Consider the following 57,671-nt stretch of genomic DNA (forward strand, 5'->3'; position numbering starts at 1 on the left):
CGGTGTTTCCCCAACACTCTTTTTAAACTCTCTTAAAAAGTGGAACTTGCTGCAAAAAACGAGTTCGGCCAGCGCATCTACGCTAATGGTACTGCCTATATTTTCTTTGATGTATTGCTCAATCTTATCTATCTGTGACTTGCCTATTTTGACACTCTTTGCAGAGGCATCTTGAAGGTCGCGGTAATTTGAATAATTTTGGATATAATGAGCAGAAAGTGCAGACAATAAGTTACTTAAATAGGCTTTCCCATTACGACCCTTTGCTTGTGTCTCTAATAACAGAAGCTCAATTAGCCCCTTTATGGTCTCGTCTTCCACGTTGTAGTTGTTCAGAAACTGCAGCTGTTCGTGTTCTACCTTAAACGGACATGCGTCTAGAAATACACGTTCTTCAACCGCTAAAATAACAAAATAACAAGGCTCGGATATGTTGTGTGTAAACGGCGTTTTAGGTGGATTAATCCAAATGTTTCCCGGACTGGTTTTTAAAGAAACCATACTTCCATTCGCTTCTATGTTCCAATTCAGATCGCTTTCAAGGGCGAGTGCGAAATAGAAATAAGGGGTATACACATTTTGAGGGTAAAAGTGAGGCGACTTTCCTTTCTCTAAAATGATGCCTTTCCAATCGAGACCGTCGTTTGAAAACGCAATATCTAGTACGTCTTTGCACGATGAAGGTTGATGTGTCGCATGATCAAAAAAGGCTAAACGTGACTTCAAGCTTTATGTTTCCTTTAGCAATAACCTACAAATAATTAGCATTAATGTGCAATAACTAAGGCGCACTATTTCATATCCTGTGCTCATTGATTACCCACTTAAAGAGCACAGCCAAATGCTTAAAACTACCATAACAGTAATTGCACAGTCACTTTTGATATCGCCACTGGTCATATTACAACCTGGCATATCACACGCTCAGCAACCATCGCAAACAGACGCGTTAAACCAAGCCCGAGTAGGCATTGAACAACTAAGCGCTAATCACGCGCAGTTAAGCAGTGAAAACAAAAATAGTCATCGTCAATACAACCAGCAAGGATTTCAAATGGAAAATATCACGTTAAACACAGAAGTGGGCAACTTGGCTGCAAATTTATACCTGCCAAAAGGTATTACTAATCCACCAGTGGTCGTTGTTACAGGTGCATGGACATCAGTAAAAGAGCAAATGCCAGCTGTTTATGCAAAGGCACTAGCCGAGCGAGGCTACGCTGCTGTTACATTTGATTTTAGAGGTTGGGGAGCGTCAAGAGATACTGATGACAACCAAACCGCGTACCTTGAAGATCCTGTTCGTAAAACGAAAGATATACAGGCTGTTATCAAAGCGCTATCAAACGTCGCGCAGGTGGACAACAGCCGTATTGCTGGCTTGGCCATTTGTGCCTCAGCGGGCTATATGCTTGATGCTGCGGTTCAAAATACTCAATTAAGCCAAAATACACGGTTAGGCGCGGTGGCAGTAGTGGCCCCCTGGTTACATGATGAAGCAATGGCAACAGCCATTTATGGCGGTGAAGAAAATCGCAATCAATTACTTGCGTTAGCAGCGGCAGAGAAAGACAAATCCAAGCCATTAGTTATTGAAGCGGCAAGTTTAACCAATGAAAACGCCTTGATGTACAACGCACCTTACTACACTGAGCAATCACGAGGTTTGTTGCCTGCCTACGATAACAAATTCAACGTGACGTCATGGAGCGGTTGGCTTAATTACAATGCGCAGTTAAGTGCATCAAAACAGACAATACCGGTTTTAATGGTTGCATCAGAAGCGATGGCGCTGCCACAAGGTGCACATCAGTATTTGGAAAACGCGACTGATTCGGTAATTGCAATTTGGCTAGATAACATCAATCAATTTGACTTCTACGACCAACCTGAAGCCGTTGAAAAAGCCGTTAACGCCGCAGTTTCTCACTTCGACAGCGCATTGTAGGGCGAGTGTTTACCTATTAAAGGCTCAGAAATGAAATTTAAAGCCATAATTTGTGTCATGTTAGTTGGAGTTTTTACTATGGACCATGCCGCCACATCCCATTCGAGCCGGGATAAAGACATTGCAAGTATTCACAGCAACCTTAATAGCTTTTCAGCATTAGCTGACAACAATGCTTATGAATACTTAACCTTACTGTTTGCCCCACATGTAACAACAGACTACACCAGTTTGTTTGGGGGCGAAGCGGTAACCCAAAAACGTGAGGTCTTGATGCAAAACTGGGCGGCTTTCTTGCCTGGTTTTGACAAAACATTTCACAACTTGGGAAACCCAAGTATTAATCGAAAAGAAGATATAGCGTTTGCTAACGTGCCATTTACTGCCAGTCATTGGCTAGGGCATGATGGTTTTTGGCAAGTTTCGGGCATCTACCACTTCACTTTTAGAAAGATAGAAGGGCAATGGCTGATTACTTCAGTGACACTAGAAAAGAGAGAGGAGGCGGGCAGTCGCGATATTTTAGCGATTGCGCCAGAAAATGCGAAAGACCGCTTGGCGGATCTGCAGCAAGTTAAAAACGATACCCTAGCGGACTGAAAGCAAACAAGTTACTAACGCCTGTTGAGATTTGATGCACAGTAAAAACCAACAGGCGCTAGCGTAAAACTGCGTGTTTTTCTTCAAGAAAGTCGATTAAGGCCCTAATTCTTTGAGCCTTTTGACTATGTTGCTGAAAATACATAAACAGCCCTGAATAAGGAAACCAGTTCTCTTTAAGTACGGGAACAAGCTCGCCAGTTTCAAATAATTCATCCACCATAGGTTCAACAATTCTTCCTATACCTAACCCTTTTTTGGCAGCATCAATCATCAAATCTGTATCGTTGACTACCATAGCAATCGGCATTGAAACACTCACAGCTTGCTGGTTTTGCCACAGATGAAGTGGCGCAAGTTTGTTAGAGGTAATAAAACGATATTGAATGAGCTTGTGTTGCTGAAGGCTATCAATAGACGAGGGAAGGCCATACTTTTTAGCGTAGTGAGGTGAGCAGAACAAACATTCTCTAGTGGCATTAGTTAATCGCTTTGCCACCATGCCTTCTTCTATCCTATCACCAAAGCGAATACCCACATCCATCCCATCGGTAATCAAATTTACGGCTGCATCGTTTATCGATACCTCAAGCTTTAAGTCTGGATAGCGCTCGCAAAACTCTTGGTAATAAGGCGCCAAAAGCTGTTGGAAGGCGAAGCGAGGAGTGGTAATACGAACCGTGCCCCTAGGGGTATAGCTAAGGGCGTTGACCTCTTCAAATGCAATATCTAACGTGTCGATAGCATGATGAGTTTGCTGCTTAAGTAACTTTCCCGCATCGGTTAATTCAACTCTACGCGTGGTTCGATTGAACAAAGGAACGCCCACACTTGCTTCTAGAGATTTAAGCGCGTGGCTTACAGACGGCGGTGCCATTTCTAACTGGCGAGCTGCGCCACTAATACTGCCTTCATCGGCAATAGCATGAAAAACAATAAGTTGTTGAAATGTGGTGCCGTTCACTTATAGCGCCTCTTGAAAGTCTAAGTGACAAATTGGTCGAAGGGTTTCAAGCCCCAAATTATATCTAGAATTTAATTGTTAGTTTTAAACTAATAATCTTTGAGTTAATCATCATCTAAAACTAAAGGTCATTCAAGCATAAAATTCTATCTGTTCACTTTGAACCAACCATAAAATTATCACGCAAAGGTAGAAGTAATGAGTAAAGTATTAGTTATCTCCGGCCATCCTAATTTAGACCAGTCCAATGCTAATAGCGCTATTTTGCAAAGCCTGACTAAGCGCATAGACGACATTGAAGTTAGACGTTTGGACACCCTTTATTCTAACAACCCAATTGATGTAGAGGCAGAGCAAAAAGCCTTGCTTGGAGCTGAGGTAATTGTGCTGCAGTTTCCTTTCTACTGGTATTCTGTACCAGCTTTACTTAAGCGCTGGATTGACCAAGTATTTACTTATAATTTTGCGTTTGGCCCTGAAGGAGACAAGCTGGCGAATAAGCACTTTTTACTGTCCATTTCGGTAGGTGGCCCAAAAGAGTCTTATGGACCGCTAGGCTATAACCATTTCAGTGTGGAAGAGTTCTTACGCCCGCTAGAACAGCTCGCTTACCTTGCAAAAATGCAGTACCACAAGCCAATTTACAGCCATCGCATGGTGTACATTGAAGGTGTTTACAACACGCTTTCAGACGTTCAGGCCCGTGGTGATCAACATGGTAAGCGGGTAGCCGATGCTATTGATGTTTTGATGAACTCTCCAGAATTGCGTATTAAACAGTTTGTAACGACGTGGTTTGGGCAGTTCGATCAATTACCGGCGTCAAGTGAAGCGTTTCTACCGAATCTCAGCGAGGAGGTTGTCTGGCAAGCGCCAGAGGGACGATTTCAAGGCCATGCTGGATTCAACGACTGGTACGCGTGGGCACGCAAGACGTTTAAACCTAACTGTGAGCACCGTGTAGATCAAATTGATATCAAACCCGATGCTGATTCAGCGAAGCCCAATGGATTTATAATAGACCTTCGAATTAACCTTCGCGCTGACACATTTGAATCGTCTGACTTTAAAGGGGAATCGGTTGAGGTACAGGTAAAAGAGCGCTGGCATGTGCATATTGATACCGAAGGTAAAGTAACCATCGACAGTTACGTTGTTAGTCCTTTGTAGGGATTAACAACGTGCTAAAAACTCAAAACCAGAATTTAAAACCAAGGCAAAAAGCATTTAAAACGTTAGGCGAGACAATGAATAAACCTATCCCAAATACAAGAAAAGCGTATCAGTCTCTGGCGTTAATTGTGCTCTCTGGCATGGGCATTACCGCTTCGTTTAGCGAAGCCGCGGTAAACGAAGCAATCGGGGCGCTCTATTCAAGTAAGTTTGAAAGCAACATAAATCAGAACCTAACACCGCTGCACAAAGCAGTGTGGGATAACGATATACAACGTGTTAAGGCACTTATAGACAGCGGCGCAGATGTTAACGGACTCGATAGATTAATGGGAGTAGCGCCGCTTCATCTGGCTGTTCAAGGAAGAAACTTAGACCTTGTTAAACTGCTTGTGAAAGAGGGAGCATTCGTAAATTTGCAGTCAGTACGCCTGGGCGGAACGCCACTGCTATTGGCCGTGTGGCACAGAAATATTCCCGCGGTGGAATATTTATTAAGTTTGCCCGACATCGATACCACCGTTATTTCAGCGGCAGGCGCTACAGCCCTTGGGTTTAATCGAAGCGGTACAAAAGCAAACGATAAAGCGTTAAATGAAGATGTTGCCACTATTAACGCGCTATTCGCGGCTCATAAAGCAAAAACGCTGCAGCAAGCGCAAGAAAAAGCAGCCATTTATATGATCGTTGCTAACCAAGCGCTGTCTGAAGAAGAAATGGTAGCTGAAATAAAAGTGCTGCTAGAAAAAGGGTATGACGTTAATGCGGTTGCGCCCGTATTGAAACAAGGCAGTGATTTTCATAGCGCGCTGCTGCTTGCAGCGATGAAAGGCTACCTGAAAGTAGCAAAGCTGTTGCTAGATAACGGCGCAGATCAAACGCTTACCGGCGCCTACATGGCCGCAATTGCTTTACACAAAGCCGCATATTTTGGGCGTGCAGACATGCTGACGTTACTTAGTCAATATCCTGGCTTTCAGGAAGTGCTTAACGCGCAAGGTCCTAACAACGGGTATACACCGCTTCATGACGCAGTGTGGCATGGGCATTTAGAGGCAGCGAAAGTATTGGTGGAAGCAGGAGCTAGGTTAGATTTGAAAGGTTATGATGGCAATACACCAGAGCAGCTTGCAAGGCAAAACGGTTATTCTATGATTGCTGAATACCTAGAAAATACGCGAAGCAAGCGTGGAAATGCCCCGCGTAAGTGAGCTGAAAAAAGCGTACTAATCTGTAACGCTAAATTTTGACGACGTTCTTACGTATACAATGGTTTCGCTTTGGTTTGCGTTTTCAAAAGAATGGTGTGCGGCAGTTGATGATTCAATATAACTTCCTGCGTTTAATTCAATCTGTCTGGAGGCGTTGTTTTGGGTATAATTGAAACTTCCCTTGATAACCACTGCCTTAAATTCATCACCATTAGATTTTATTGAACCTTTAAATCCTTTTGGAAGCTTGACAAGGGTGCCGTATACACTACTTGTCTCGCCCCACAAATAGGCAACAGAAACACCGTCGGCCGCTATATTTACAAGGTCGCTTTTTTGCAGCCACACCATATTGTCTGCGTGAACGTTGATTGGCCTTTCACCGTTGTCAAAATGTTCTTTTGATGGCTTTACAAGGTATGGGCCTTCATCAATTTCCAGGTAAATCAGGTTGGTTTTGTCGTTTGCCGCAGTGGTGTGATTTTCACCTGCTGGCTGGGTCCAAAACGAACCTGTTGGCATCCACATCTTTGCTGCGTTTGGATCGTCATTGTGCATTTCACCTTCAATCACAATACCTCTATAGGTTATGTTGTGAATGTGCGGTGGCGATTCAAAGCCTTTGTTAAATCGCACTAACATCCCCGTTGCCGTGTCTTTTGTTCGGTCTCCCCACAAGTCTGCTGCCCCGGGGCTTTTGTCGCCACGGGCTGGGTTCAAGTAACCCCATTCTACATCCTTGGCTGCAATAACTTTGTCTTGTGCTTGTGCGCCGGGTACAAGAAGAAAACAGGTGCTCAATAATAGCGATGCTATTGTAAGTTTGTTTCGTTTCGTTGGTTTCATTCAAACCTCCTTTTTGTTGGTCGTAGGTTTTATTTAACAGGCAGGCACAGTCTATTATTTCGAATAAGTCTCATAAACGACCAAAATCAATAAAGACTTTCCTGAAAATGTGGATAATAGAGGTGATCCATTTTGCTTTGTCTTTTTCGCCTTGAAATCAAAAGAGTGAAATAAACGTTGAGGGAAGTATGAAAACCGAAGACCTGTCTGTGTTCGTAAAGGTGGCTGAAGTGGGCTCGATAACCACTGCTGCGATAAAACTTGATATTAGCTCATCTGCTGCAAGTATGGCGGTTAAACGTCTAGAAGAGCAGCTTGGCGTAGCGCTATTCGTGCGAAGTACACGCAAAATTCGATTGTCACCTGAAGGAGAGCAGTATTTGCCTATGGCAAAGCAGGCACTCGACACCTTACAGCAGGGCCTTGCATTAGTAACAGAGCAGAAGCAGAGTATTCATGGTGAGCTTCGCATGGCGATGTCTTCGGAAATGGGGCGCAACCTAATGCGTGAACTGCTAAATAAAGTGCAGCGCGCAAATCCAGAACTTTCATTGCGATTACATGTGAGCGACAGTCGGGTGGACTTCTACCGCGATGGTGTAGATGTAGCACTTAGAGCCATGACAAAAGAAGCGGTTAAAGAATCGCAGATGTATGGTTTTAAAGTGTGCAATATTCCGCATGTGATTTGCGCGTCTCCCGATTATTTAGAAAGAAACGGTGAGCCTACAACTTTGACTGATTTAGCGCAGCACAACGCACTTCTTTATAAGCTCTACGACCAAACCCACAATACGTGGGAACTTATCAACGAGGGCGAGAGAGTTAAAGTGAAAGTGAACAGTAATCGCGCTGTGAATGACGGTGATATTGTTCGGCGCTGGTGCGTAGATGGAGAGGGGATCGCTAAAAAGTCATGTATAGACGTTGCGGGGGATTTACTGAGCGGAAAGCTGCAGCGTATTTTGACTGGTTACCACGTACCGCTAACTGAAATGTGGCTCATGCTGCCTAGCCGGCATCTTATTACGCCAGCGGTAAGATTAATTAGAGATGAACTAAAACAGGTTATTGAAAGTAAGCGTCAACGTCTTATCAATACATATATTTTGACGGAGCGAGAGTGGCCTGTCTCCAATGAAATTTGAGCTCGTTTTTAGATACTCATTTGTTTCGATGCTAAGTGACTAAAAAATAAACTAAAAACAGAATCTTATAATTGAAAAAAAGACTGGAATATCCTTTAATAGTGCTCGCAAGGGATTGCGACATTTCAATAGTACACTCAACTATGCAGGACGGCATGGTGAAGTCTCGTCATGTGCAATCCTTTGTTTTCATAAAAAAAGCTTCAGTTCTAAATATTTTAGCTAAAGCGAAAAACAGAGAAAACACATGAATGCAAAACTATTAGTTCCATCTTTATTAGCAGTTTCACTTCTTACTGCGTGTGGTAGTACACCACCCTCGCCAGAAGAGCAGGCAATGGCGAACCAAATGAAGCAAGCGTTTCTTGCGAAAATTCAAGGCATGTCCTTACCTGTTGCTGCCCAACAGCAACAGCAACAGCAAGCTGCACCCCAGCCAGAAATCGTTATCAGTGCGACTGAACTTACAGCACAAAAACAGAAAATTGACGAAACCGGCGGAGCAGCGATTTTTTATCGTAAGAAAGATGGCATCATGATAGATGGGGAGATGTTTAATGACTTCGAAGGACAAGTTGCCAACTTCGGAGGTAATAGGTTTACTGGTGAGTTTACCTATGCGGTAGAAAATTTCGATGGCTCATTTACACTCAAATATCACAAAGCCAAATCAACTGAAGCACCTATAAAAATTGCAACGGTGTGGAAGCGTGGTGACCGGTATGAAGTAAAAACAGTTACCGGAAAAACTGCAACAGGTAGTAGTGTAATTCCTACTTCAGACGGTTTTATTATTGGCCGTCCGGGGTCTGCTTTTCGCTATTTTATAGACAATGATAACGTAAAAAATATTACACTTTTAGATAACTACCACATCGCTAAACATCAGAAGGGCGATGCTGCATCTACAGGTTTTATTTTGTTAGAGAAAGATCCTCGAGACAAAGGCGACAGTGTGGGCGGATTGCTAGACTCCTTTAAAGAAATAGGTAATACGTTTGGACTTAACAAGTTTGATGACTATGTTTTAGTTAGCCTAGACGGGAAGACCATCGTTCCAATGGATGTTGGATTAGGAGGTAAGGATGTTGCAGAATACTCAAACTGCGAACGTCAAAATGCTGTGATGAACAAGTGCGAAAACGTGGATTTCAAAGAGTCGCTTTACACAAAACTTGGCTTACCTAATTACAGTCACTATTTCTGGTCAATCAATTGGGTACAAACGCAGTCAGGTCCACTGGCTATATACAGAACGTCGACGAAAATTAAAATTGTCGATATCAACAATAATCAGGTTCACACTGCATTTTCGCGCACCTTAGGTGTAAACGAGTTTGATATCATTGAAAACGCTGACGGAACTACTGGTATAGAAGCAAGACTCGGATTTTCTAAAGAGAAAATTAACGATATAGAGTCATTTATCAAGAATAATACGTCTGACATCGAGCCAATCCAGACTTTACAAAACTCTTAATTTACACAAAAATTAAACATTCAAAAGTCGTAGTAAGGAAGCGGTAATAAGTCCCGCTTCCTTTTACGTTAAATTCTAGACCTTAAAAGCGATAGGCGGCGGTAAGCCTAAAGCGTTGAGGCGCGCCAGGTTCAACCCACACATCTGCGAAAGAGTTAGTATAAAACTCTTCATCAAACAGGTTATCTACTGCAACTTTAACTGACAAGTTTTCTACAGGCTCTATTTCAGCAAACGCACGAACCGTGGTGTAGCTTGGTAAGTAGAAGTCGGTAGCGGTTTGACCTAAACGCTCATCAACATACAACAGTCCTGAACCGATACGTACTGGCATATCAGCAAATGTAAGTCCCTTGCTCAACTGAATGCTCAATTGGTTTTCTGGAACGTTAATTAAAGGATCGCCAGATTCAATGGCTGCAACAAAGTTAGCATCCGCCGCATCGTTTGTACTTTCAGCATCTACGAAGGTGTACGACACCCAAAGCGAAATATCATTTTCAAATTCAGCGTTAATGTCTAACTCAACACCACGGCTACGCGCTTCGCCAGCAGGGGTTAAGAAGAAGCCGTCAGACGCCTCAGGGCTATCATCATAAACAAGGATGTTACTTTGCTCGATATTAAACACGGCGAAGGTGATATCACCCCGTATAGTATTAAACATTGATGTGAGGTCGGCTTTAACACCAATTTCCGCAGACTTCGATTCGTTAGGTTCAAACGGGTTTCCGGCGAAATCCGACCCCGTCAGCTGACGGAAACCTTCACCGTAAGTTGCGTACACACTTGTGGTGTCATCAAACAGATAAACAGCACCCACTTGTGGAGAAAAGCGTGTGTCGTCTTGTGATGTGGTACTTACAGGTGACGCCAGGCGATTATCAATTTCCTGCTCGAACTTATCGAAGCGACCACCCAGCCTAACTTGGAAATTATCAGTGATGTTGATTTGGTCTTGGAAATAGATACCCCACGCTTCCTGAACTTCAAAACGGTCCAAGTTGTCAGACAATTCCACATCTGGAAGTGGTGAGTAATCCGGATTAAAAATATCGACCACTAAGTACTGTTCTAAGTCCAAGTCGTTAATGTCAGTATCGCTTGAAAAGAATGGCGGGCGATAGCGCAGAATAATCTGGTCATTTTCAAACTTATCGTAGTCAGCACCAATAATCACGCGATGTGATAGCGACCCAGTATCGAATTGTCCCGCTATTTCGCCGCGTAAAACGAAGTAATCGGTTTGGAAATTACGGTAGCGCTTAAAACGAGACAACAAGGCTTGATTACGATCGATAAATAACGTTTGGCGACCATCAAAGTTGTTTTCTAATGCATTACCCTCGAAAGTGGTATCGCGTAAGCCAGCACCCAAAAGCAGGTTCCATTCGTCAGCAAGTTTATGAGAAATCTCAATTTGATGACCAACCACTTCCGTATCGATGGTGTCGCCATTAGGATCGCCAGTAAAGGTTTCAATTGGCTGATGGCCCAACTTACCATCGATGGCCACTACGCCACGGTCGAAAGGAATTTTTTGCTCGGTGTATTCGAGTTCGTACGTAACCGTGGTGTCTGCTGATGCTTCCCACGTAACCGATGGATAAAAGCCAAAACGCTCAGTTTCTACTGTATCGCGGAAACTTTCAGCATCTTCATAAAAGCCTACTAAGCGTACACCTACATTTTCAGTAATGCCTGCAACCGATTGTACATCAGCCTCAATGCGCTTCTGCGACCAGCTTCCGTAAGTTGCTTTAATTTCACCACCTTGACGAAACTGGGGGCGCTTTGTAACAAGGTTTACCGCTCCACCTGGTTCACCGCGACCAAACAGCGCAGCTTTAGGGCCTTTTAATACTTCAACATGATCAATGCCAGAGAGATCACGAGGTCCGCCAAATCCGCGTCCTGCGTTAAAACCGTTTACCAGAAACCCGCTAGGTAAGTTTTCGTCACCTGAAAAACCACGAATAGCAAAGCTGTTCCAAAGGCCACCAAAGTTATTTTGCCTTGCTACCGAAGCGGACAGGTCTAAAGCGTCGTTAAGGTTTATAGCGCCTGCATCATTGATGAGACCAAGGTCGATATCCTGCGCTGCTGCCGGCACTTCTTTATATTCAAATGCCCCTTGATACGCACGGTGCATACCATGCACCGTAATTTTCTCTACATCCGCTTCCGATTGAATATCAGTATTTTGCGCATTTGCAGGCGCATTCAAAAGCGTTGCGATAGAAAGGGCGAGGGTAGATTTTACCCAACTAGTCTTCATTAGTGTTTTCCTGTGTCTTTCTTATTTTTGGTGAAAATTGAGGTAGCTGTTTAAAACTGGCCGATGAAAACTCCGGGGCTTCAAACAAGTGATGATAGTAGAATTTGCGCAACGACGCATGAAACTCGCGAACATTATTTTCGTAGTTAACCATGGCTTTAACATCGGTATCAGCCGCACTCGTTAATAAGCGTTGCGTTAACAAAGACGGGGATAGCAGAGCAACATAGCTTGCAATTTTATCTTTGCGTAAGGTGGCGGCTTGATAAGCCTCTGAAAGTTCCTTTGCCGTTTGGTCGCCAACTTGTTGAAATGCGTAATACCACTTCCAATTAAATGAACTGTCTCGCTGTGGATCAAAGTCGGTTTTATCCGCCCACTGTGGGTGAGTTTCAATAAACGCTTCCCATGTTTGTTCAACAGGTTTGTCCCATGCACTGTTAACGGCTTCTCGCTGCGTGAGCACAATGTCGCCGCCCTCAGGTGTATCGACCGACGCATTAATTATGGTGTGCCCGGTAACTGGCACAATAACCGTTGTGACAAGCCATACGCCTAACATGATTGAAGCTAGGTGCGTGGCGCTGAAATTGGCAAAACGCTTAGCAGCACCTATAGCAAGCACAATAGCGCTCCAAACAATTATGCTGCCAATGACGATGGTACAAATCGTTACTGTTTGAAACACAGACGCGCCATTCACTACACTAAAGGCAATAAACGGAATAAGTGTAACTAGTGCCAAGGGCACCAGGGTTACCAATACGCGTGATGACCAAATAGCATGCGAATTGCGTGCGGTTACATTAAGTAAGTCAAAACGGCGGGCTTCGCGTTCCTTCGCTTTTAAGTCGTAAAGGAGCAAAATGATAAACAGAGGCAACAGCACACTGGTAACGAAAGCAAAGTCAAAACGCCCTAAGAAAGCAAGCTCCGGATTGTCTGTATCGCTTTCATAAATCTGACCTTCTAGCGCTAGCATTCTAATACGGTGCTTCCACGGAAACACATCGCGCTCTCCTACGGCAGCAAACGCCAACGGCGAGGGCGGGGCATAGGTCAAATGAAAGGCGTAATAGGCTACCATGCCATAATTAGATTGGTGAGTAAGGACAGCGTTGCGCTCTGTTTCATCTTTATCTAACAAGCGCTCAATAGTGGCTTGCTGTTCTTGCATTTCCGAATAGCCAGACCACAACGACACCGAGCTTAAAAGAAACACGACCAAAAGCGTTAGTTTTATCTGACGATGGCCAAATACGAAACCCGCTTCTCGTTTAATATCGCTATAACGCATCATGGATTTAATCTCCTAACTGCAGCTTGAAGAAGTAGTGCGGTAAGTCCCATCCAAAGCAACAGCTGAATAAAATAAATCAACGCGTTACTGATGCGTGTGCTTCCTGCTTCTGGTTTAAAATCAAACTCTGCTAAGATCGCCCAGTTATCTGCGCCAACCACAGCTTTGTCTGCTGCTTCTTCACTGGCGTTGCGGTTCATATCTAACTTGTAATCGAGTTTTTCAGCGTGAACCTTGTTTAAAGCCTGAACAAACTCAAGTCTCAGCGTTTCCGCTTCCCTTAAAAAGCGGTGGTGTGTCTCGAGGCTAGTTCCCGCAAGGATCGTAGAAATAGAGCGCACCGCAACCGTAGGCGAAAGCCAGCCAAACTGCCGTGCTATTTGGGCTTGTTCCAACTCTTCGGTCATGCGGGTTTCAGCAAACTCATTAAGCACTTTGGCTTGTCGACCTTCGGAGTACTGGGCAACAATGCCCCTGAAGTTAACGGGTAAGTCGTCAACTGAATCTACATTGTATTTAGCTAGTAAATCTTCTTTTAGCTTTTTGAATGCAGGATCGTTAACGTCATGACCGTCACCTAAACTTCTAAGTTTTTCTTCCACTTTGAAATCGGCTTCAAGTTTTCCCATTGAAGGGGCAATGTTTGTGGCAACGCTGCTCCCTAAACGAGGAAGCAACACACAAGCGCTCATCCAAATGACAACAAGTACGGTGAAGCTAACGCTGCTTTTCTCAAATATGGCCGAGCACGCAGTGACTACCGTGGCCCACAGTAAAAAGTAAACCACATAACTAAGGCAAAAGAGTATTACGACAAGTGCACTTTCGTTTGAAAACGCGACATAAAGACAGGCAAACAGTAGCGGGAGTAAAAATAGGCTGCTAGCGATTACGAGAGCCAGAAGCTTCCCTAAGAGCAATTGCCAACGGGTGGTGCCTTGAGAAAGCAGTAAGGTTAGCGTGCCGGCTTCGCGTTCACGTGAGACGCTGCCGTAGCCAATTAGAATAATAAATAAAGGTGCGAGAACCAAAGCTAAAAAGCTGGGTGTTAAACTACTAAAGCGTGTAAGCCCTGCGGATTGGCGCTGCTCGGCGAACATCGCACTATTTTGGCGGTGTCCTTCTAAAAATATAGCGTTCCCCGTGTAGGTATCAACACCCGGTTCAATTACGCTCAGTGGAGTGGGGGCACGAAATACATAATGACCATAATGCACCATGCGATGAGGGTGCTTGTCGGGCTGTGCCTCAAAGCGTTGTTCAGCTTCTGTTTGAAGGTGGTCTCTGGTGTGGGCAGCCTCATCGATGTGAAAGGCGTTAACTACCAGTGCAGCTATGGTAAGCATAGCGCCTAGCAATAAAACGGTCGCTGCTACTTTTGTTCGCAACCAATAGCGCCACTGTTCAGCACAAATGATTTTAGCAACATTCAGTATCATACATTACGCCCTGCAAATGCTGCGTGAACGGCTTCAGTATCTATTGGCGTATCGCCAGCGCGCTCGAAGGAACCTGTGAGTTTGCCATTACTTAAAAGCACAATTCGATGGGCAACTTGGCAGGCACCATAAACGTCGTGGGTAACCATAAAAATAGTAGCGCCACCCGCTGCCAGCTCTGACACTAGCGCATTAAATTCGTCGATGGCTGCTGGATCTAGCCCAGATGTAGGTTCGTCTAAGAACAGTACAGGCGCATTGCGCAGTAGGGCCAAGGCAATTGCGGTCTTCTGACGCATGCCTTTTGAATAATTAGATAGCGCCTTATTCCACGAATCTTCTTGAAGTGCGACCTTGCGAAGTGCGGCGAACATATCGTCGTCAGACTTATCGACTCCAGCCACTGACAAGAAATAACGAATGTTTTCTACGCCAGAAAGATGGCCATATAAGGTGACAGACTCGGGTAAGTAGGCAACAGACTTTTGAACTTGGTTTGGCTGGTTAGAGGCATTATGCCCTAATACAGTGGCGCTACCGCTACTTGCCTTCATAAGCCCTAAAAAAGTTTTAAGGGTGGTGGATTTACCTGCGCCATTTCCACCTAAAAGTGCAAATACTTCGCCTTTTCCTACATTAAAATTGAGATTGTCTAGAAGCGTGCGATCGTCAACACACACGGTAAGCGCATCCGCGCATATCACTGAATTTGTTTGCATTGTTTGGAGAAGCTATACATTAGAATCGTGCTGCAATGTTATAATATAACTATCTAGATGGGAATAGCTTTTATTTAGGTAGTGTGTGTTTTGTTTTAATTAGAAACAATTTACAAATTTCGGAAGCTGAAACGAAAAAGGCCTGCCGAGTGGCAAGCCTTTGGAATTGGTGGAGCTGGCGGGATTTGAACCCGCGTCCAGAAAATGTCTACCTTTGGTACTACATGCTTAGTTTGTCATTTATTTAACTGCTTGGAACTCCGACAAACAGGATTTCCTTGCAGCTGGCCTAATACTGTTTCGCGGTTCACCCTTAGACAAGGTTCCCTCGCTATCCTACTTGGATGACCTTCCGAATCCCCGCTAGCAGGAAAAGACTAGGGTGGAAGGGCCTATGCCGGTTATTAAGCGGCTAGTGCGTATGTTTCGTCGTTTGCGACTATTTAAATGCGGCTTTTTAAGAGGCAAACCGCTCCTCTGCATGCACCTCCGGCTTCCTAGATCCTGTCGAATCCTAATCAGCCCCGAGTGTGATTTTCAATAATAGCACAATTGTTACATGGTGAAATACATTCTTTTGAAAATTACTATAAATTTTAAGGGTTTGGCTATAAATCAATCAAAAATAACATCTAGTTTTTCAAAAGCTTACCTGTGTGGCCTTCAGTTGAAGCTTTGCTTAAACAGCAACTCACAAACATTGAGTATTATTGAACTAACATAGATATGTGGTTGCTTGAGTATAATTCAAGTGCCGAGCGCACAAGGGCTGTACAAGAAACGCAATTTATAAACTAAATTAGCGCTTTTTATTTGATTACTTTAGCGAATTTTTAAGGAAATAGTGCTGATGTAATGATGCAATTAGTAGCAAGAACCATTAAAGTACGTGAGCATAATTAAAAGGCTTGTAGTGTAAATGTCTTCAGATTCCATATTGTATTCTCCGTATACCTTGCCATGTGGCGTAACAGCGCGAAACCGTCTTGTTAAAGCTGCTATGGAAGAAAATATGTCGAGTATGGGAAATATTCCCGGAGAGTCTTTGTACTCACTCTATCGATATTGGGCCCACGGCAATTTAGGCATGGTGATCACAGGCAACGTTATGGTCGATAAAGGCGCCATGACAGGGCCAGGTGGCGTTGCACTAGAAAAAGATACCGACATCGCACCGTTTCAAAAGTGGGCAAAAATCATTAAGTCTAATGGTGCTTTAGCCATAATGCAGATTAATCACCCTGGTCGACAGGTATTTAAAGCGATGAAAGGCAAAGCTATTGCGCCTTCTGCTGTACCGCTTGATATGGGTAAACACTCCAAGCTGTTTGCTCAACCACGAGAAATGACCTGCCAAGACATTCACGATGTATGCAAACGTTTCGTTCAAACTGCTAAGCAAGCTGAAAAAGCCGGGTTTGATGGCGTTGAAATTCATGCTGCCCACGGCTATTTGCTTACGCAGTTTTTATCACCGCTTACTAATCAGCGCCAAGACGAGTGGGGCGGTTCTATTATTAACCGCGCCCGCTTGCTGATAAATATAGTCAGTCAGGTTCGAGCGGTTTGCGCTAAAGACTTTATTGTTATGGTAAAGCTAAATTCTGCAGACTTTCAGAAAAATGGTTTTTCTTTTGATGATGCCTGTGAGGTGGTAAATCGCTTGGAAGCCTTGGGTGTTGATGTTGTAGAGTTGTCTGGCGGCAGTTATGAAGCGCCTGCCATGCAAGGGCAAACCCGTGACGACACCACGCTGGCCAGAGAAGCGTACTTTTTGGAATTTGCGCAGGCACTGGTAAGTAAAACTGATATTCCGCTTATGACAACTGGCGGTATAAAAAGGGCCGAGGTAGCAGAGGAAGTGATTGAGCAGGGCTGTGCTCTTGTTGGATTAGCCAGCGCCCTTGCTATTACGCCCGACTTAGCTAAAAAGTGGCAACAAGAGTGGGCGTATTCGGGAATAATTCCACACTGCTCTTGGAAAGATAAATCGCTTGCAAGCCTTGCGAATATGGCCATGGTGCGAAGACAACTTAGACGCCTTGGGAATAACCTAACTACCTTAAGAAACCCGTCACCGCTGTGGAGTCTGATTCTTGATATGCTACATCGCAAGAAAATGACGAAACGAGATGTAGGTTAAACCTACTACACTTCCTTTTTGGCAGCCCAAATAAAAACACAGCGTTAAACGCTGTGTTTCATCATTCGTTCTTTTTGACGTTGCCAATCTTTGTCTTTAATGGTGTCACGCTTGTCATGGGCGTGCTTACCTTTTGCTAGGTGAATTTCTAGTTTCACCCAACACTTTTTCCAATACATAGACGTGGCAACGATTGAATAACCTTGGCGGTCTCGCGCACCCATTAAGCGGTCAATTTCTCGTTTGTTCAGCAACAATTTGCGAGCACGCTCGGGAGCAGCGATAACGTGGGTAGAGGCTTGATTCAGCGGACTAATTCTACACCCTACCAAATACGCTTCGGCATTCTGGATAATAATGTACGCATCGGTAATGTTCACTTTACCGGCACGAATACTTTTAATTTCCCACCCTTGAAGCTCAAGTCCGGCTTCGAACTTGTCTTCTAGGAAATAGTCGTGACGCGCTTTTTTATTCTGCGCGATATTTCCTGTGGTGTTTTTGTTGGCTTTATTCTTTTTCATGCTGGCTATTATACTGATTGTTCAAAGGAATGTCTTTAGTTGTCATTGTTATCTTATATTGGGGCATTTGGTTCAAAACCGAATACGAGCGAACCAAATTTTCTGTGATACAATGCGACCAAGAGTTTTAATTGTAGTGGAATCAATGCCAAGTATTCATAGAAGCGCGCTGGTAGCCCATAGCGCAGAAGCCATGTTTAACTTAGTCAACGATGTAGCTTCCTACCCAGAGTTTTTGCCAGGCTGTACCGATAGCAAAATCCTCGACACTTCAGCGCAAAGCATGAAAGCGTCATTGTTAGTGGCAAAAGCTGGTATTAAGCAATGGTTTACAACGCACAATGTTTTAGAGCCAGGTAAAAGTATTCAAATGCAACTGGTCGACGGTCCGTTTCGCTCGCTTACCGGTGGCTGGACATTTTCAGCGTTATCAGAAGAAGCCTGTAAAATTGAATTAAACCTAGAGTTTGAATTCAGCAATAAGCTAGCTGAAATGGCTTTTGGTAAAGTGTTTAACAGTTTAGCCAGCAGTATGGTTGCAGCGTTTACAGACCGAGCGCGGAGCGTTTACGCATGAGTAAGAAGCTCATCAATATTGAGGTTGCCTACGCGTTACCCACCAAGCAAACTATCATTGATGTTGCTATTCATGAAAATGCGACGGTGGAAGAAGGGATAAACGCGTCTAACGTGCTTGAGCAGTTTCCCGAGATTGATTTGAAAGCAACGAAAGTGGGTATTTGGAGCCGCGTGGTTAAGCTTCGCGACACGCTTACCGATGGCGACCGTATTGAAATTTACCGCCCGCTTATTGCTGACCCTAAAGAAATCCGCAAGCGCCGTGCTGAGAAAGCGAAAGAGGAAGGGCGCGCTGACAAAGTCACAGGTGGAAAGGTAAATCCACTTAAGGCGAAGTCATAGCAGTCAGCTGAGCGCTTCTACACCAGCGCCAAAGATAGATACAAAAATGGCCTTCAAGTGAAGGCCATTTTTTGTAAAGAAGACAAAGGCTATTAGCTTTTGTCTGAAATACTGCCTAACTCCAGAAAAGGGGAGGCATCAATATCTTCAGCATCCATCATGCTAGCAATTCGCTGAACGGTAGCGACCATTTGGCTTTGCTCCCACTCTTTAAGCTGTGAAAAACGCTCGACAAAGTGTTCTTGAAGAGGGCGAGGTGCGTCAACCACTGCCTCTTTACCGCGTTCTGTTAAGAATACGCCCACTTTTCGTTTATCTTGCGTACTTCTTATGCGCGTAGCTAAGTCTCGTGATTCTAGTCTATCTAGAATATTCGTGATGGTTGCAGGGCTTAAGTTAATATTCTCTGCAATTTCGCGCACCATTATACCCGGGCGCTCTTCAATATTTTGCATCACCAATAACTGTGGGCCTGTTAAACCCACGTGTTTACTTAGCTGCTTGCTGCGTAGGTCTACAGCGCGTATTACGCGCCGTAGTGCCACTAATAGTTCTTCTTCTTTTCGCATGTTACTTCCAACAAATGCGTAACCCAGCGGTTACTTAAGCAAATGAATAAAATGTTGGTGCTTATGATAGTGATCGATGACGTCATTAATGACCGAAATCTTCGACCAGCCCATAATATCATAGTTCTGACCACCTTCACTAAGGTGCACTTCGGCGCGATAGTACGTGGCCTTTTTGTTTTCGTCCAGTGCTGGTGTGTCACTTGGACCAAATTCAGGCTGTTCTGTCGATACAGGATGCACAGCATAAATGAACTCAGGGTCATTGCCCATATCAACGGTTAATATGAGTGCTTCGTCGGTATCTTCAATTTTTATTTCAAATTGCTGCGCTTTAAACTCCTCGCTTACTTCTGTTAGCGCAGGCTTCACCACTTTGTTGATGTAACGACGAACGGCAGTTTCATCTGGAAAGGTCACAATATTTTCAAGGCGCTCTTTCCAGTTTTTGTCAGAGTCATTATGCTGCGGCGTACCCGTTAGTACTTGTAAACTTTCACGTTTGTACGCCTCGATACGAAGGGCTTTCAATAGTCCCGATATAGCGATAAGCAACACAATAGCAAATGGCAGTGCAGCGGCGATCGTCATAGTTTGCAGAGCGCCAAGCCCACCAGCGTAAAGCAGCACTGAACTCACCACACCAACGCCAACAGCCCAGTATACTCGTTGCCACAACGGCGTATTGTTTTCACCGTGTGAACACAGCATATCGACAACCATGGCACCCGAATCACATGAGGTTACAAAGAACACAATGACCATCAATACTGCAATAAGGCTTAGTACTGAAGCGAAAGGGAACTGCTCTAAAAATACAAACAGTGCCACTGAGGTATCTTCATTTACCATTTGTGCAAGTACGTCTTTACCTTGTACTAACACCTGATCAATAGCGGCGTTGCCGAATACGGTCATCCAAAATAGCGTGAACGCTGATGGAATTAGTAATACACCCATGACAAATTCACGAATAGTTCGGCCGTACGAAATACGCGCGATAAACAGGCCAACAAATGGTGCCCATGCTAACCACCAACCCCAGTAGAAGATGGTCCAGCCACCAATCCAATCTGTTTTCTCATAGGCGAACAGGTTAAATGTGTTGCGCACTAAATCAGACAGATAAGCCCCAGTGTTTTGCATAAACGCTTGTAGTAAAAATACGGTTGGGCCTAAAACAAGAACAATTAAAAGTAGCAGTAAGGCTAAAACCATATTGGTTTCTGAAAGACGGCGTATGCCTTTTTCCAGGCCAGTAGTTACAGAAATTACGGCTAAACCAACAACGCCTGCCATTATAGCTATTTGAACACCAGTATTTGACGGTAGACCAAATAAATAGTTAAACCCCGCATTTACTTGCGAAGCGCCAAAGCCTAGCGACGTCGATACACCAAACACCGTTGATGTAACCGCGAATATATCAACCACGTGCCCAGGCCAGCCGTAAATCCGGTCACCAATTAAAGGATATAAAGCAGAACGCAGTGTAAGAGGTAAGTTTTGACGGTACGCAAAATAGCCCAAAATCAGCGCCACTACCGCATAAATTGCCCAAGCATGGACACCCCAATGGAAAAATGTGGTTTTCATTGCTTCGCGAACAGCATCAATACTTTCAGCCTGTGCAGTGGGGGGCGCTAAAAAGTGCATTAAGGGCTCGGCAACGCCAAAGAACATAAGCCCAATTCCCATTCCTGCTGCAAACAACATACTAAGCCAAGTCCCAAAGCTAAATTCGGGGCTTGCGTGATCTGGGCCTAACTTAATTTCGCCGTAGCGTGACATGCCGAGGAAAACAACAAACACCACAATTACTGCGACAGTAAATACATAAAACCAACTACCGTTGGTCACAATTGTGCTCTGAAGCTTTTGGAAAAGCGCGTCTGCTGTTTCAGGAGTACCAGCAGCGAAGATAAGTAAACATAGGATTAAAGCTGACGATGTAATAAACACCGGCTTGTTGAGTGGAGATTTATTTTCGTTCTCAATCACGCAGTAAATTCCTTTCACCTTTTATAAATTTCGGTTTATACGCAGAAATATACCGCATGGAGCATTTTTTATAAACATCAGATGAAATTATTTGATTTGTATGTATTTGGTCAATGAGTCAAAGTGCAGTCTTTTTTTTGTAGTTGTTTTTACGATAAAAATTAGACTTTCTGCTAGGTTTTAGGTGTTTTTGGTTAATTGTTAATCGTTAGAGTAGAAATAATTAATAGATTGTGTATCGTAATATATGATCTTTTTGATATGTGTTTTAAGTAAACACTGTCCGAAGAATAAAAAAACAATTGAAGGAAACACACACAAATGCGAAAAACTCAGCTTAGCTGTGCAATCATCGCTGCACTGGCATCCACCTCTCTGGCTGCGCAAGAAACTAAAGCGCCCGCTAAACTTGAAACCATAGAAGTTACCGCCACGAAAAGAAGTGAATCAATCCAAGATGTCCCTGTCGCAGTCTCTGCGTTAGATGGAAAAGCATTAGAAAACCTCGGTATTGATAACTTCCAAGACTACGTAGAGTTTTTACCGAATGTGGTATTCCAAGGTACAGGTCCAGGGCAAAACGAAATATACATTCGTGGTGCGGCGACCACGCAATCAAGCATTACCCTGTCATCTGTTCAAGCACTTCAGCCCTCAGTGGCTTTCTACCTTGATGAAATGCCTGTTTCTATGGCTGGCCGAAACTTAGATATTTTTGCTACCGACGTTGAGCGTGTAGAGGTTCTACCTGGGCCGCAAGGTACGTTATTTGGTGCGAGTTCTCAGGCAGGTACAGTTCGCCTAATCACAAACAAGCCAGATCATTCTGGATTTGCTGCAGGCTTCGATACCAGTATCTCTACCACAAAAGGCGGAGATATGAGTAACATGGTGGAGGCATATTTCAACGTTACTCCAACTGACAACCTTGCGCTGCGTGTGGCTGCCTACAATGAAAGTCAGGGCGGTTGGATTGACAACATTGAAAATGAGCTAGGAAATGGTGGTTACATTGGAAGTGCAGTAGTTATTGATCGTATTTCTGGAAATGCATTGCAAAAACAGGGCATCGATCCGGCTGCTATGGATGCACGTCGTGAAATTAATGGTTTTACCCGCAGTGAAGCCGCCGTTGTGTCGCCAAGAAACAGCGAACATGTTGAAGATAACTTTAATGACGCGGTTTACTCAGGGGCGCGATTCGGGTTGTCTTACATTATCAATGAAGATTGGGATGTTCTGGTTCAACACACTCAGCAAACTCTTGATACTGAAGGTGTGTTTGCCTACGACCCAACAGTGGAAGGCGAAAGCTCGGCAATTCGCTTTCAAAGCGATGAAAACTCTGACGAATTTGGCTTAACCACATGGACCCTAAATGGTCGTTTGGAAAAACTAGATGTGGTGTATACCGGTGGTTACCTCGATCGTGAAATAGACACGCTTACCGATTACACAGGCTACACCAACGGCGGCTTATTTTCCGCGTACTATGTGTGTACGCACTATGAAACGCCAGATAATCCAGATGACGCGCGCTGCCTCGATCCAAGTAAATACTACAAAGAAGACACTACTAGCACTCGCTTAACCCACGAACTACGTTTCAGCACAACGATGGATACACCATGGCAGCTGACGGCGGGTGTGTTTTATGACGAACAGGAAGTAGGCTCAGTAGGCCAGTTTAAAATCGCAAGCCCTGAAATCTTTGAGAACCTTGCAAGTTCATGGAATGCGCTGGCGGGTGACCGTGGAATTAACAGCGATGGTGGCCCTTTCTCTCCTGAAATTAGCTTTGTAAACGATGTTACGCATACTATCGAGCAGATCGCAGTATTTGGTCAGCTAGGCTATGAAATTACTGATACGCTTACCGCTACCATTGGTGCACGCTGGTATCAAATTGACGATATTTATCGCGGCGCTACGTCAACACGCGACGTAACAAGCCGATTAGAAGCCTATGGTCAAGGCGTGCTAGATCCCGCCGTGTATGATGGTTTGGGTCTTGACGGCCAAGGTGTTGTCGATGCTATCCAAGATGGTTCATTGGAAATTGGCTTACTAGACGGTGACGGAGTACTCACGGTTGACGATACCATTTTCAAATTCGGCCTCGACTGGAAAGTAAATGAAAACGTATTGCTTTTCGCGAACTATTCAGAAGGCTTCCGTCCACCAGTAACCAACAGACTCGGCGGTGACGCAGCGGCAAATGACACTGGGGCGTTTGCGGATTTCCGTGTTCCGGTTTACTCAACAACAGATACGCTGGATAACTACGAAATTGGCCTGAAAGGTGACTTCTTAGACGGTATTTTGCGTGTTAATGCCACTGGTTACTATTCAGAAATCAGCGACTTGCAAACGTCGCGTTTCGATCCTGCGAATATTAGTTTCTTAGTCTTTACCGATAATGTTGGTGATGCAGAAGTTAAAGGGATTGATGCAGACATTACTTGGTTAGCAACAGATAACCTAGTCATTAACGCAGCATTTAGCGTACTGGATACTGAACTGGTTAGTATTAACCCTGAACTAGAAGGTATTGCGGCTGGCGTAGGCAGTGAGCTTCCGTACTCTGCTGATTTCTCAGGCAACATTAGCGCACGTTATTTCTTTGAGTTAGATGGCGGTAAAGAAGGGTATGTTAATGCATCACTTACCTATACCGGCGACCGTCTTGCTGGCATGGTGATGAACGCCTATGCCATGGAAGATGCAACTCGATTGATTTATGGCACGGGCTCGGGTCTGAAAATTAAAGATGAGGGTGACGAGTTTAAAGGCGCAACATATCCAGGTGCAGATGGTGAAACAATTCGCGGTGGCCGCTACATTCAGGAAAGTTACGTGATTGGTAATGTATCTGTGGGGATGACGTATCAAAACTGGAAAGTTGAAGCATTCGTTGATAACGTTTTCGACAAATCTGCAATCTTGAACATTGATACACAGCAGTATACGCCTAAGGTTGTGACTAATCGCCCTCGTACTATAGGTCTTCGCTTCTCTTACGATTACTATTAATAGTCGTTCGTCGTAAACGAAGAAGTAGATTGTACACAGTGCATTAAACGGCAGGCCTAGGCCTGCCGTTTTCATTACTTATCTTAGAAAAATTCGGTAGTATTAAATACATACCCTTTTGGCTCTCGCCAATTATCACCTGCGCTACCAAGAATTATAACGAAGGCTATGACAACAGAAGATTTTCAAAATCAAGTTCGCGCTATTAAGCAAGCGCTTCAACGCGGTCAGTTATCAACTGCGAAATCGTATATTCAAGATTTATTGTCCTTGTCGGTAAATGAGCAGCAAAAAGCAGAAGTACTTTATTTGGCCGCTGTCACTTACAGGCTCTCGAACCAACATAGCGATGCTTTTAAGGCTATCGACACTCTTCTATCTCTTCGCCCAGATTACGGCAGGGGATACCAAGAGCTTGCATACTGTCATGAAGCTGTGGGAGACCAGCAAAACGCAGCAAGTGCGTTCTTTAAAGCAACGCATTTTAACCCCGCTCTTATAAGCAGTTGGAAAAAGCTGCTCTTAATCTATCAAAATCATCGCGACGCTACCGCTGAACAAATGGCATCAAATCAGATTGCGCATTTGCAGTCTCTTCCTCCGCCAATTCTGGGTGCCTACGACCTTATGTACGAAAAGCAGTTCGCTGCGGCAGAGCAAGTGTGCCGCCAATTTTTGGCTAAACAAAAGCATCACCCTGAAGCTATGATGTTGTTGGCTGAGATTGGTATGCAGTTGAAGGTGTACAGTGATGCAGAATTTTTGTTGGAAAGTTGTGTGGAATTATACCCGGACAACGAGCGAGCGGCGCTAGCGTATCAAAACGTGCTTTCAAAGTTGGGTAAGTTTCCCGAGGCCGTAAACGTTGCGCGACAAAGACTCTCAAAAAGCCCAGACAGCTTTGTTATTAAAACCAGTCTTGCCCATGCGCTTGTTGGTGTAGGGCAATTAGATGAAGCGATAGATATTTACCATGGCGTACTAGAACAAACGCCAGATAGACCTAAAGTTTGGGTGTCGTTGGGTCATGCACTAAAAGCCAAAGGCGATACTGCCGATGCGGTTAACGCTTACGAAAAAGCGGTAGGTTTTGCCCGCGACTATGGCGATGCCTATTGGAGCTTGGCGAATACGAAGACGTATAAGTTTAGTGACAAGATGCTTAAGCAAATGACTGAGCAAGCCAGCAATGATGCAATTAACTTAGACGATAAAATTCATATTTGTTTTGCGCTCGGAAAAGGGTTTGAAGATAACGCTCAGTATGACAAGGCCTTTGCGTATTACCAGCAAGGTAATGCGCTTAAACGCAGTACGCTTCAATTCGATATTGGGAAAACCGAGCAAGCATTAGATGCTCAGCAACAGGCTTTTAGTCAAGACGATTTCAAAAATACACAGGGTTGCCACGCGCCAGATCCTATTTTTATTGTGGGCTTGCCCCGCGCTGGTTCGACATTATTAGAGCAAATCCTCGCGTCACATTCGCACGTAGACGGCACCATGGAGCTACACGATATATTAGGCATTGCTTCCTCATTAAGTCATCAAAAAACACCTTATCCGTTTAACGTTAGCGAACTAGACAGTGCAACCCTTGAAAAGCTTGGTGCCCGTTATATTGAGCAAACTAAAGCTTACCGACAGGGCGCGGCATTTTTCATTGATAAAATGCCCAATAACTTCATTCACATAGGCTTAATTAAAAAGATACTGCCTAACGCCAAAATTATTGATGCACGCAGAAACCCAATGGACTGCTGTTTTAGTGGCTTTAAACAGCTATTCGGTGAGGGGCAAGAGTTCAGCTATTCGCTTGACGATATTGGCCGTTACTATAATGCTTATGAACAGCTTATGGATTATTGGCATAGTGTATTGCCTAGGGAAATTCTTACTGTACAGCACGAAGATGTTCTGGATGATTTGGAAGGGCAAGTTAAACGCATTCTAGATTTTTGTGGGTTAGATTTTGAAGAAGCATGCTTAGCATTTCACCAAACCAAACGGGTGATAAAGACGCCAAGCTCTGAACAGGTTCGCCAACCTATATACAAAACAGGGATGGGGCAGTGGAAGCCTTTTGAAAACTATTTAGCTGAGCTTAAACAAGCACTAAGCAGAGACACCTCAAAGACAGATAATTAATGGATAGCCAAAAATGAAGAGTCATGGCTGTCTTTAAGCCATGACTCTTTTTTAATTAGTTAAAACGTTTCAACTACCTTTTAAGGCTGATACGGAAGCGAAGATTGATGAAGGATAATGCGAATTTTTCCGTCTTCACATTGTTTGAAAACAAAGCTCTTGTTTACAAAAATATGGCTGCCGTCTTCGCCGATAAAGTTTACGTTACACTGAACAATGGCAAGCTCACCGTTTAAGATAAAGTCTTCTTTGCTATACCAAACCTTCACCCATGGCTTTAATTTAAAGCCATTGTCGTTTGGATAGTCGCTATTACCGCCTACGAAATAAGATAAAGCGCCTTCTTTTGTTGGGCGAAATGTTTGAGAGCCAAAAGTAAGCGTAGGTTTAAAGAGTACTTTTCCATTATCGTAGTCGTAGTTATCTGACAGCACTTGTGAAGCGAATGCTTTTACATCGCCACCTTCAGCGTGCACTTTACCTACCGCTACTACATTGTCGCACCAAGTTTGTAGTGCGGTATGAACCATTTCTTCTGTGAACATGTTATTTCTCCTGAGATAATGTGTAATGTTATATTGTATCATTTGGTTTGTTTGCAATATCGATAAATTAATGAATTGTAACTGTTTATCCGTGATAGTCATTTTCTATCAGTAAGCGCTACGACCTGTCGACTGCATAACTCCAACTTTTCCAATAAGAAAACCTCTTATCTATTAGACATTAAAAAATGTTAATCATTCTTAATCTAATCTTCTGTTTTCAACGTTACAACGTTATCTGATGTCGAGTTTAAAAGCTCTTACATCTGTAATGCTTAGACTTAATGTGGAAGGTTTAGTCATGAATGACGTTACACAGCTAATATTGATGTATTTCATTATACCGCTGTGGTTCACAGCAGGGATAGTCGACTGGTTTTGCCACCGCAGCAGTAATATTGCTGCTACCGCGGGGCCGAAGGAGTCCTTAATTCATCTATTGATGTTTTTAGAGGTAGGAATTCCTCTTTTTATGGTCCTCCTCTTTGAGGTGAATAGCTTAATTATTGCTGCAGGTATTTTGTTTTTCTTCTTACATGAAATAACAGCACTGTGGGACGTTAGCTACGCGGTATCGAAAAGAAGAGTGGGGCCTATTGAGCAACATGTGCACAGCTTTTTGGAAATGATACCGCTGCTCGCATTAATTCTAGTAATTGCCAGACATTGGTCTCATTTTATAGCGTTATTCGGACTGGGTGAAAGTCCTGCTGATTTTGGTCTGCGGTTTAAGCAAGAGCCCCTTCCAACATGGTATTTACTATCAGTTATCGCCGTTGCTACCGTTTTAGAGTTTTTACCTTATATAGAGGAGTTGATAAGAGGTATGAAAGCAAAAGAAAAAAGTTCACAGGAAAAGATGACGCTGTCTTCAGATGAAGAAAACCAATCCAATAGTGAAGCGGACGTTTCACATCAGGATGCAGAAGCTGCGAGCCCTTATGCATCATCTGTTGCAGGTGAAGAAGACCCAGGTGTAGCGCTTGAAGAATTGGTAGAAAGCAACAAGAAATGACGCTTCAATAGTAAATAATAAAAGGGCAAGCGAGACCGCAAATACTAGAGCTACTATCGCCTAGTTAGCCTAAACTTGACCAGAATCTAGGTAATGTGGTGCCTTGTCGCTTTACATAGTTAAAGGCACCACCGCGACATAAAAAGTGTTGTATAAAATACAGCGGGTAAATATGGCAGCTTCGTACAAAGTTACTGAATACTTAAAAGCCCGCTTAGTACTTACGACGTTTGAGCCCCGTCTCTGCCAATATTTTTGCTGAGATCTCTTCAATCGAGTACTTAGTGCTATTTAAAAACGGGATTTTTTCCTTTCTATACAAGTTTTCTACTTCACGCAGTTCCATTCGACATTGTGGCAGCGATGCATATTTGCTGTTTGCACGGCGCTCTGAACGTATTTGATGGAGTCTATCCGCTGCAATCGTTAGCCCAAAAAGCTTATGTTTGAACCTGCGTAGGGCAGGGGGAAGCTTAAGCATGTCGCCCATGTCTTCTTCTGTAAAAGGGTAGTTCGCTGCTTTTATTCCGTATTGAAGGGCTAAGTAAAGACTTGTTGGCGTTTTACCCGAACGTGAAACACCAGTAAGAATGATGTCTGCTTCATCGTAATCTTTTAGATTAGAGCCATCGTCATTAGCCAGTGCGTAGTTTACGGCCTCAATTCTAATATCGTAGGTGGTTTCGTGGATACTGTGTGTACGATGTTTTTCTGGTTTTGAAGGAACACCCAATACTTTTTCCAGTGGCGCTACGAATTGATCGAGAAAATTATAGTTAATGCCCACAGATTTCGAGATTATTTTGCGAATATCTACATTCACAATTGTATAAAAAACGAGCGGCCTTTCTCCGGTGTCTTGAAAACTTTCAGAAATTTGCTGTAAAACTTTGTGAGCTTGTTCCTCAGTTTCAACGAAAGGAATGGTGTTGTGATTGAAAGAAACGGGAAACAGGGAAAGCAGGGCGTGGCCGAAGACCTCTGCAGTGATGGCTGTACCATCTGAAATATAAAAAGCTGTGCGCACAACATATCCTTAACATTGGTGTAATTTTATTACAAAAGTAATAAAGGGTTTACATTCTGAATTTCCCCATTCTAAGATGATTTCGTCGAAAAGCTACACGGTTCTTGTGAATGATGGCAAATATCAATAGGTTTGCTGTCAAACGTAATGGACAGCGTTAACAGTGGTTTTCACCACATATCGACTACAATTTGATGAGTTTCAGGTGACAAAAAGCACAAACCTGAAATTAACCTCATACCCTACACATAAAAAAGCTGGAGGCTTGGGCTGTGCAAGAATACGTACTTTGGTATCAAGAACTGGGCATGCATGATGTGGGTCGCGTAGGCGGCAAAAATGCATCATTAGGCGAGATGATTTCAAACCTGGCGAACGCCGGTGTGCAGGTGCCGGGAGGTTTTGCTACCACCGCCGAGGCATTTAATGAGTTTCTAGAGCAAAGTGGCCTAGAAGCGCGTATCCACGAAGTCTTAGACTCGTTAGACGTAGATGACGTAAACGCACTGACCGAAGCGGGTAAGAATATCCGCCAGTGGATCATCGACACACCTTTCCAAGGAAAGTTAGAAGAAGAAATCAAAACTGCGTTTGTCACATTACAGGGTGATGCAGGTGAAGAAGCGTCATTTGCAGTGCGTTCATCAGCCACGGCTGAAGATATGCCTGATGCGTCTTTCGCAGGTCAACAAGAGACTTTCCTAAACGTTAAAGGCTATGAAGCCGTGCTTGTGGCAATTAAGCACGTGTTCGCATCGCTATTTAACGACCGCGCTATTTCATATCGCGTTCACCAAGGGTACGACCACAAAGGCGTGGCGCTATCTGCAGGCATTCAACGCATGGTGCGTAGTGATATCGCATCATCGGGCGTTATGTTTACTATCGATACAGAGTCTGGCTTTGAAGACGTTGTATTTATTACCAGCTCATTTGGTTTAGGTGAAATGGTGGTGCAGGGTGCGGTTAACCCTGATGAATTCTATGTTCACAAACCAACACTTGATAAAGGCTTGCCTGCTATCGTTCGTCGTAACCTTGGTAGTAAGCTGACTAAAATGGTGTACTCAGATGATGAAGCACACGGTAAGCAAGTGTCTATTGTCGATATTGATGCAGCTGACAGCAAAACCTTCTCGTTAACTGATGACGAAGTAATGGAGCTTGCTAAACAGGCGCAGATCATTGAAAACCACTACAAGCGTCCTATGGACATCGAGTGGGCAAAAGATGGCGCAGACGGTAAACTATACATTGTTCAGGCTCGCCCTGAAACGGTACGCAGCCGTGAAGACTCACAGAGCATCGAGCGATTCCAGTTGAAAGGTCAAAGCAACATTGTTTGTGAAGGCCGTGCAATTGGTCACAAAATCGGTGCTGGTGTAGCGAAAGTGCTTGATTCAATTGAAGAGATGGACAAAATCCAGGCTGGTGATGTTCTGGTAACTGACATGACAGACCCTGACTGGGAACCTATCATGAAGAAGGCTTCTGCTATTGTTACCAACCGCGGTGGCCGTACGTGTCACGCGGCAATCATCGCGCGTGAGTTGGGCATTCCAGCTGTGGTTGGTTGTGGTAACGCGACTGACAGTATCAAGAATGGCGACAAAATTACTGTGTCTTGTGCTGAAGGTGACACCGGTTTTATCTACGGTGACGAACTAGAGTTCGATGTAGTGACGTCACGCATTGACGCAATGCCTGACCTACCGCTGAAAGTCATGATGAACGTGGGTAACCCCGACCGCGCATTTGATTTTGCTCGCTTGCCAAACGCAGGTGTTGGTCTTGCGCGTCTTGAGTTTATTATCAACCGCATGATTGGTGTGCACCCTAAAGCACTACTTAATTTCGACAGCCAGCCTGAAGAGTTGAAAGAAGAAATTAGCGATATGATTGCAGGCTACGAGTCGCCTACGGAATACTACATCGAGAAATTGGTGGAAGGTATTTCAACCATTGGCGCTGCATTCTCGCCAGAGAAAGTTATTGTTCGTATGTCAGATTTCAAATCGAACGAATACTTCAACTTAGTGGGCGGTTATCAATACGAGCCAGACGAAGAAAACCCAATGTTGGGTTTCCGTGGTGCAAGCCGCTACATCTCTGAAGATTTCCGCGATTGTTTTGCCCTTGAATGTGAAGCCATAAAGCGCGTTCGCAACAAAATGGGCTTGACCAATGTTGAGATCATGATCCCGTTTGTTCGTACATTAGAAGAAGGTCGTCAAGTTATCGAGCTTCTTGAAGAGCAGGGACTTAAGAAAGGTGAAAATGGCCTTCGCGTTATCATGATGTGTGAACTGCCATCAAACGCTTTGCTTGCTGATAAGTTCCTAGACATTTTCGACGGTTTCTCTATTGGGTCTAACGACTTAACGCAGTTAACCCTAGGTCTAGATCGCGACAGTGGTCTTATCGCGCACTTGTTTGATGAACGTGATGAAGCGGTCAAAGCACTGTTGTCAATGGCAATTCAGGCAGCGAAGAAGCGTGGAAAATACGTGGGCATTTGTGGTCAAGGTCCATCAGATCACGAAGACTTCGCCGCGTGGCTGGTACAAGAAGGGATTGATTCGGTATCACTTAACCCTGATACCGTGGTTGAAACCTGGCTTTACCTGGCTGAAAAGCACGGCTAATTACGTAGCTCGGATGTGAAGGCGAGATAGGGTCAGAATTATCTAGTTTTCCATCTAACGTCGTGTTATTTCACGACGTTATCGCTTTGATATTATTGAAAAAGAGACCATAAGGTCTCTTTTTTTGTTAGGCAACTTAAAGTGATGGCCACTCATCTAGAAGCAAATCTTTGCTCGTGTTTCATTCCTTAAAAAAACTGTGGTTATTTAGCAAAACTATGCATTTTTGCGTGTTGAAAACATGACTTTGTGTAATTAAAAATGTAATATTACAAAGTGACTTTCACTTTGAATCTTTGATTAATAATTAACTTGGTTGAATTCTCATGGCACATAATGACAGCGCAGTTTCAGTAAATACTTCCGAAGAAAACGTTATGCAATCACGCTCTGTGGTAGAGCAGTTGGCGGAAGCGCAAAAAGAAATTAACGAGCTTAAAATGCAGTTAATGTGGATGGAACGCAACTACGAGTAAGAATAACCTGTTAGAATAAGGCGGGAATTAACCGTCAAACACTGAAAGTGTTTTCCTTCTAATTGTAAGGTTACAGGTTGATTTACAGTTTGAATGAAAGGAGGTCATGTTGGCCTCCTTTTTTGTCTCTAATGGTTGTTTGCTGCTCTTAAGCAATGGCTTAGTTAGTTGGAAATGGCGAATATGCTAATGACTAGGTTTTTTCGCCTTTTTGATGTGCAACAAAACTCAAGACCTTCTTATATTACTTGGTTAAATTATGTCCGGTTGGATTAGTGTGCTATTGTAAATAACGTTTGGCTAACAGTATGCATGAGGCAGGGAGGGAAACTAAGATGGCTTATAAATTTAAGTTTTTTGCACAACCTGTAATCAGTAACATCAGAACGTTCTGTGAAGCTGCGCTGGTTGAATTCACTATTGGTCTGATATGTGCAGTTTTCGCCTATGCAAGTTATGGTGTTTTTATTCACCTTTTTGTTGCTTGCGTTGTTATCTCGATAGCGTGTTTTTGCCTAAGTATCTATAACTTATATAGTCTTTTCTATTATTCATAAAGCAATTCGTTTTTTCGCTACTATTGAGACACACTCGAATACAGCATACATCCATAAAAAAGGGTTAACACAGTGTGTGTTAACCCTTTTTGATATGATTGCCTGTCTTAAATAGCGTTAGTATTTATTCATCAAACCAGCGATTAAGCCGAATCTATAGAATGCTTACGCTTTAAGCTGGTTACCAATAGGTAGCTGGCGAATACGCTTACCGCATGCAGCAAAAATGGCATTGCACAGCGCTGGCGCATACACGGGGGTTGCAGGTTCACCTACACCTGCTGGCGGCGCATCGCTTTCAATTACTTCAACTTCTACCTCTAGTGGTGAATCGCTCATGCGCGGTACACGGTAGTTGTGGAAGTTACTCTGCTGTACACGCCCTTTATCAAACGTTATACCGTCACTGATTGCTGTTGTGATACCGTAAACCGAGCCGCCTTGGGTTTGGTTTTTAACCGTATCGGTGTTAACTACAGTACCTGCATCAATCGCTACCCATGATTTAATCACGCTAAGATCGCCAGCGTCAGACACCTCAACTTCAACCACAGTAGCAACGTAAGTTAAAAAGCTACGGTGCGCAGCAATACCCAGTCCGCGGCCTTTAGGCATGTTGCGGCCCCAGCCTGCCATGTCAGATACTTTCTCAATTACATTGCGAAGACGACCTGTATCCAAAGGATAAACCGACTTATCACCCCAATAGTTTTGATATTCGGCTTTTTGATCCGTCACATCAATAATTCTATCAGGACCAATTACTTCCAATAGGTAATCTTTAGCGTCTTTGCCTGCTTTGTGGGCTGCTTCATTAATAAACGACTGTACAGCAAACGCGTGAAAGATGTTCGATACTGAACGCATCCATCCAATACGGGCTTTGGCTGGCGCTTCACCGCGCTCTAACTTCATGTTGGGCGTAAGAATAGGGTTATCCGTAAAGCCCAAATCTAACTCAAAGCTAAAGGGTGCGTTCGCGCCCTCTTGGAACGTAGAGGCAATAGGTGAAAACGCGGTTCTGTGAAGATAAGCGTCAATTTTACCGTTTTCATCAAGTGCAGCTTCAACATGTTGAGCGGAAACCGCGTGATAGAAACCGTGCTGAATATCATCTTCACGTGTCCATTGAACGCGAATTGGTTTGCCCGTTTTCATTGATAGGAATGCTGCTTCCGCTGAAAAGTCAGGCTTAGACTTACGCCCGAAAGCACCACCTAGCATGGTAACGTGAACATTGATTTTTTCTTTGTCCATGCCAACCATAGCGCCCACGGTTTCCATATCAGCCTGCGGATTTTGTGTTGCTGCCCATACGTCAACGCGATCTTTATAGTACATGGCAGTAGCACATGGTGGCTCCATTGGGGCTTGTGCTAAATGCGGCACGTAATAGTCAGCAACCAGTTTGTCGCTGGCTTTTTCTAAAACGCTCAACGCATCGCCTTTTTCTCTAACAAGCGCTTGAGGTGCATTTACTGTGTTAAGCAACTGCTCTTTAAAGTTCGCTGAGTTATAGTCGCCATTTGCGCCATCGTCCCAGGTGACGTCTAATGCTTTGCGGCCTTGCCATGCTGCCCATGTGTTGTTAGCTATAATGGCTAGCCCACCTTTTGGTTGGAACTGAGGCGCACCTTTTGGCGCTGGAATTTCAATTACATCAACAACGCCATTAACCGCTTTTGCTTTATCTGCATTGAAGCTTTTCATCTTACCGCCCACTACAGGTGGGCGTTCGATTATAGCAACAAGTGCTTTTGGCTCGCGCACGTCGGCGGCGAAGGTTGCTTTACCGGTAACGATATCTTGAAGGTCGATATGCGCCATACCGGTATTGATGTAACGCCATTCTTTCCTTTCTTTAAGCTTAAGCTTATCTGCTTCTGGCGGCGTAATGGTTAATGCATCGTCTACTAAGTCTTTATAAGCAAGCGTTTTACCTGAAGTGTGTGTTACCACATGCTGCTCGGCAACACAGGTACTTGGCTCAACACCCCAACGCTTAGCTGCTGCATGTTGCATCATATAACGCACGCTTGCGCCCATTTCTCGAAGACGCTGCATATTGAAGCGGATACTACGCGAGCCATCGGTGTTTTGGTCACCGTATTTGGGGTCGCCTTTGCCTTGAATAACAATGACTTTGTCCCACGCAGCTTCCATCTCGTCAGCTACAATTTGCGCAATGGCGGTTCGGATCTGTTGACCCATTTCGCTGCGGTGACACGTTACTTCAACCATGCCGTCAGGGCGAAGTGCAATGAACAAGTTTGCGCGCTTTGCGTTTTCCGCTGGCTTTGCTAATACGCCAGCCATGGCGCGAGGTGCACCACCCATAAAATAGGTACCAAGAACCAGTGCACCCGCCGCTGCTGTCGATTTTAAGAAACTGCGGCGATTCATATCAAAATAGGTATTCTCACTCATGCTTCTTCTCCCGCTTGGGTTGGGTCAAAGTAGCTAACGCCAGCGTTGCTGCTTATTGATTTCGACGCAGACTTAATGGCCTTGTGAATGCGAGGGTACGTGCCGCAACGACAGATGTTGCCCGACATATTCTGAACAATTTCTTCGTCACTTGGCGTTGGGTTGGTTGATAATAGACTGGCAGCTTGCATGATTTGCCCACATTGACAGAAACCACATTGTGGTACTTTGTGTTCTACCCACGCTTTTTGGACAGGGTGATCGCCATTTTCGCTTAGCCCTTCAATAGTGGTAATTTTTCTGCCTTGAACGGCTGATACAGGCAATACGCAAGAGCGTTGTGCCATGCCATCAATGTGAACAGTACAAGCGCCACATTGCGCCATACCACAGCCAAACTTAGGTCCTGTAAGATTTAATTCGTCACGAAGGTACCACAACACTGGTGTTGATGGGTCACCAGAAAATTCGTGTTTGTTACCATTAACGGTAAACGTGATCATGGTCTTGTCTCCATAGGTAAGCGAAAGATATGACTTGGACCAGATTGTTTAAATCTGGCCTACCCAAGCAGCGCAATGCGGGGTCAACGCATTGCACAAAATCATATCGATACGGTTACATTGCCTGATGATACGAACTATCTAAGATGCTGAGCATGCTCAGATAATTGCCACTATTATTATTGTTAAAGGCTTCGCAATTTATACTTTAGTTTACGTTAACACGCATTGCATCATTACGCATTTACATAAGTTTAATTGCTAACACTTTGCGACAAAGTGGTGAGAGATGAAGAGGGGGGCGAAACGCACTATGCGTTATGGCGTGCTCAACTTTCTAAAAGCACACCTGTTAGAACAAAAACAATTAACGCAGCTTTCGCATAAGAAGAAAACGATCAATTCTACGGGCACCACTCGTCATTGTTTTTTGGCTGTATTTGAGCCAGCTTCGCGCTTTTGGCCAGTCGTAACTTAAGAGCACTAAACCGCCTATCACTAACAAGATAGAGCCCGGAAGTAATGTTAGAACAATACCGCCGATAAACAAGATTGCTCCAAGGGTAATTCTTACTATTCGCATGTATAAACACTCGGCTTGGTGAAGTTTTCATCTCACAGTTTCGCCCAAAGATGCACATTTGCCAATATGAAAAATGTAAATGTTTGTGCCCGATCTTTGAATAACTGGGTGTTGGGTATTCTTAAAGATTGTCGAATAAGTAAGCGGTTAACACCTTCGGTGGGCACAATGCCCTAATTGCGGTGGAAAGCAGGGATGAAATAAAGTACAAAGATAAAAAAGGCGTACGCTACGAACTAGTGGCAAAACTGCCTAGAAGGTAACTGAGACATGGGTATCAAGTAGCAGTACTAGTAAGAACAGATAACGATAATAATGAGAGTAAAAATGGCAGAACAACCAGAAAACCAACCAATCAGTGATGAAGAACGCGCAACGTGGGTACGAGAACAGTTTCAAAAGGCAAACAAATTTTTAGCGGAAAATGGCGTGTTGTTTGATTCTGTTATTACCGAAGAAAGTCGTTATTTAATGCCGTACCTTGCAGTTTGGAAAATTAGAGCAATGGACAGTAAACGCTATTGGGTTATTAGTGGTGATTTACCTTCTGATTACACATCAGTCGATAACGCCAAAGACGCCAAGGACGTACTGCGTCACTTTGCTATGCATTGGCAGTTGAAAGCAGAAAATCTCATTAATGCAGAGGGCGCAGACGATACTCAAAAGGCGTTTGGTGCTTTACTAATTAATCGTGCTGAAAGCTTGTTTGCCATGCAGAACGCGCCAGATCTTTGGAACTAATTCCAGGCAATAGCCTGTATTAGTGAGACGTTTTGTAAATACATAGCTTAATGAAGTTGAGTCACGTCCGGAAGAGGAAATCGCTCTGCCGGACATTTTAGGCGCTGTCTTGGAACGCCTGCGTCCATAAATACTTGCCCGTCGGGAATAAAACCAATGGATTGGTGATAGGACACGCTTTCTAAATTGCAGACTACTTTGATAATGGGGACGTTGTTTTGCTTTGCCGTGTTAATCAGCGCTTCAAACAAAGCGCGATAAACAGGCAATGTTCTGTGGCAGCGCTTAACAGCAATTCGGCCTAGTTCGCCTCGTTTGGTTAAGCGCCCAGTGGCAATGGGTTCGTTTTCATCATTGACGATAAGCACATGGCACGCCGAACTGTCGTGTTCGTCGAACTCGCTTGCCTCGGGGACGCGCCACTCTAAAACAAATACATGTTCCCTTAGTGCTTTCAGTCGATGTTTATCCTTTTCCCAATCGACGTTTTGTATCGTAAACGCCATACTTACCTGTTAACCTTCGAACCATTCCCAGTAACCATTATTGATAAGTGTAGTTAAGGTTTCTAAAAATGTAAAAGAAGGCGCGTCTTGGCAACACGTTGCGTTCAAAACGCCTCCTGATGCCAGCACTTCAAACCATTCTTGGTCACTTTTGCCAAATTCGAACTGACTGCCATTTACAAAGAGTGCGCGAGGAAGACCACGCTTACCGTCACATAGTAATGCACGCACACCCGGTGCAGGAACAAAGCTAATGCCTGCGGCAAACTCATTTGAAATTTGCTCTAACGATACTTCATTTTCTAGCGGATATTCAGCAATGCCTTGTTCACTCATGGCTTCTAGAAGTGCCAAAGTAAAGTCTTCACCGTTTATCGCATCTATGAGCTGCTGCTTAAGAAAGGCAACATCGCTTGGATTTACCCAAGCACGATTGCTTTGCATAGAGCGGCTTGCATCGGTAAAGCGATAATTATGTGCGCCTTTATCCAACATCATAGCCAGGCTTTCCGCTAGTTGCAGATTGTCCGGAGCACGATAACCCACAGAGTAGGTGAGGCTATCTTCAATTGTCGCTCCATCATGAGGCCAGCCCGGTGGTACGTACACCACATCGCCAGGCTCAACCACAACATCTATAACAGGGTCGAAGCCTTCAATTTGTCTTAATTTTGGGTGTGGAAAAACTTCTTTATAGTCCGCCGGCTTGCCCACACGCCAGCGTCTTCGGCCCTTACCTTGAACTAAAAATACATCATATTGGTCGATGTGAGCACCAACGCCTGCACCATTGGTGGCGAAGCTCACCATCAGGTCGTCCAATCGCCAATTAGGGATAAAAGAAAAGGGATCTAGTAGAGGGGTTACGTCGGGCACATATTTATCTACGCCTTGAACTAGTAATGTCCATTTGCCATGACATGCTTTGTCAAAATCGGTAATTGGCCCTTGTTCAACATGCCAGCTGCCTTTCACGTTGCTAATAATACGTGCATCCACTTCCGATTCTTGTGCTAGACCGGCAAGATCGTTCTCATCGATAGGATCTACAAAGTTGTCAAAGAAGTGTTTGATGACTACCGGCTTTTGCTGCCAGTAGTTTTTTAGAAAGGTTTCTGCATTAAAGCCGTTTCCAGATTGTGCATCAATAATGTACGAATTGTCGTTAGTGGGCATAGTGTCTCTTATAGTAAGCCAATTAAATGGGTTTAATCTGTTGATTTAAGTATTGTGCGTGGCGTTACAAATATGCGGTAAGCGTTAGCACTTTGTCAAAAGCGAGGTTGAAGCTTATGGGCGGCATTATCGATTATTGAAACGTTTATTGCTACCTTGCATTTGCTTCACCTGATTCAGTAGGGAGAGCCGAATTCATAACGGTTCGCATAGATAATTACCCACTCAGCGAAACTTAACATGTTCGTACTCGCGGCGAGTTACTGCAGGTGTAATTCATCTAACTTAGAAATCACGTGCTTTTTAGCTCAATGTTTACATGACATGGGTGGTTATCAGATGCGCTAGACAGGAGTTAGCAAACGTATGCGCTCATTAGCATTGTTTTCGTGTGCAGCTGTTTTGGTAGGAATGTGGTTTCTTTGCGATTTTCGCCACACATTTTTGACTCACTGAGTTTCCGCTTGTCGTGTTCACGCGTTGAAAGCTCAGTGTTAGCGTTTATATTTGAACCACAAGTGAAGTACGTATTAAAGGAACAAGGGTTATTCGCACTCGCGCTAGAGCGATGAATAATCTGTCGTTTAACCAGGCTGTAAGACTTCTCACAAATAGCAATTGTATTAGGTGCTGTGTATTGCTCTAACATTGCAGCCCTATTTACCGTAGTCCCCCAAATATCAAAGCCTGCAAGCGGGCGAGAAGATTGGCCGGCAAGTAAAGAGCCTGTCGCAATGCCAACTCGCAGTTGGCTTGAAGATGAAGCTAAAAGGTCGTTGCTATTTACAAGCTCGCGAGCGCGAAATGCGAATTCGATGGCGTTCACCAGAGCGTTCAAAAGCGAGTGTGTTGTACTACTGTGTTCGCCGTTAAAACCAACCGCAATATATTGATCGCCGTTTGTTTTTAATGGCGAAAGGTGTAAATCAGCGGCAAGCACATCGAATTCAGAAAACAGGCTATCTACAAGTCTGGCGCATGTAATGTCGCCATATTTAACTGAGAGTTGTTGGAAGCCTGATAGGTCACAAAAAATGACGACGGCATTTTTTATACAGTTTTTTAAATTCGCGGCACTACTTTTGGTTTCTAGCGTTGGACTTAACACCTTCGAAACCGTGGGGGAAAGTACAACACAGTGTTTTTCCTGCAATGAGAAAGGAGTGTGGTTCGTGTTGCGTAAATCCATTTGCTTGCTCCCACGGGTATGTGAAAATTCAATGTAGAGAAATTTAGGAATAAAAAAAACGCGGTACTAATGACCGCGTTTTTCAGTGTAGTGGAAAGCGTAAGGGCTTATAACTGATCTACAAGCCTGATTGCATCACCGATGTATGTAGCAGGCGTTAATGCCTTAAGCTCTGCTTTGGCCGCTTCTGGCATATCTAGGTTATCAATAAACTCAGCAATGACCTCAGCGTTTACTTTCTTACCACGGGTCAGCTCTTTTAGCTTCTCGTATGGCTTTTCAATACCGTAACGACGCATAACAGTTTGAATAGGCTCTGCAAGCAGTTCCCAATTGTTGTTTAGCTCGTTAAGTAAGCTTTGCTCATTAACTTCTAACTTGCTAATACCTTTCAAAGTAGCCTGATACGCAATAACCGCATAACCTACACCTACGCCAAGGTTACGTAGTACGGTTGAGTCAGTAAGGTCACGTTGCCAGCGAGAGATAGGAAGCTTAGCTGCTAAATGGTCAAAAATAGCGTTCGCCAGACCTAAGTTACCTTCTGAATTTTCGAAATCGATAGGGTTAACTTTGTGTGGCATGGTAGAAGAGCCGATTTCGCCAGCTACCGTTTTTTGCTTGAAGTGACCCAGTGCAATGTAACCCCAAACGTCACGGTCGAAATCGATAAGAATGGTGTTAAAGCGCGCAATGGCATCAAACATTTCTGCAATATAGTCATGCGGCTCTATTTGCGTAGTGAACGGGTTCCAGGTTAGACCTAGTGAGGTAACAAACTTCTCTGAAACTTCGTGCCAATCTACATCTTTATACGCTGACAAGTGTGCATTGTAGTTGCCCACTGCACCGTTAATCTTACCAAGTAACTCAACACCTGCGATTTGGCTACGCTGACGCTTTAGGCGAATAGCCACGTTTGCCATTTCTTTACCCATGGTGGTAGGTGAAGCAGGCTGACCGTGAGTACGTGCCATCATAGGTACGTTCTGGTAGCGCTTAGCAAGCTCTACTAGCGCTTCAATTAATTTGTCACAGTAAGGAAGAATAACGGTCTCGCGGGCTTCGCGAAGCATTAAGCCATGTGAAAGGTTGTTGATGTCTTCAGACGTACACGCAAAGTGGATAAACTCATTTACTGCTGAAAGCTCACTATTGTCGGCAACCTTCTCTTTAAGAAAGTATTCAACCGCTTTCACATCGTGGTTTGTTGTGCGCTCGATTTCTTTGATGCGCATGGCATCTTCAACACTAAATTCAGCTACTATTTTGTCTAGTAGTGCATTTGACGTGTCTGTAAAAGCAGGAACTTCTTCAATTTGTGGGTTAGTAGACAGCATTTGTAACCAACGTACTTCTACTTCTACACGGTATTTTAATAAGCCGTACTCACTGAAAATACTGCGTAATTCTACGCTTTTGCCAGCATATCGACCATCGACAGGGGAAATTGCAGTTAACTGACTCAGTTCCACCTTAAGCTCCTCACTAGTTTATTAATCGTAGTGCTTTAACAGCACTGTTAAGAATGTGTTTGCGTTTAAATAAAATGTTTCTTCGTTTTCCACCCATCTGACGCCACATTACTGCAGCCCTAACACCTGCAAGCAAAAGCGCACGCACTTTATGCTGAGTGGCAGGTTGGCTTAAATAATCTGGGTTACCAGCTACCTGAATACGCGGTGCTAGCGGACTGATGATATCGCTGTAAATGCTCGCTAAGGAGGAGACTATTTGTGGGTTTTGGAAATCGATGTGAGCAAGCTGGCGCTGAACATGGGAAATACGTTCGCCCAGTTCCTGCATTGCTTTAGGCTTTCTCGCTAGCTTTCTTTCAAGGCCTAGAATACTAGCAATATAGCGGGTTAATTCCGTATCTTTTGTTGCTTGTTTGTCAGATAGCTGTGCTGCGAGTGTGGTGTAACCGGTTTTTAAGTTAGCGAGCTGGCCGAAAACCTGTTGAGGTGTTTCTGGGTCAGTAACCAGTATGCTCGATAAGCTGGCCTCTATAGCCTCGTTATCGGCAGAACCTCGTCTGGCAAGCTGCTGAACCAGCGCAGCAGCTTGACATACACCAGCAAGAGCTAGGTTATTTTCTATGTCGGTATCTAACATCAGCGAATATAACTCTCAATAATACCGCCGCCAAGGCAAACTTCGTCACTATAGAACACCGCTGACTGACCCGGCGTTACCGCCTTCTGCGGCTCATCAAACATCACTTCAATGGTGTCGTCTTGAGTTGGCGTTATTGTACATGGGATATCGGCCTGACGATAACGGGTTTTAACTACCGCGCGCACAGGCTCTGTAATTGTTTTTCTATCCACCCAGTGTAGCTGCTTTGCTACCAAGCCTTTCGAGTATAGGCGAGGGTGGTCGGCACCTTGGCCCACAATAAGCACGTTGCGAGCAACATCTTTATCTACCACATACCAAGGGTCGTCACCGTATTTGGCTAATCCACCAATGTGTAAGCCTTTACGTTGACCTAGCGTGTGGTACATCAAGCCTTCGTGTTGGCCAATTTCTTCGCCTTCTGCTGTTTCAATAACGCCAGGCTGAGCTGGAAGGTAACGAGCAAGGAAGTCTTTAAATTTGCGTTCACCAATAAAACAAATCCCGGTAGAGTCTTTCTTATCGTGAGTGATAAGACCTTGCTCCTCGGCAATTTTGCGAACTAATGGCTTTTCGATGTCGCCCACAGGGAAGAGCGTTTTTGCAACATGCTCTTCGCCTAACGTGTAAAGAAAGTAGCTCTGGTCTTTATTGTTATCAAGACCGCGTAGCATTTGCCATTTACCGTCAACTTCTCGGCGACGAACATAATGACCAGTTGCAATGTAGTCAGCGCCAAGGTCTTCTGCTGCAAATTCAAGAAACGCTTTAAACTTAATTTCTTTGTTGCACATAATATCTGGGTTTGGCGTACGGCCCGCTTTGTATTCCTCTAAGAAATACTCAAACACGTTATCCCAGTACTCTGCTGCAAAGTTAATGGTGTGCAGTTCAATGCCAAGTTTGTCAGCAACCGCTTGTGCATCTTTTAAATCTTCCGCTGCGGCACAGTATTCATCGTTGTCGTCTTCTTCCCAGTTTTTCATGAAAAGACCTTCAACCTGATAACCCTGTTGTTGGAGTAGGTAGGCTGAAACAGACGAATCGACACCGCCGGACATTCCGACGATCACTTTTTTGCTGGCGTTAGATTCAATATCACTCACTATGGATTGCACACTCATTTGATTAATAAAAAAGAAACCGTATTTGTTAAATCAGTCACCAATTAACATGTTGATAAATATGCTAAGGCGCTTACCCACTCAGTGGGCTATACCACCAATCAGCCACTTACAAATCGGCCCGTTTTCGAGGTCGCGGATTTTATCAGATTCCGTTAGCTAATTCACATTTAATCCTTATCTGATTAAGTAATTAAATATGTGCCAAGCGGCCGTTGGTTTTTGCTGTAAAAAATTGTCTATATGCATAGATGAACAGCAACCTTTAACAGCGCTAAAAATCCGTGACGTTTCGGTGCCTCTTTTAGTGTGGTCAAGGAAGGTGATTTCAAGTATTAGAAATTGAATTGCCTTTAAAAGTGAACGTAGCTGCCATTATCAATACCATCAATGGTCCAATTACCCACGCGATATCTGATGAGCCGAAGGGTGGGGTAGCCGACGTGCGCCGTCATACGTCGCACTTGTCTGTTTCTGCCTTCTGTAATGGTAATTTCTACCCAGCTAGTAGGGATCGACTGTCTAAAGCGTACGGGCGGATTCCGCGGCCACACGCTAGGTGCTTCCATGGCCTTTACTTTAGCGGGGCGAGTCATTCCATCTTTTAATTCCACGCCGTCACGCAGCGCCTGCATTGCTTTTTCGTCCATAATACCTTCAACTTGCACCCAATAGGTTTTGCTGGTTTTAGCTTTTGGGTTAGCAAGTTTATGCTGAAGCTTTCCGTCATTGGTGAGTACGAGAAGACCTTCCGAATCTCTGTCGAGTCGTCCTGCGGCATACACACCGGGAACATCAATATAGTCCTTTAGGGTTTCTCTACCGTCTGCATCAGTAAATTGAGAAAGAACTTGAAAGGGCTTATTAAAAAGCACCACTTTAGCGTTTGAAGACATATTACTTCCGCTTGTTTAAATTCAAAATTTCGGGGGGGATTTTACGACAAATGACGATGCTTCGCATGGGAAAATCAACCGCAAATAGTGGTTTGCTCAATGAAGTTTGTCGATAAATTCGGTGATCTTATGAGTTAAGACAATGGTATGACTTGTAACTCAAACTTTCGACCCTATACTAATGGTCGCTCCCATTTTTATAAGAGAGCGCATCTGCATAATTATTAGACAGTTTTAGCAGTGATAAGCGGGCTTGCTTATACATCGTATCTCGAAATTGCGTACGACTAGGTAGTCGAGTGCAAAGCCATGAGATGCATATTGCTAACATAGGGAATTGAATAATATGTAGGGAAGAAAACAGCAAGTGACCTAGTGCTTAATAAAAGCAAAAGGTGGAAAACATCAAATACGTTTCGCAATGACTGTGGGCGTGACATGAACATGTTGCGGGTTGTTGCGACCTAATGGACTAAAGACGACAGTACCCTGTCGAGAAAATTGAGGTATATAATGACCAAGTCTAAGATCATCTACACGAAGACTGATGAAGCGCCAATGCTGGCGACTTACTCACTTCTTCCAATCATCCAGAAGTTTGCTGCGGCTGCAGATATCGACGTTGAGCTAAGCGATATTTCACTTGCTGCACGTGTTTTGGCAAATTTCCCTGAGTATCTTTCTGAAGAGCAAAGAGTGCCAGACGCGCTAGCTGAACTGGGTGAGATGACCCAAGACCCGAACGCTAACATCATCAAGCTTCCAAACATCAGTGCCTCAATTCCACAGCTTCGTGCAACTATCAAAGAATTAAACGCTAAAGGCTTCAACGTACCTGCGTTCCCTGATTCACCGAAAACAGCTGAAGAAGAAGAAATTCGTGAGCGTTACGGTAAAGTACTAGGCAGTGCGGTAAACCCTGTGCTACGTGAAGGTAACTCGGACCGTCGTGCACCGACAGCGGTGAAGAACTATGCCCGTAAGCACCCGCATTCAATGGGTGAGTGGTCTCAAGCTTCTCGTTCGCACGTAGCGCACATGCGCGGTGGCGATTTCTACTCTGGTGAGAAGTCTGTAACCGTGGAAAAAGACGGTCACGTTAGCATCGAATTTACGGGTAAAGATGGCAGCAAGAAAACCCTTAAACCGCGTGTAGATTTGCTAGCTGGCGAAGTTATCGACGGCATGTTTATGAGCAAAAAAGCGCTGTGTGAATTCTTCGAAGAGCAAATTGAAGATGCGAAAAACACAGGCATTCTTTTCTCACTACACGTAAAAGCGACCATGATGAAGGTGTCTCACCCAATCGTATTCGGTCACTGTGTAAAAGTATTTTACAAAGATCTATTCAACAAATGGGGTGACTTGTTTGAAGAGCTAGGGGTTAACCCTAACAATGGTCTTGGTAGCGTTTACGACAAAATTGCGAGCTTACCTGAAAGCCAGCGCTCAGAAATTCAAAAAGATATCAACGCATGTTATGCCGACCGCCCTCCAATGGCGATGGTGAACTCTGACAAAGGTATCTCGAACCTTCACGTACCTAGTGACGTAATTGTTGATGCCTCTATGCCTGCAATGATCCGTAACTCGGGTCAAATGTGGGGGCCAGATGGAAAGGCGCACGACACTAAAGCAGTTATTCCAGAAAGTACTTATGCAACCATTTACCAAGAAGTTATCAACTTCTGTAAAACGCATGGTGCATTCGACCCGACAACGATGGGTACAGTGCCTAACGTTGGTCTAATGGCGCAAAAAGCAGAAGAGTACGGTTCACACGACAAAACGTTTGAACTAGAAGCAGACGGTACTGTGTCGATTATTGACCAAGACGGCAATGTTCTTATCTCTCACGATGTTGAAGAAGGTGATATCTGGCGTATGTGTCAGGTGAAAGACGCACCTATTCAAGATTGGGTTAAGCTAGCAGTAACGCGTTCACGTCAATCTGGTATGCCTGCGGTATTCTGGCTAGATGACGAACGTGCTCACGATGCGCAACTTATCAAGAAAGTTGAAAAGTACCTACAAGACCATGATACCAACGGTCTAGACATTCAAATTATGTCTCCTGTACGCGCTATTCGCTACAGCATGGAACGTGCAATTCGCGGTCTGGATACCATTTCAGTAACGGGTAACGTACTTCGTGATTACCTTACTGATTTGTTCCCAATCCTAGAGCTTGGTACCAGTGCTAAAATGCTATCAATTGTTCCGTTGATGGCTGGTGGTGGCCTTTATGAAACGGGCGCGGGCGGTAGTGCACCTAAGCACGTGCAACAGTTCGTTGAAGAAGGTCACTTGCGTTGGGACTCACTCGGTGAATTCCTGGCACTTGCTGTATCGCTAGAAGATGTTGCTATTAAGCACAGCAACACTAAAGCAAAAGTTATTGCTACTGCACTTGATAAAGCAACGGAAAAACTACTAAACAATGGTAAGTCTCCGCTTCGTAAAGCAGGTCAGTTGGACAACCGTGGTAGCCATGTTTACCTAGGTCTATACTGGGCTGAAGAAGTAGCGAACCAAACGGAAGACGCAGATCTAGCTGCGCAATTTAAGCCAGTGTATGAAGAGTTGTCTGCGAAAATTGACGACATCTTGGCTGAGATTGATGCAACGCAAGGTAGCGCGCAAGAAATTGGTGGTTACTACTACCCTGACGAAGACAAGCTTTTCGCAACCATGTCTCCAAGTAAGACATTAAAAGCTATCTTAGGCGCATAGTATTTTGTGTATATGCGTTAGGCTTAAAGGTCTAGCGCATAGAATAGTATTCTCAAACCTGAGAAGCTATTTCAAAACAACGTTTAAAAGCCCTCTCTTCAAACGAGAGGGCTTTTTTTATGTAGAACCACTATACCTGCGCTAACACGCCGCGATTACGAACATTTTATACCAATCCGCATAGATAATTGCCCTCTCAGAAGGCGCTGGCAAGTTTCCTAGCGAAGCGTGGGAATGCAGGAATGGCTGTTCCCTTTCAAATTCCCAGAATGAAGCTAGGAAGCTTACCAGGCCTTCCCGAAGGGCGAGTTTAAAATGTCCGTACTCTTTGTTGTGTCACCTTGATGTAGATCCACTATACCTGCGGTAACACGCCACGATTACGAACATTTTAACTCTCGCTGAGTGGGTAATTATTTATGCGGACTGGTATTAAGCCTAGCTGAGTAGGCAATGGTCTACGCGGACTGGTATAAGGGCTAATAAAGGGTAGGGCGATATACCTTATGTTTTGGAAAGGAATGTATAAGAGGGAGATAAAAGGAACAGGAAAAAAGCTCGTTGATTGTTTACTTTGTACTATTACGCAACTTTAATACACAACGTTAAGACAACGTAATGCTTATTTTTGTAGGGAAAATTAAAACGCACTTATCCGCACAGGCGCTTTACTGCACCTACACATTTTGAATGGCAAGAAAAGCAAAAGCCCGACGTAAAAGGTCAGGCTTTAAAAATTCTTTTCTTAACGCTCTGGTTCTTCTTTGAAGCCAATGTTCTCAGCGTGAAGACCTTTAGGCCCTTGCTGAACTTCGAACGTTACTTCTTGACCCGCTTTTAGCGAACGGTAGCCTTCCATTTGAATCGTAGAGTAATGCGCGAAAATATCTTCGCCGCCGTCCTCAGGAACGATAAATCCAAAACCCTTTGCGTTGTTAAACCATTTAACTTTGCCAACCGCCATACTTCGACTTCCTCTTAATCCTTGAACTCACGAGTATATGCCCCCATTATAGATCCGGAGACACGATGGAAAGAGTATTGATTGTAGCTGCTACGCAGTAAGTTATGTCGTAGCTAACGTGCAATACTCAAAACCACTATACAAAATGTAGATTTTTTAACCATATTATGTCAAGGGCAAATGTGAATAAATTTATCCAAAAGTTTGTACACATATGTGCCATTAAACCACTATTATTAAGTTATGAGTAAAGACAACGCTATTAGTATCGAAAAGGAAAAACAGAAAGACGCGCAGCGACAGAAGCCGCAGCCGCCTCCCATGTATAAAGTGTTGTTGAACAATGACGACTATACACCGATGGATTTTGTCATTGAGGTACTCATGCAGTTTTTCAATATGGACGCTGAGAAAGCCAACCAACTTATGCTGACCGTTCATTATCAAGGAAAAGCCGTGTGTGGCATTTTTACTGCTGAGATAGCAGAGACAAAAGTGATGCAGGTTAATCAGTACGCACGCAAACATCAGCACCCGTTGATGTGCACGATGGAGCAGGCATAAGGTTTTTTGTAGAGGGCGAGCAATATGTTAAATAAAGAATTAGAACAAACGTTAAATAACGCGTTTGTATTTGCCAGAGAGCATCGTCATGAGTTTATGACGGTTGAGCACTTGTTGTTGGCATTGCTTGATAACTCAGCTGCTCGCGATGCGCTCAAAGCGTGTGGTGCCGATATTGAGGCAATTAAAAGCGAACTGTTAGCTTTTGTTAAAGATACTACGCCTCTCATTTTAGATGACCAGTTAAACGAACGCGAAACTCAGCCCACGCTCGGTTTCCAGCGCGTGCTGCAGCGTGCGGTATTCCACGTTCAGTCGTCTGGTAAGGACGAAGTTACTGGCGCCAACGTACTTGTTGCTATATTCAGCGAGCAAGAGTCTCAGGCCGTTTATATTCTCAAGAAGGCGGATGTAACGCGCTTGGATGTGGTGAACTTCATTAGCCATGGTGTAAGCAAAGCGGATGATGATGAGCCCGTAAACCCCGAAGCGTCGGAAGAGGCTGAAGCAGGCGAAGAAGGTGGCTCAGCATTAAGCAAATACGCAACTGACCTGAATCGTCACGCGAAAGACGGCAAAATAGACCCGTTGATTGGCCGCGATTCGGAAGTAGAGCGCACTATTCAAATTCTATGTCGTCGTCGCAAAAACAACCCGCTGCTAGTAGGTGAAGCGGGCGTAGGTAAAACGGCGATCGCAGAAGGTCTTGCATACAGAATCGTTAACGAAGACGTGCCTGATGTTATTGCTGAAAGTACCGTTTACTCACTGGATTTAGGTGGCCTTCTTGCTGGTACCAAATACCGTGGTGACTTTGAGAAGCGTTTGAAAGCAATTCTGAAAGAGCTTGGCAAAGACAAGAACGCCATTTTGTTTATTGATGAAATCCATACCATTATTGGTGCTGGCGCTGCGTCGGGCGGTGTAATGGATGCGTCAAATTTACTTAAACCTAAGCTATCAAGCGGTGAACTACGCTGTATCGGCTCAACCACATATCAAGAATATCAAGGTATTTTTGAAAAAGACCGCGCCCTTGCACGTCGTTTCCAGAAAGTTGACGTTACTGAACCTAGCGTCAGCGATACCACAAAGATACTGCTTGGCCTTAAGAGTCGCTACGAAGAGCACCACAATGTGCGTTTCACACAAAAAGCGATTCAAGCTGCGGCGGAATTGTCGGCTAAATACATCAACGAGCGTCACCTTCCAGATAAAGCCATTGATGTAATGGATGAGGCGGGTGCAAGCCAACGTCTGTTGCCGCCTTCTAAGCGCAAAAAAACGATAGGTGTGGGCGACATTGAGCAAATTATTGCAAAAATGGCGCGTATCCCTGAGAAGTCTGTATCGGCTTCTGACAAAGAGGTGCTTAAGAACCTTGGCCGCAACCTTAAAATGGTCGTGTTTGGTCAGGATAAGGCTATAGAGACGCTTAATGACGCTATATTGCTATCACGTTCTGGACTTGGAGCTGAAGCAAAACCAATTGGTAGCTTCTTATTTGCCGGTCCAACTGGTGTTGGTAAAACAGAAGTAACCCAACAGCTGGCTAAAATCATGGGTGTTGAGCTTGTACGTTTTGATATGTCTGAGTACATGGAACGTCATGCAGTTAGCCGCCTCATTGGTGCGCCTCCTGGTTACGTTGGTTTTGATCAAGGCGGTCTGTTAACAGATGCAGTAATCAAAAACCCGTACTCAGTAGTGCTGTTAGATGAAATTGAGAAAGCGCATAGCGATATCTACAATATTCTTCTTCAGGTTATGGACCACGGTACGCTCACTGATAACAATGGACGTAAGGTTGACTTTAGAAACGTGGTGTTAGTGATGACCACCAACGCAGGTGTTCAAGAAACCGTACGTAAATCTATTGGCTTTAAGCAGCAAGATCACAGTCACGATGCGATGTCTGAAATCAATAAGGTGTTTACACCTGAATTCAGAAACCGCCTGGACGGTATTATTTGGTTTAATCATCTTGATCCAGAAATCATCTTGCAGGTGGTAGACAAGTTCATTATTGAGCTTCAGGCACAGCTTGACGTTAAAGGCGTGTCGCTAGAGGTCACCAGTGCAGCCCGCGCTTACATGGCTGAGAAAGGCTATGATAAGGCAATGGGAGCACGTCCTATGGCGCGCGTCATTAAAGATGACCTTAAGAAAGAGTTGGCGAACGAGCTATTGTTTGGCGAGTTATCTAAAGGCGGAAACGTTAAAGTAGACTGCGTTGATGACAAACTTACCTTTGAGTACACAGGTGTAGGTGCAACGTCTGAAGAAGCAGAGCCAACCTAATGTAATAAAGCAAGTAGCGCTAGGTAGAAAGACTAATGTCGTCTATCAAGCGCTAAATCTTCTTTAGTAATTTTGATTCTAAGCGATAGCGCTTCGAGGATGAAATAGGTAAAACCCAGATACGAAAAAGCCCGATCTTAATCGGGCTTTTTTTATGCGTTACCGCTTAAATGGCTCATTATCTTGCGCGATAAACGATACGACCTTTGGTCAAATCGTAAGGAGTCATCTCAACGGTGACCTTATCGCCAGTAAGAATACGGATATAGTTCTTACGCATTTTACCAGAGATGTGTGCAGTCACTACGTGACCGTTTTCTAGTTCAACGCGGAACATAGTGTTAGGTAGCGTGTCTAACACAGTACCTTCCATTTCAATACAATCTTCTTTTGCCATGTAAAGCAGTTACCTCAGTAATTCAAAATTTTTGCCGCGCAGACCTTACCCAATCTTGGGTTCGGTGTAAAGCAATTAAGTGGGTATTTTACTATTTTTGCTAAATAGATGCCATTCATTGTCACTAAACTGCTCAAATGGCAAAAATTTGTGTTTATAAGACATTTTTTGACAGCCCTCTACGTAATAGCCCAAATAAACATAGTGGTGGCCTAAACGCCTCGCTTCCTGAATTTGCATGAGTATCATCCATGTACCTAAAGACGCAGAGCCATAGTCAGGGTCGAAAAACGTGTAGAGCGCAGAGAGTGCACCCATATGTTCGTTAGCATCGACAACGTCAGTTACAGCCACTGCAATGAGCTTGTCGCCATCATAGGCCTCTAGGTAATGGGTTGTCATCCAATCACACAAAACGAAATTGTCGAACTGGGTTCGTGACGGCGGATACATACTACCGTCGGCATGTCGCTCCGTAATGTAGCGTTCATACAACGGGTAGTATGTGCTTTTAGTTTCACTAACTAGCTGAACGCGAAACCCTTGATTGGCCTTTAATAGCCTTTTTTGACTGCGAGAGGGGGTATAAGCATTCACCGGAATTCGCACCGACTTACACGCCTTGCAGGCTGGGCAGTGTGGACGGTAAATTTGTTCACCGCTTCGTCGAAATCCCACTTGAATAAGTTGCGAGTATCGCCACGCCTGAAAATCATTGTTTTCGGCGTATACTAATAATTGCTCTTGCTCATCGGGCAAATAGCTACATGAAAATGATTGGGTTATACCAAACTTCACGGAGTAATCACTCTTGGCTTCCAACGATTAAGGTAGTCTTCTGACAGCCTACCGTCTTCAGTTAAAGTGTGGTTGTTGTTTTCCAGTTTTTCAATAAAGTTTTCACGGGATAACACATTCGCACCAAGGGATGCCAAATGATCGGTAGGAAGCTGGCAATCAATAAAGGCCATATCGTGAGACTTCATGTGCTCAACCAACGCCATCATAGCAAGTTTTGACGTATTACTTTCCCGGTGAAACATCGATTCACCGCAATATACCTTGCCAATTCCAACGCCATATAGTCCACCCACCAGTGTTTCGCCGTCCCAAACTTCCACAGAGTGTGCTAAACCCAAACCATTGAGCTGCCGGTAAGCCCCAATCATGTCATCGGTAATCCATGTTTCGCTATTGAGTTCACCTGTGTTTGGATTTTTACGAGGGGTTGATGAACAGGCTTCAATTACACGGTCGAACGCGTAATTTAACGTTACCGTGTATTTTTGTTTTCGAGCAAGCTTCTTAAGGCTTTTCGATGCGACAAAATTGTCGAGTTCAATAATGGCTCTGGGGTCGGGTGACCACCACAGCAGCGGTTCGTCATCACTGAACCAAGGGAAAATGCCCTGTGAGTAGGCAGAAAATAAACGTGCAGGACTGAGGTCGCCACCAAATGCTAGCAGGCCGTTAGGTTCGTCTAATGCAGTGTCGACTGGAGGGAAGGGCGCGCCTTCTTCGATGTAATGTAACGCTATCATAATCGGGCCAGAAAAAAGCCCCACTGAACAGCAGGGCTTGGGAAACAGTACTAACCTTGTTCAGGCATCGTACCGTCTAAGTATTTTTCAGCATCTAGCGCCGCCATACACCCTGTACCTGCTGATGTAATGGCCTGACGATAAATATGATCGCTCACGTCACCTGCAGCAAACACACCTTCAACGCTTGTTTGCGTCGCATTGCCGTTTGTACCGCTGTTTACAACGATATAGCCATCTTTCATTTCAAGCTGCCCATCAAAGATATCGGTATTCGGTTTGTGACCGATAGCAACGAATAGACCCATAACATCAAGCTCTTCAGTGGCATCACTGTTCGTATCTTTAATACGGACTTTGGTTACACCCATTTCGTCACCGAGCACTTCATCTAGTGTACGGTTTAAGTGTAATACCACGTTACCGTTTTCTGCTTTATCACGAAGGCGTTGCTCAAGAATTTTTTCACTTCTAAAGCTATCTCTTCTGTGAATAACATGTACTTCTGATGCAATGTTTGAAAGGTAAAGCGCCTCTTCAACAGCGGTGTTACCACCACCAATTACCGCTACTTTTTGATTGCGGTAGAAGAAACCGTCACAGGTTGCACAAGCAGATACACCTTTACCCACAAACGCTTGCTCTGATTCAAGACCAAGGTATTTAGCTGAAGCACCTGTAGCAATGATTAGTGCGTCACACGTATAAGTACCGCTATCTCCGTAAAGCGTGAAAGGGCGCTTCGAAAAGTCGGTCTTATTGATGTGATCGAAAATAATTTCAGTATCGAACTTTTCAGCATGCTTTTGCATACGAACCATTAGATCAGGACCAGTAAGGCCTTCAGGATCGCCCGGCCAGTTTTCTACTTCTGTCGTGGTAGTAAGCTGTCCGCCTTGTTGAATACCAGTTAACAGTACAGGTTTAAGGTTTGCACGTGCAGCATAAACCGCTGCTGAATAACCTGCAGGGCCTGAACCCAAGATAAGTAGACGGACGTGTCTGCTTTCTGCCATTTTCCTCTCCAAATAATTCACCCAATAGGGTTACTTATAAAATTTCTCTTAGAAAGCTAGGTAGGGGCGAAAATCTGTAAATCAAGCTCAACACCTAGTTACTTTTATTATAGTAATTTGCCAATACAGAATCTGCAGGGGATGTCGACACGCTTCAAAGAAAGACACAACAAAGCCATGCAGCATAAAGATTAGGCTCAAAAGCTATATGATGCCTTTAAGCGACGAAAATGTCACTTAAAGATAAGATGAACTTATGCCTTTTAATTCTTAGCGTTGTTGATATTTTAACGCTTCTTAATTTAATTATTGAGCCAAGCTTACAGCAATGACGCTTAAAAAGTGGATAGCGATTATTGAAACGGCGTGTCGGGGTGAATTGTCAATCCACCATCTGAAACCGCTATTTCAACGAAACTTAATTAACAAGTCAGATATCTAATTTGCTAAAATCGACAGTGATAGCTTCTTGCTGCAAATACGTACTGATTTAGTAGAACCAGTTTGTATTAGCCAAAAAGCGGATTACAATTTAGTTAGATCTATCGAATAATGACGTTAGTAATATCGGTACTGAGGCCGGTAGAAGTGGTTTAATGAAGAGGTGAGGCATGTCTCAATCAATAATGACAATGTTGAAAAACGGTCAGCAGTACATGAAGACATGGCCTGTGAGAAAAGAACTCTATGCCTTTTTTCCAGAGTGCCGCGTTGTCGCTGCGACTAAGTTCGCGATTAAAACTATGCCACCAGTCGCGATGGTGTCATGCGCGTTACTTTATCAGAACCTAGGTGCTGATTATTTGCCTCAAACCATCACAATAGGTGCTTTTTTCTTAAGCTTACCTATGCAAGGTTTACTTTGGTTAGGCCATCGTTCTGATCAATACTTACCGCCCCAGCTGAAAAGCTGGTATCAAGAAATCCACTCTAAAATGCGTTCGCAAGGAGTGGCTATAACCAATGCTAAGTCAAAGCCCAAGTACAAAGAGCTAGCCCAACTGCTTAAAACAGCCTTCAACGACCTAGACAATGCGTTCACGAAGCACTGGTTTAACTAAAAGATAGCGACGCATCCTAAGTCAGCCCTTCGCTTACCACTGTTTTTGGCGAAACGCTTAGGACGTTCTAAGCAAGGCCTGACACTTCCTACATTTGTATTGTGCCCCTTTTAAAATATTATTGTGTCTGCGTGCACTTAGCGCATAAGTGTCACAGTCACACACATAATGAAAAGTGCGGGCTACCCGTTTCACGTCAAATTGATGGGTAGCATTAGGCGTGCAGTTAAATACGCTGCGCATTATCGACTGCCATTCTTTGCCGTGGGGCTGAACTCTGCCAAACAGAACCCATACCAACAAATGGCTGACTTCGTGTGGTACCACGTCACTTAAAAAGGCATCGATATTATCTTTAAACAGAAGTGGGTGAAAATTCACGCGGTTTTGCTGTAAAAACGCAGTGCCCGCATTTTTCCCCGACCGTCTAAAAGTGATGGTAGGGCGCTTGAACGTTTGCTTGAAGTATTGCTCTGCTTGCTCATAGCAATAAAAAACAGCGTCGGTAATAACGCGACGCTGTTCTTGAGTTAAGTCATTTGAAGCGATGTTGCTGCCTCTGTCTTTTTACTGTTTCTACTTATTTGCTGCGCGTATTATTTAACGTCACAAGGTAAACATAGCACGTAGGTACCCTTAGGGTCGTTTAGTTGGTTTACTAAACTGAACTCTTTAAGTACGCGCTTAAATTCATTTACCAGTGCAGAGTCGGCATGGGCAAATTGCCATTTGCCCACAAACGTCATTGCCTGGCCAAAGAATTCCTTCCAGAAAATTTCCTGGGCACTCAGCGTACGTTGTACGTAGAATGTATCATAATTTTCTAGCTCGGCGAGCTCGGCCGCAGCAACTACAGCATCGTCAACCGTACCAAGCTGGTCTACCAAGCCAAGTTCAATTGCATCTTCGCCAATCCACACGCGTCCTTGGGCAACACTATCCACTTCTTCTACCGACATACCACGAGCATTTGAAACCAACGACAAGAAGTTTCCGTAAGTGTTTTCAACGTTGCGCTGAAGAATCTGACCGAATTCTGGTGCTAGTGGACGCACAGTAGAGAAGCCTGCAAGCTCTGTAGAGCCCACACCGTCACTGTGAATACCTAAATAATCCAGAGAATTCTCGTAGGTCATAAACATACCAAACACGCCAATCGAGCCTGTAATTGTGCTAGGGCTTGCAATTATTCTATCGGTACTTGCTGCAATCCAATAACCGCCTGAAGCTGCATAGGTGCTCATAGAAGCAATAACGGGCTTGCCTGCTTGTTGTAGCTGCAACACTTCCTGACGAATAATTTCAGAGGCGAATGCGCTGCCACCAGGAGAATCAATCTGAAGAACCACTGCTTTTACGTTGTCGTCTAGACGTGCCTTTCTTAAAAGACGAGCGGTGCTGTCTCCACCTATAGTACCGGCTTTTTGATTACCGTCTAAGATGGTGCCCTTGGCAACTACAATCGCCACTTTATCCATGTCTGACTCGATAACCGGCATAGGCGGGTTAACAACTTTAAGATAGGTATTGAACGAAGTGAGGTTAACGCCGTGATTGTTTTCATCTTCACCGACTAACTCAGTGAGCTCCAATCTTACTTCTTCGCGGGTCTTCAATGCGTCTACCCAATTATTCTCAAGCGCATACTGTGCGAAATCGCCGCCTGCCGCTTCAAACTTTGCTAATAAACCTTCAAGGGTCTCGTCAAAGTTTGCTTCATCGATACCGCGAGCTGCTGCTACGTCCGCTTTGTATTGCGCCCAGTAACCATCTAACCACTGTTTCTCCGCTTCTTTTGCTTCTTCAGACATATCATTTCGCATGATAGGCTCAACAGCAGATTTATAAGTACCAACCCGGAAGATATGCGTGGTTACTTTTAACTTTTCTAGCATGTCTTTAAAGTACATGCCATAACGGCCGTAGCCTTCAAACATTAACCCGCCCATTGGGTTCAGATAGATGCTATCAGCGTGTGCTGCCAAGTAATATTGGTCTTGGGAAAAGTAATCGCCAATGGCATAAACGGGCTTTTCAGATTCTTTAAACGCGTCAATAGCATTAGCTACGGTGCGCAACTTGTCTAAACCACCGCCGGTAAGACCTTGAAGGTCAAGAACCAAAGCTTTAATACGGCGATCCTTTTGCGCATTTTCAAGCACTTTCACTACATCGCGTACCAGTACTTCTGGGTTTTCAGGTTCACTGCCTAGCGATTCTTGTAAGAACTGTTCGAAAGGATCAATGCTTTCTTTTTCTATAACTAGCTTGCCGTTAAGCGTAAGAAACAAAGCACTGTCTTTGTTTACGGTAAACTGTTCATCGTCCTGACCAGTTATTGCGATTATCAATCCAACAAAAATAACAATGAATATCAAATTAAAGAAAAGTTTGCGGGTGAAGTTAAGCACCGTCCACAAGCCAATAAACAAGGATTTAGTCCAATTTCCTTTGGCTGCCATTTTAATCACTACCTTTTTTTGAATTAACTAACCAGAGCAAGATAGATCAGGCATACCTTACTCACGTACTGCATTCTATTATGTTACCTAAATCGAGTAAGATCGCGAACTTAATTGTAATTTTTTGTGAGTGTCTTTGTTTTCGGCGACTTACGATGACTTTTATTTTGCGTTCTTTTTTTCGTCTTGTTCCAGCCACTTTCGAATGAGGGAGGCAATACGTTTGTGACTATCCTCGCTCATCGTCATAAGAAATTTTCCATTCTTTGCTTTATAGCCGGTTTTTCCATGGCCCTTTTTCATTAGTCGTAAAAACGGTGAGGGCTTATTTTCGCGCGATGAAATTTTTTTCATAAAGTGCCGTTCTTATTTCTTAATCACACAAAGTAGGCAAAACAATGACACACATTTACCAACAAATCGTAGCCCGACTGCAAGTGGCAGATGGCATTCCTTTACTTTTATTACGCTTGTATTTAGCACCAGTGATGATACAGGCTGGCTGGAATAAAGCATCCAGTTTCGACAGTATTGTAGATTGGTTTGGTAACGATGATTATGGGCTTGGTTTACCAATGCCTTTGGTAATGGCGTTCTTAGCTACAGCCGCAGAACTCGTGGGCGGTGTTCTATTGTTATTGGGAGCATTGACGCGC

The 57,671-nt window shown here is 44.1% G+C and carries 50 protein-coding genes and 1 other RNA gene (2 of these 51 cut by a window edge); 20 read left to right on the forward strand and 31 right to left on the reverse strand.

Going from position 1 to position 57,671, the window contains the following annotated elements; all coding sequences use genetic code 11:
* Window positions 1-726: the 5' portion of a helix-turn-helix domain-containing protein gene (locus AC0J2X_RS17245; protein ID WP_472996236.1), read on the reverse strand. 180 nt of this gene lie to the left of the window's left edge; 726 of the gene's 906 nt are visible here — the first part of the coding sequence; its start codon is at window positions 724-726; its stop codon lies beyond the left edge, outside the window.
* A gap of 115 nt (window positions 727-841) precedes the next feature.
* Between AC0J2X_RS17245 and AC0J2X_RS17250 the strand changes: the two genes are divergently transcribed.
* Window positions 842-1,948 carry an alpha/beta hydrolase gene (locus tag AC0J2X_RS17250; protein ID WP_472996237.1) on the forward strand — a complete coding sequence of 369 codons (1,107 nt, stop codon included), beginning with the start codon at window positions 842-844 and terminating at the stop codon, window positions 1,946-1,948.
* 78 nt (window positions 1,949-2,026) lie between these two features.
* Window positions 2,027-2,548, forward strand: a complete 522-nt coding sequence (locus tag AC0J2X_RS17255) for a nuclear transport factor 2 family protein (protein WP_472996238.1) — start codon at window positions 2,027-2,029, stop codon at window positions 2,546-2,548.
* 58 nt (window positions 2,549-2,606) lie between these two features.
* Here the strand turns inward: AC0J2X_RS17255 and AC0J2X_RS17260 are convergent, their stop codons facing one another.
* On the reverse strand, window positions 2,607-3,512 hold the full coding sequence (locus tag AC0J2X_RS17260; RefSeq protein ID WP_472996239.1) for a LysR family transcriptional regulator: 906 nt from the start codon (window positions 3,510-3,512) through the stop codon (window positions 2,607-2,609).
* A 198-nt stretch (window positions 3,513-3,710) separates the two neighbouring features.
* Between AC0J2X_RS17260 and AC0J2X_RS17265 the strand changes: the two genes are divergently transcribed.
* Together AC0J2X_RS17265 and AC0J2X_RS17270 are read left to right on the forward strand one after the other, a co-directional pair.
* On the forward strand, window positions 3,711-4,682 hold the full coding sequence (locus AC0J2X_RS17265) for an NAD(P)H-dependent oxidoreductase (RefSeq protein ID WP_472996240.1): 972 nt from the start codon (window positions 3,711-3,713) through the stop codon (window positions 4,680-4,682).
* Window positions 4,683-4,759: 77 nt separating this feature from the next.
* The gene (locus AC0J2X_RS17270; RefSeq protein WP_472996241.1) at window positions 4,760-5,896 is read left to right on the forward strand and encodes an ankyrin repeat domain-containing protein; all 1,137 of its coding nucleotides are present in this window, start codon (window positions 4,760-4,762) and stop codon (window positions 5,894-5,896) included.
* 15 nt (window positions 5,897-5,911) lie between these two features.
* Here the strand turns inward: AC0J2X_RS17270 and AC0J2X_RS17275 are convergent, their stop codons facing one another.
* Window positions 5,912-6,742, reverse strand: coding sequence for a DUF4437 domain-containing protein (locus AC0J2X_RS17275; RefSeq protein WP_472996242.1), 831 nt, complete (start codon window positions 6,740-6,742; stop codon window positions 5,912-5,914).
* A gap of 188 nt (window positions 6,743-6,930) precedes the next feature.
* On the opposite strand from AC0J2X_RS17275, the gene AC0J2X_RS17280 reads away from it, so the two are divergent.
* Together AC0J2X_RS17280 and AC0J2X_RS17285 are read left to right on the forward strand one after the other, a co-directional pair.
* The gene (locus AC0J2X_RS17280; RefSeq protein ID WP_472996243.1) at window positions 6,931-7,890 is read left to right on the forward strand and encodes a LysR family transcriptional regulator; all 960 of its coding nucleotides are present in this window, start codon (window positions 6,931-6,933) and stop codon (window positions 7,888-7,890) included.
* Between the two features lie 247 nt (window positions 7,891-8,137).
* Window positions 8,138-9,370, forward strand: a complete 1,233-nt coding sequence (locus AC0J2X_RS17285) for a hypothetical protein (protein WP_472996244.1) — start codon at window positions 8,138-8,140, stop codon at window positions 9,368-9,370.
* Between the two features lie 82 nt (window positions 9,371-9,452).
* On the opposite strand, the gene AC0J2X_RS17290 is transcribed toward AC0J2X_RS17285, so the two are convergent.
* The 5 genes from AC0J2X_RS17290 to ssrA all read right to left on the reverse strand — a co-directional run bounded on the left by AC0J2X_RS17290 (window position 9,453) and on the right by ssrA (window position 15,632).
* A complete protein-coding gene (locus AC0J2X_RS17290) occupies window positions 9,453-11,648 on the reverse strand; it encodes a TonB-dependent siderophore receptor (protein ID WP_472996245.1) in 2,196 nt (731 codons plus the stop codon).
* A complete protein-coding gene (locus AC0J2X_RS17295) occupies window positions 11,638-12,948 on the reverse strand; it encodes a DUF3526 domain-containing protein (RefSeq protein WP_101564422.1) in 1,311 nt (436 codons plus the stop codon). The genes AC0J2X_RS17290 and AC0J2X_RS17295 overlap by 11 nt, the downstream gene beginning before the upstream one ends.
* Window positions 12,945-14,387, reverse strand: coding sequence for an ABC transporter permease (locus AC0J2X_RS17300; RefSeq protein WP_472996246.1), 1,443 nt, complete (start codon window positions 14,385-14,387; stop codon window positions 12,945-12,947). Before AC0J2X_RS17300 ends, AC0J2X_RS17295 begins: the two co-directional genes overlap by 4 nt.
* Complete coding sequence (locus AC0J2X_RS17305) at window positions 14,384-15,106, reverse strand: ABC transporter ATP-binding protein (RefSeq protein WP_472996247.1); 723 nt, start codon at window positions 15,104-15,106, stop codon at window positions 14,384-14,386. Before AC0J2X_RS17305 ends, AC0J2X_RS17300 begins: the two co-directional genes overlap by 4 nt.
* 167 nt (window positions 15,107-15,273) lie before the next feature.
* Window positions 15,274-15,632, reverse strand: a transfer-messenger RNA (tmRNA) gene (gene ssrA / locus AC0J2X_RS17310).
* A gap of 393 nt (window positions 15,633-16,025) precedes the next feature.
* On the opposite strand from ssrA, the gene AC0J2X_RS17315 reads away from it, so the two are divergent.
* Entirely contained in the window at window positions 16,026-17,249 is a 1,224-nt protein-coding gene (locus AC0J2X_RS17315; protein ID WP_014976383.1) for an NADH:flavin oxidoreductase/NADH oxidase family protein, read from the forward strand.
* Window positions 17,250-17,293: 44 nt separating this feature from the next.
* Here AC0J2X_RS17315 and smpB read toward each other — a convergent pair whose 3' ends face one another.
* Window positions 17,294-17,773, reverse strand: a complete 480-nt coding sequence (gene smpB / locus AC0J2X_RS17320) for an SsrA-binding protein SmpB (protein ID WP_014949307.1) — start codon at window positions 17,771-17,773, stop codon at window positions 17,294-17,296.
* A 145-nt stretch (window positions 17,774-17,918) separates the two neighbouring features.
* Here smpB and AC0J2X_RS17325 point away from each other — a divergent pair, with 145 nt between their 5' ends.
* Both AC0J2X_RS17325 and AC0J2X_RS17330 read left to right on the forward strand, forming a co-directional pair.
* Window positions 17,919-18,350 carry a type II toxin-antitoxin system RatA family toxin gene (locus AC0J2X_RS17325; RefSeq protein WP_014949308.1) on the forward strand — a complete coding sequence of 144 codons (432 nt, stop codon included), beginning with the start codon at window positions 17,919-17,921 and terminating at the stop codon, window positions 18,348-18,350.
* Entirely contained in the window at window positions 18,347-18,694 is a 348-nt protein-coding gene (locus AC0J2X_RS17330) for an RnfH family protein (protein ID WP_075176495.1), read from the forward strand. Before AC0J2X_RS17325 ends, AC0J2X_RS17330 begins: the two co-directional genes overlap by 4 nt.
* 92 nt (window positions 18,695-18,786) lie before the next feature.
* On the opposite strand, the gene AC0J2X_RS17335 is transcribed toward AC0J2X_RS17330, so the two are convergent.
* Together AC0J2X_RS17335 and AC0J2X_RS17340 are read right to left on the reverse strand one after the other, a co-directional pair.
* Entirely contained in the window at window positions 18,787-19,263 is a 477-nt protein-coding gene (locus tag AC0J2X_RS17335; RefSeq protein WP_014998206.1) for a MarR family winged helix-turn-helix transcriptional regulator, read from the reverse strand.
* Window positions 19,264-19,293: 30 nt separating this feature from the next.
* The gene (locus AC0J2X_RS17340; RefSeq protein ID WP_472996248.1) at window positions 19,294-21,264 is read right to left on the reverse strand and encodes a BCCT family transporter; all 1,971 of its coding nucleotides are present in this window, start codon (window positions 21,262-21,264) and stop codon (window positions 19,294-19,296) included.
* Window positions 21,265-21,585: 321 nt separating this feature from the next.
* Here AC0J2X_RS17340 and AC0J2X_RS17345 point away from each other — a divergent pair, with 321 nt between their 5' ends.
* Window positions 21,586-24,297, forward strand: coding sequence for a TonB-dependent receptor (locus tag AC0J2X_RS17345; RefSeq protein WP_472996249.1), 2,712 nt, complete (start codon window positions 21,586-21,588; stop codon window positions 24,295-24,297).
* A 168-nt stretch (window positions 24,298-24,465) separates the two neighbouring features.
* Window positions 24,466-26,445 carry a tetratricopeptide repeat-containing sulfotransferase family protein gene (locus AC0J2X_RS17350; RefSeq protein ID WP_472996250.1) on the forward strand — a complete coding sequence of 660 codons (1,980 nt, stop codon included), beginning with the start codon at window positions 24,466-24,468 and terminating at the stop codon, window positions 26,443-26,445.
* A gap of 80 nt (window positions 26,446-26,525) precedes the next feature.
* Here the strand turns inward: AC0J2X_RS17350 and AC0J2X_RS17355 are convergent, their stop codons facing one another.
* Window positions 26,526-26,990, reverse strand: coding sequence for a hypothetical protein (locus AC0J2X_RS17355; protein ID WP_472996251.1), 465 nt, complete (start codon window positions 26,988-26,990; stop codon window positions 26,526-26,528).
* A 301-nt stretch (window positions 26,991-27,291) separates the two neighbouring features.
* On the opposite strand from AC0J2X_RS17355, the gene AC0J2X_RS17360 reads away from it, so the two are divergent.
* Complete coding sequence (locus AC0J2X_RS17360; protein WP_458726679.1) at window positions 27,292-28,005, forward strand: diguanylate cyclase; 714 nt, start codon at window positions 27,292-27,294, stop codon at window positions 28,003-28,005.
* A gap of 214 nt (window positions 28,006-28,219) precedes the next feature.
* Here AC0J2X_RS17360 and ppsR read toward each other — a convergent pair whose 3' ends face one another.
* Window positions 28,220-29,032 (reverse strand): posphoenolpyruvate synthetase regulatory kinase/phosphorylase PpsR, encoded by an 813-nt coding sequence (gene ppsR / locus AC0J2X_RS17365; protein WP_049586695.1) that lies wholly within the window; start codon window positions 29,030-29,032, stop codon window positions 28,220-28,222.
* A 272-nt stretch (window positions 29,033-29,304) separates the two neighbouring features.
* Here ppsR and ppsA point away from each other — a divergent pair, with 272 nt between their 5' ends.
* Both ppsA and AC0J2X_RS17375 read left to right on the forward strand, forming a co-directional pair.
* On the forward strand, window positions 29,305-31,677 hold the full coding sequence (gene ppsA / locus AC0J2X_RS17370; RefSeq protein ID WP_014949316.1) for a phosphoenolpyruvate synthase: 2,373 nt from the start codon (window positions 29,305-29,307) through the stop codon (window positions 31,675-31,677).
* A gap of 326 nt (window positions 31,678-32,003) precedes the next feature.
* Window positions 32,004-32,153, forward strand: coding sequence for a hypothetical protein (locus AC0J2X_RS17375; protein ID WP_155279892.1), 150 nt, complete (start codon window positions 32,004-32,006; stop codon window positions 32,151-32,153).
* A gap of 722 nt (window positions 32,154-32,875) precedes the next feature.
* Here AC0J2X_RS17375 and AC0J2X_RS17380 read toward each other — a convergent pair.
* The 3 genes from AC0J2X_RS17380 to AC0J2X_RS17390 form a co-directional block, all read right to left on the reverse strand.
* Window positions 32,876-35,137: a molybdopterin cofactor-binding domain-containing protein gene (locus AC0J2X_RS17380; RefSeq protein WP_374961222.1), complete on the reverse strand. Its 2,262-nt coding sequence runs from the start codon at window positions 35,135-35,137 to the stop codon at window positions 32,876-32,878.
* A complete protein-coding gene (locus AC0J2X_RS17385; protein ID WP_014976393.1) occupies window positions 35,134-35,640 on the reverse strand; it encodes a (2Fe-2S)-binding protein in 507 nt (168 codons plus the stop codon). The genes AC0J2X_RS17380 and AC0J2X_RS17385 overlap by 4 nt, the downstream gene beginning before the upstream one ends.
* 367 nt (window positions 35,641-36,007) lie before the next feature.
* A complete protein-coding gene (locus AC0J2X_RS17390) occupies window positions 36,008-36,223 on the reverse strand; it encodes a PGPGW domain-containing protein (RefSeq protein ID WP_061485790.1) in 216 nt (71 codons plus the stop codon).
* Window positions 36,224-36,550: 327 nt separating this feature from the next.
* Between AC0J2X_RS17390 and AC0J2X_RS17395 the strand changes: the two genes are divergently transcribed.
* Window positions 36,551-36,967, forward strand: coding sequence for a DUF4826 family protein (locus AC0J2X_RS17395; RefSeq protein WP_014949321.1), 417 nt, complete (start codon window positions 36,551-36,553; stop codon window positions 36,965-36,967).
* Window positions 36,968-37,014: 47 nt separating this feature from the next.
* Here the strand turns inward: AC0J2X_RS17395 and AC0J2X_RS17400 are convergent, their stop codons facing one another.
* From AC0J2X_RS17400 to AC0J2X_RS17430, 7 genes are all read right to left on the reverse strand, one after another.
* Complete coding sequence (locus tag AC0J2X_RS17400) at window positions 37,015-37,473, reverse strand: GNAT family N-acetyltransferase (RefSeq protein WP_014949322.1); 459 nt, start codon at window positions 37,471-37,473, stop codon at window positions 37,015-37,017.
* A 9-nt stretch (window positions 37,474-37,482) separates the two neighbouring features.
* Window positions 37,483-38,649, reverse strand: coding sequence for a cupin domain-containing protein (locus tag AC0J2X_RS17405; RefSeq protein ID WP_472996252.1), 1,167 nt, complete (start codon window positions 38,647-38,649; stop codon window positions 37,483-37,485).
* Window positions 38,650-39,004: 355 nt separating this feature from the next.
* Entirely contained in the window at window positions 39,005-39,838 is an 834-nt protein-coding gene (locus AC0J2X_RS17410; RefSeq protein ID WP_472996253.1) for an adenylate/guanylate cyclase domain-containing protein, read from the reverse strand.
* Window positions 39,839-39,945: 107 nt separating this feature from the next.
* Window positions 39,946-41,313 carry an adenylosuccinate lyase gene (gene purB / locus AC0J2X_RS17415; protein ID WP_039229483.1) on the reverse strand — a complete coding sequence of 456 codons (1,368 nt, stop codon included), beginning with the start codon at window positions 41,311-41,313 and terminating at the stop codon, window positions 39,946-39,948.
* 13 nt (window positions 41,314-41,326) lie between these two features.
* On the reverse strand, window positions 41,327-41,953 hold the full coding sequence (hflD, locus tag AC0J2X_RS17420) for a high frequency lysogenization protein HflD (protein WP_014949326.1): 627 nt from the start codon (window positions 41,951-41,953) through the stop codon (window positions 41,327-41,329).
* On the reverse strand, window positions 41,953-43,080 hold the full coding sequence (mnmA, locus tag AC0J2X_RS17425; RefSeq protein ID WP_044556785.1) for a tRNA 2-thiouridine(34) synthase MnmA: 1,128 nt from the start codon (window positions 43,078-43,080) through the stop codon (window positions 41,953-41,955). Before mnmA ends, hflD begins: the two co-directional genes overlap by 1 nt.
* A gap of 353 nt (window positions 43,081-43,433) precedes the next feature.
* On the reverse strand, window positions 43,434-43,976 hold the full coding sequence (locus AC0J2X_RS17430) for an rRNA large subunit pseudouridine synthase E (protein WP_014976399.1): 543 nt from the start codon (window positions 43,974-43,976) through the stop codon (window positions 43,434-43,436).
* Between the two features lie 513 nt (window positions 43,977-44,489).
* On the opposite strand from AC0J2X_RS17430, the gene AC0J2X_RS17435 reads away from it, so the two are divergent.
* Entirely contained in the window at window positions 44,490-46,709 is a 2,220-nt protein-coding gene (locus AC0J2X_RS17435) for an NADP-dependent isocitrate dehydrogenase (RefSeq protein ID WP_472996254.1), read from the forward strand.
* A 745-nt stretch (window positions 46,710-47,454) separates the two neighbouring features.
* On the opposite strand, the gene cspD is transcribed toward AC0J2X_RS17435, so the two are convergent.
* Window positions 47,455-47,673: a cold shock domain-containing protein CspD gene (gene cspD / locus AC0J2X_RS17440; RefSeq protein ID WP_014949330.1), complete on the reverse strand. Its 219-nt coding sequence runs from the start codon at window positions 47,671-47,673 to the stop codon at window positions 47,455-47,457.
* Window positions 47,674-47,916: 243 nt separating this feature from the next.
* Between cspD and clpS the strand changes: the two genes are divergently transcribed.
* Window positions 47,917-48,237: an ATP-dependent Clp protease adapter ClpS gene (clpS, locus tag AC0J2X_RS17445; protein WP_014949331.1), complete on the forward strand. Its 321-nt coding sequence runs from the start codon at window positions 47,917-47,919 to the stop codon at window positions 48,235-48,237.
* A gap of 24 nt (window positions 48,238-48,261) precedes the next feature.
* Window positions 48,262-50,538 carry an ATP-dependent Clp protease ATP-binding subunit ClpA gene (gene clpA, locus AC0J2X_RS17450; RefSeq protein ID WP_014949332.1) on the forward strand — a complete coding sequence of 759 codons (2,277 nt, stop codon included), beginning with the start codon at window positions 48,262-48,264 and terminating at the stop codon, window positions 50,536-50,538.
* 178 nt (window positions 50,539-50,716) lie between these two features.
* Here the strand turns inward: clpA and infA are convergent, their stop codons facing one another.
* The 4 genes from infA to trxB all read right to left on the reverse strand — a co-directional run bounded on the left by infA (window position 50,717) and on the right by trxB (window position 53,492).
* Window positions 50,717-50,935, reverse strand: a complete 219-nt coding sequence (infA, locus tag AC0J2X_RS17455) for a translation initiation factor IF-1 (protein WP_014949333.1) — start codon at window positions 50,933-50,935, stop codon at window positions 50,717-50,719.
* A gap of 75 nt (window positions 50,936-51,010) precedes the next feature.
* Entirely contained in the window at window positions 51,011-51,733 is a 723-nt protein-coding gene (locus AC0J2X_RS17460; RefSeq protein WP_069944251.1) for an arginyltransferase, read from the reverse strand.
* On the reverse strand, window positions 51,730-52,476 hold the full coding sequence (gene aat / locus AC0J2X_RS17465) for a leucyl/phenylalanyl-tRNA--protein transferase (RefSeq protein ID WP_061486964.1): 747 nt from the start codon (window positions 52,474-52,476) through the stop codon (window positions 51,730-51,732). Before aat ends, AC0J2X_RS17460 begins: the two co-directional genes overlap by 4 nt.
* Before the next feature lie 50 nt (window positions 52,477-52,526).
* Entirely contained in the window at window positions 52,527-53,492 is a 966-nt protein-coding gene (gene trxB / locus AC0J2X_RS17470; protein ID WP_069944252.1) for a thioredoxin-disulfide reductase, read from the reverse strand.
* Window positions 53,493-54,103: 611 nt separating this feature from the next.
* Between trxB and yfbV the strand changes: the two genes are divergently transcribed.
* Window positions 54,104-54,553, forward strand: a complete 450-nt coding sequence (gene yfbV, locus AC0J2X_RS17475) for a terminus macrodomain insulation protein YfbV (protein ID WP_014949337.1) — start codon at window positions 54,104-54,106, stop codon at window positions 54,551-54,553.
* Window positions 54,554-54,610: 57 nt separating this feature from the next.
* Here the strand turns inward: yfbV and AC0J2X_RS17480 are convergent, their stop codons facing one another.
* From AC0J2X_RS17480 to AC0J2X_RS17490, 3 genes are all read right to left on the reverse strand, one after another.
* Complete coding sequence (locus AC0J2X_RS17480; protein ID WP_081333993.1) at window positions 54,611-55,102, reverse strand: SprT family zinc-dependent metalloprotease; 492 nt, start codon at window positions 55,100-55,102, stop codon at window positions 54,611-54,613.
* A 47-nt stretch (window positions 55,103-55,149) separates the two neighbouring features.
* A complete protein-coding gene (gene sppA / locus AC0J2X_RS17485; RefSeq protein ID WP_014949339.1) occupies window positions 55,150-57,015 on the reverse strand; it encodes a signal peptide peptidase SppA in 1,866 nt (621 codons plus the stop codon).
* A gap of 162 nt (window positions 57,016-57,177) precedes the next feature.
* Window positions 57,178-57,369 (reverse strand): hypothetical protein, encoded by a 192-nt coding sequence (locus tag AC0J2X_RS17490; RefSeq protein WP_069944253.1) that lies wholly within the window; start codon window positions 57,367-57,369, stop codon window positions 57,178-57,180.
* A 44-nt stretch (window positions 57,370-57,413) separates the two neighbouring features.
* Between AC0J2X_RS17490 and AC0J2X_RS17495 the strand changes: the two genes are divergently transcribed.
* Window positions 57,414-57,671, forward strand: the 5' end (the start) of a protein-coding gene (locus AC0J2X_RS17495; RefSeq protein ID WP_014949341.1) for an HvfX family Cu-binding RiPP maturation protein. The gene runs 354 nt beyond the window's last position; 258 of the gene's 612 nt are visible here — the first part of the coding sequence; its start codon is at window positions 57,414-57,416; its stop codon lies beyond the right edge, outside the window.

Source organism: Alteromonas sp. R7, from assembly GCF_055755235.1.

What these genes read in the sequence shown, in the direction of transcription:
- AC0J2X_RS17250 (WP_472996237.1), top strand. Translation starts at nt 842, where the DNA reads ATGCTTAAAACTACCATAACAGTAATTGCACAGTCACTTTTGATATCG.
- AC0J2X_RS17255 (WP_472996238.1), top strand. Translation starts at nt 2,027, where the DNA reads ATGGACCATGCCGCCACATCCCATTCGAGCCGGGATAAAGACATTGCA.
- AC0J2X_RS17265 (WP_472996240.1), top strand. Translation starts at nt 3,711, where the DNA reads ATGAGTAAAGTATTAGTTATCTCCGGCCATCCTAATTTAGACCAGTCC.
- AC0J2X_RS17270 (WP_472996241.1), top strand. Translation starts at nt 4,760, where the DNA reads ATGAATAAACCTATCCCAAATACAAGAAAAGCGTATCAGTCTCTGGCG.
- AC0J2X_RS17275 (WP_472996242.1), bottom strand. Translation starts at nt 6,742, where the DNA reads ATGAAACCAACGAAACGAAACAAACTTACAATAGCATCGCTATTATTG.
- AC0J2X_RS17280 (WP_472996243.1), top strand. Translation starts at nt 6,931, where the DNA reads ATGAAAACCGAAGACCTGTCTGTGTTCGTAAAGGTGGCTGAAGTGGGC.
- AC0J2X_RS17285 (WP_472996244.1), top strand. Translation starts at nt 8,138, where the DNA reads ATGAATGCAAAACTATTAGTTCCATCTTTATTAGCAGTTTCACTTCTT.
- AC0J2X_RS17290 (WP_472996245.1), bottom strand. Translation starts at nt 11,648, where the DNA reads ATGAAGACTAGTTGGGTAAAATCTACCCTCGCCCTTTCTATCGCAACG.
- AC0J2X_RS17295 (WP_101564422.1), bottom strand. Translation starts at nt 12,948, where the DNA reads ATGATGCGTTATAGCGATATTAAACGAGAAGCGGGTTTCGTATTTGGC.
- AC0J2X_RS17300 (WP_472996246.1), bottom strand. Translation starts at nt 14,387, where the DNA reads ATGATACTGAATGTTGCTAAAATCATTTGTGCTGAACAGTGGCGCTAT.
- AC0J2X_RS17305 (WP_472996247.1), bottom strand. Translation starts at nt 15,106, where the DNA reads ATGCAAACAAATTCAGTGATATGCGCGGATGCGCTTACCGTGTGTGTT.
- AC0J2X_RS17315 (WP_014976383.1), top strand. Translation starts at nt 16,026, where the DNA reads ATGTCTTCAGATTCCATATTGTATTCTCCGTATACCTTGCCATGTGGC.
- smpB (WP_014949307.1), bottom strand. Translation starts at nt 17,773, where the DNA reads ATGAAAAAGAATAAAGCCAACAAAAACACCACAGGAAATATCGCGCAG.
- AC0J2X_RS17325 (WP_014949308.1), top strand. Translation starts at nt 17,919, where the DNA reads ATGCCAAGTATTCATAGAAGCGCGCTGGTAGCCCATAGCGCAGAAGCC.
- AC0J2X_RS17330 (WP_075176495.1), top strand. Translation starts at nt 18,347, where the DNA reads ATGAGTAAGAAGCTCATCAATATTGAGGTTGCCTACGCGTTACCCACC.
- AC0J2X_RS17335 (WP_014998206.1), bottom strand. Translation starts at nt 19,263, where the DNA reads ATGCGAAAAGAAGAAGAACTATTAGTGGCACTACGGCGCGTAATACGC.
- AC0J2X_RS17345 (WP_472996249.1), top strand. Translation starts at nt 21,586, where the DNA reads ATGCGAAAAACTCAGCTTAGCTGTGCAATCATCGCTGCACTGGCATCC.
- AC0J2X_RS17350 (WP_472996250.1), top strand. Translation starts at nt 24,466, where the DNA reads ATGACAACAGAAGATTTTCAAAATCAAGTTCGCGCTATTAAGCAAGCG.
- AC0J2X_RS17355 (WP_472996251.1), bottom strand. Translation starts at nt 26,990, where the DNA reads ATGTTCACAGAAGAAATGGTTCATACCGCACTACAAACTTGGTGCGAC.
- AC0J2X_RS17360 (WP_458726679.1), top strand. Translation starts at nt 27,292, where the DNA reads ATGAATGACGTTACACAGCTAATATTGATGTATTTCATTATACCGCTG.
- AC0J2X_RS17375 (WP_155279892.1), top strand. Translation starts at nt 32,004, where the DNA reads ATGGCACATAATGACAGCGCAGTTTCAGTAAATACTTCCGAAGAAAAC.
- AC0J2X_RS17380 (WP_374961222.1), bottom strand. Translation starts at nt 35,137, where the DNA reads ATGAGTGAGAATACCTATTTTGATATGAATCGCCGCAGTTTCTTAAAA.
- AC0J2X_RS17385 (WP_014976393.1), bottom strand. Translation starts at nt 35,640, where the DNA reads ATGATCACGTTTACCGTTAATGGTAACAAACACGAATTTTCTGGTGAC.
- AC0J2X_RS17390 (WP_061485790.1), bottom strand. Translation starts at nt 36,223, where the DNA reads ATGCGAATAGTAAGAATTACCCTTGGAGCAATCTTGTTTATCGGCGGT.
- AC0J2X_RS17395 (WP_014949321.1), top strand. Translation starts at nt 36,551, where the DNA reads ATGGCAGAACAACCAGAAAACCAACCAATCAGTGATGAAGAACGCGCA.
- AC0J2X_RS17400 (WP_014949322.1), bottom strand. Translation starts at nt 37,473, where the DNA reads ATGGCGTTTACGATACAAAACGTCGATTGGGAAAAGGATAAACATCGA.
- AC0J2X_RS17405 (WP_472996252.1), bottom strand. Translation starts at nt 38,649, where the DNA reads ATGCCCACTAACGACAATTCGTACATTATTGATGCACAATCTGGAAAC.
- AC0J2X_RS17410 (WP_472996253.1), bottom strand. Translation starts at nt 39,838, where the DNA reads ATGGATTTACGCAACACGAACCACACTCCTTTCTCATTGCAGGAAAAA.
- hflD (WP_014949326.1), bottom strand. Translation starts at nt 41,953, where the DNA reads ATGTTAGATACCGACATAGAAAATAACCTAGCTCTTGCTGGTGTATGT.
- mnmA (WP_044556785.1), bottom strand. Translation starts at nt 43,080, where the DNA reads ATGAGTGTGCAATCCATAGTGAGTGATATTGAATCTAACGCCAGCAAA.
- AC0J2X_RS17430 (WP_014976399.1), bottom strand. Translation starts at nt 43,976, where the DNA reads ATGTCTTCAAACGCTAAAGTGGTGCTTTTTAATAAGCCCTTTCAAGTT.
- AC0J2X_RS17435 (WP_472996254.1), top strand. Translation starts at nt 44,490, where the DNA reads ATGACCAAGTCTAAGATCATCTACACGAAGACTGATGAAGCGCCAATG.
- cspD (WP_014949330.1), bottom strand. Translation starts at nt 47,673, where the DNA reads ATGGCGGTTGGCAAAGTTAAATGGTTTAACAACGCAAAGGGTTTTGGA.
- clpS (WP_014949331.1), top strand. Translation starts at nt 47,917, where the DNA reads ATGAGTAAAGACAACGCTATTAGTATCGAAAAGGAAAAACAGAAAGAC.
- clpA (WP_014949332.1), top strand. Translation starts at nt 48,262, where the DNA reads ATGTTAAATAAAGAATTAGAACAAACGTTAAATAACGCGTTTGTATTT.
- infA (WP_014949333.1), bottom strand. Translation starts at nt 50,935, where the DNA reads ATGGCAAAAGAAGATTGTATTGAAATGGAAGGTACTGTGTTAGACACG.
- aat (WP_061486964.1), bottom strand. Translation starts at nt 52,476, where the DNA reads ATGATAGCGTTACATTACATCGAAGAAGGCGCGCCCTTCCCTCCAGTC.
- trxB (WP_069944252.1), bottom strand. Translation starts at nt 53,492, where the DNA reads ATGGCAGAAAGCAGACACGTCCGTCTACTTATCTTGGGTTCAGGCCCT.
- yfbV (WP_014949337.1), top strand. Translation starts at nt 54,104, where the DNA reads ATGTCTCAATCAATAATGACAATGTTGAAAAACGGTCAGCAGTACATG.
- sppA (WP_014949339.1), bottom strand. Translation starts at nt 57,015, where the DNA reads ATGGCAGCCAAAGGAAATTGGACTAAATCCTTGTTTATTGGCTTGTGG.
- AC0J2X_RS17490 (WP_069944253.1), bottom strand. Translation starts at nt 57,369, where the DNA reads ATGAAAAAAATTTCATCGCGCGAAAATAAGCCCTCACCGTTTTTACGA.